We start from the raw sequence: 44,542 nt of genomic DNA, 5'->3' as shown, positions 1-44,542 counted from the left end.
CCGGAACAAATCGAGGCGAACATCGCGCTGTGTAGTTGGGAAAACGGCGTCAACTTGCATCTATTGGTCCGGGATAGTTACTGGCGAATCATCGCCTAACCGTACACTTAGTCGAGAAAATCGCGCGCGCACTAGCATGAACTAGAATCGCTGTCGCGCCGCTATATGCTGGAGATGATTCCGTTCGTCGGACCTCACACCGACATTATGGCACCCGATATGGGGACGAACGAGCGGGTGACATTTGTCAGTTCGAGTGGGGACGAGAGTAGTCGAATCCCTGAACCATGGAGAATCAACGATTGCCTCAATGAAGCAACGCAAGGGGGCGGCCGGTTCAATGTTCAAGAGTCGTGGCAGAATGCTCACCGCTCGAGGTATAGGCCAGATATCATCAGGATTAGACTTATTCCCTGCTGATATAGCGCACGCCACAATATTAATCGGCGATTTATTAATCCAAATCAATCCCGTGCAAATTTCGAAAAGCTAAAGAGGACGCTGATGTCGAAAAGAGACCTAGGGTAGAACACTCCATCCCTAGGCCCGAGGGGAGATGTGATGTTTAAGGTATTGGGTTACGCTTCATTGGTAGGCTTGTTTATGACCGCTGCTCTTCCGGCTTCCGCATCGATGACCGGCGTTGAATGGCTTACGCGCATGGAGCAGATGCAAGCAACGAAGGGACTTCCACCGTCGCGCCACGTTCGATCGCAGGGAACGGTGGAGGCGCTTGATGCAGGGCCGGGTACGGTCAACATCTTTCATCTCGAGCTGCGAAGTCCCGATGGCAGCATATGGATGCCAGCCATGAATATGGTCTTCCATGTGACCTCCCGCAAAATGCTCAACGGATTAAAACCTGGCGATCATATTCATTTCATCGTGGGTCGACACCGTGGTGCTGTCATGATCACCCACATCGACAAAATCCCCTGACGGATGTGTTCCAGGGACCCGATCCAGCTTCTGTCTCAACGACGGCTAAGCGATTCAACTGGCGGCTTCAAACTGCTTCATTATAGGCGAGACGGACCCAGCCGTGAGGTCCAGATAATCCCCGACGTCTTGGCGCAACGTCGAGAGGAAATTCACGGCGCTTGGCGTGGCCTGCGAGCAAGCGTACCTGCGATTCACTGACTTCTATATCCACGAATGTCGTCTAGTGTTCGTCTACTCTATGTTGCCAGGATCGTTTGCTTAAATTCTGGGCACGAATTTGGGCGCTTACGTTCGACCAAACATTAACTTTAATCAATACATCGCTCGAGATTTTCGGCTTTCATATCGACGTTCGATGCACGCACGGAGAAGTTCGATGATCACGCGGAAGATGGTTGCTATCGCAGTTGCAGTTCAGTTCATGGCGGTTCCCGCCATGGCGCAGAGCGCATCTGACAAAGGTAATGCGCATCATTATCAAGGAGGGGTGAAAACGGGAGTGCCTCATTCAACGACGCATCCAAAGTCCCCGTCTAAAAGAACCGGTGCGAATACTGGGACTGGGGGTCATCACTATGAAGGCGGCCCCAAAACGGAGGTGCCTCACCACATGGGTGACAAAAAATAACGAGGCGCGGCGCTGGGAAGACGAGAATGAGGGCGGGTTTCGCCTGAGCTTCTTCTACGGAAACCGCAGGGCGCGGCTAAGCGTCGATGTTTCGGGCCGTATCCTGCGGCGTTCCACCGTCGACTTTGGCCTACGGCCAATTCGAGCACCGATGCGCAAGCCCGGAGGCTAGGCGACCGGATACGCTTGCGGTTATTGACGCTTCGGCCAGGCGGTGGGCGGGATCGGAGCATCGCTCTCTTCGAACAGAACCCGCTCCGCGGCACCGTCAAGGTCATCGTACTGACCGCTTTTCAACGACCACATGAAGGCGGCGAGCGCGGTCAAACCAATGCCGATGGCGATCGGGATCAGGTAGAAATAATCCATCATTCCGCGGCCTCCAGCACAGTGGGACCTGCAACGCCGGTGGCGGAAACCTCGGCCGCCTGAGTGCGAGGCGCGGTCCGCTCTCCCTTCAGCCGCAGCGCGTTCGCCACGACCACGATGGACGATCCCGACATCGCCACCGCGGCAGCCAGCGGCGTCACATTGCCAAGGACAGCAATGGGCACCGCCACCAGATTGTAAACAACCGCCAGTGCCAGATTTTGCCGCACCAGACGGCCAGCCGCACGGGCCAGCGCAATCGCCTGCGGCACCGCCGAGAGACTCTCATGCAGGAATACAAGGTCCGCGACGTTGCGGCCAATGTCGGCCGCCGAGGCCGGGGCCATCGATGCATACGCGGCTGCCAGCGCCGGGGTATCGTTCAGCCCGTCCCCCACCATCAGAACCTTCCGGCCCGCAGTCGCAAGCGACGCCACGTGTTCGGCCTTGCCGCCCGGCAGGACGCGCGCGGTATATGGAACGCCCAGATCCGCAGCGAGCACGCGGACCGGTTCCTCCCTGTCACCGGACACCACCTCCATCGCAAATCCGTCGCTCGTCAGTCGGGTGATCGCCTCGCCGACATCGGCGCGCAGGCGATCGTTGAAATGAAACTCGGCCAGCTGACGGCCATCCTTTGCAAGGACGACGGACGCCTCGTCGGATGGCGGAGGCAGCTCGCTGGCGCATGACAGCGCCCACGCGGCGCGGCCCAGACGATAGACCGATGCACCGGACCGCGCTTCCAGTCCCGACCCCGGATGCTCGGAGATGTCCTCGAACGACATCGGCGGATTTAGCGTTTGGGCGGCGGCGAGCGCGCGCGAATAGGGATGGCGGGAATGCGACGCGATGGCCGCTGCGATCGCCAGGGTTTGCGGGGTGACGGCGCCGGTATCGATCAATCGCGGGTTGCCGAGGGTCAGAGTGCCGGTCTTGTCGAACACCACCGTGTCGATCTCGGCGAGGCGCTCCAGCGCGCCGCCGTCCCTCAGCATGATGCCGTTCTCGAATAGCCGCCTTGCGGCAACGACCTGCACCATCGGTACCGCAAGATCGAGCGCGCAGGGACAAGTAATGATGAGAACAGCGATTGCGCATGTGACCGCGCGGTGAATGTCACCCGTCACGACCAGCCACCCGATCAGGGTGACAAACGCCGTCAGATGAACCACCGGGGCATACAGTCCCGCTGCCCGGTCGGCGATACGCCGATAGGTCGAACGGCCCTGCTCGTCCGCCTCCATCATCCGCACCATTTCCGCCAGGAATGAATCCCCAGCTGCGGCGGTGGCCACAATGGTGAGCGGCCCGGTCAGATTCAGCGTGCCGGCACGCAACACTGAGCCGGGTGAAGCCAGTTGCGGCACGCTCTCGCCGGAGACAAGCGACACATCGAGATCGGAAATTCCCTTCGTGACCCGCGCATCCACCGGAACACGCTCGCCCGCGGCGAGCATGATCGTCATACCAGGTTGAATCTCGCTGACAGAAAGATAGGTCTGGGTGCCGCCGGGCTGCACAACAAGTGCACCACGCGCCGCCAGACGCGCCAACCCCTTGACGGCGGGCCGGGCGCGGTCGCGCATCATGTGATCGAGAGTCCGCCCGATCAGCAGAAAGAATAGCAACGAGATCGAAGCGTCGAAATAGGCATGCGAACCGCGTTGCACCGTTTCATAGAGACTCATGCCGAACGCCAGCAAAACACCCAGCGAAATCGGCACATCCATGGCGGTGCGGCCATGCTTGAGCGCGCGCCACGCGGAACGAAAGAACACTCGACCGGAATAGGCGAGCGCCGGGAATGCGATCAATGCGGAAATCCAGTGAAACAGGTCCCGCGTCTCGGGTTCCGCCCCCGACCAGATCGACACCGACAACAGCATGATGTTGCTGGCGGCAAAGCCGGACACCGCCAGCGCGCGCACCAACTCGGACAGCGTGCTGTCTTTTTCGTCCGCGTCGATGTCGAAGAGATGAGCTTCATAGCCCGCTCCCCTCAGCGCTTCGATGAAGGGCGGCGGCACACCGTCCGCGCGCCATCGAATCGTGACCCGCCGTGTCGAGAGGTTGACGCGCGCCTGCTCGACGCCATCAAGCTCGCCGAGCACCTTTTCGATCGTCCGAATACAGCCGCCGCAATGAACCGACGGGACCGAAAGGTCGGTCTGGCGAACGTCGTCGGCCACCACACGGCTCGCAAGCCGCACTTCCTCACCGGCCGCCAGTGGGTCCGGCGCGATCTGCTGGTATCCTGCACCGGATCCGCAACAGCTCATCGAATACTCCTGACGCTACGCGCCCTCGCGCTTCACGGTCGCATGGTCCGATAGGCGTGCCAGCTTCCATGACCGAGCACCGGAAACACGACGATCATACCCAGCTCAAAGCACAGGTATCACAGAAGGATCTGCAGATTACTGCGATGAATCGAACGATCGAGGAACTAAAGCGCAAGGCTGATCAGGGGTCCCAGCAAATACAGGGCGAAGCGCTCGAGCTGGAACTCGAGGCGTTGTTGAAAGGCAAGTTTCCGCTCGACCTGATTGAGCCGGTCGGCAAGGGTGAATCTGGTGGTGACATCGTTCAACGCGTCAACGGCTCGCTCGGCCAGGCGGCCGGTTTGATCCTTTGGGAATTTAAACGGACTAAAAACTGGAGCGATGGCTGGCTTGCTAAACTCAGAGAAGACCAGCGAAACGCAAAGGCCGATGTGGCCCTAATCATCTCTCAAACATTGCCGAAGGACGTTGAGACATTTGCTTTAATTGACGGAGTCTGGGTGGCCCATCCTCGCTGCGCGGTTCCCGTCGCCGTTGCTCTGCGCCAATCTCTTATAGAGTTGGCTAGAGTACGTGGTGCTCAGCAAGGTCAGCAGACCAAGATGGAATTAGTCTATCAGTATCTGACAGGCCCCCGCTTTCGCCTGCGCCTTGAGGGCATCGTGGAGAAGTTCGACGAACTGAAAGAGGATCTCGACAAGGAACGCAAGTTCATGAACCGGATCTGGTCCAAGCGCGAGGGTCAGATTCAGAGCGTCATCAAGAACACGGTTGGTATGTACGGTGACCTACAGGGCATTGCTGGGAAGGCGTTGCCAGAAATCCCGAGTCTGGACATGCCGTTGTTGACGTATCCGGGCCCCGATTGACCAAGAACAACTGCGTGGAAACATACGAAACGTATCGGCGATTGGGAGACCTCAAGGAAGAGGAACATCTATTTCCGGAAAGACTTCCTCAATTGATCCACCTTACGTTTTACGCCGACCTTCTCATCAAGTGATAGTGCTCGCTCGTAGGCCGTGAGCGCTTTCGAGATGTTGCCCATGGCCTCCAAACAAGTGCCGCTCAATCGATGGGCGCGCGCTTGCGATTTTGCGTCGGCATTCTGCTTTGCAGCGAGTGCCAGATTGATAGCAGGCAGAAGGAGGTCGGTTAACTCTCGCGAAGGCAGGTTCTTCGTCTCGCAGAGAAGCTCTTCGATTATAGCTAGATCGCCTCTTTGCAATCCCGCAGCCAGCCACTTTGTTCGATCCAGAAACGTGCCGTCGATGCCGTATGCGAATGAACCCCGATCGCGATATTCAAGAAAAATTATTTGTCCATCAGCTGAAAAGACGTACTGATCCGCCCAACCCGACGCGGCCTGCCAGGAGCTTATCTGAATGCCCGCGGCAAGATCGAACACGAACAGCCGCCCGCCGTCCTCGCTTGGCGCATTGGCCGTTTGGCAAATGGCCCAGCGGCCATCGGCCGAAAGGCCATTATTGAAAAGATTGGCTTTCAGTTTCCGCGCAATGATGGGCTTTCCATCGGGACGAAAGGCCGCGAGTGTTCCGCTCAACGCCTCGACGGCGCCCCAATCGTTGAGAATAAATACACCGTTATCCGCCACCTTCCCGTCATTCGGGCGAGGCATGCTCCCTTCAAAAACGACTTTACCCCTATCGAGAAAGATATACCGGCCGCGGCGAGATTGGTTCGGCCCACCGTCCGTCCACGCAATCGTGAATCTTCCATTGGGAGACCGGCTAGATTCTCCAAAAAAGTCGCGAGACGGAATCTGAATGAACTCGTCACCGAAACCGATATCGTTGTCCGCAATGTCGGACGCGACAGAAGTTTGCTTGTGCTTCCCGAATAATCGACCCCAGAGCCCCATCGAACCGTCCTAGCAGCCCTAGACGAACTGGGCGCGGGATATCAATTGAGTCCACTCAGTTTCGAATTGGCGGACGCTAATCCCACGGCAGGCGTCAAAATAGAACGGTTTTGCAACTCATCCTTCTTCACTTGCCTTGAGTAGTCAGGAGTCTTTGTTATTTGCGCGCTTCTCGAGGTTGGCACATCGCTCCATCAGTGCGTCGAAAGTTTCCGGCGTGTCCATCAGAAGGCCATCCCTGACCATTTGAAGATAGTCTTCCTCAAGCGCCGCGCGGGCGGCACCTTCCGGCACGAGTTTCAAATTGCCGTTTACCGCGTTGTGGTAGTCGACGACTTGGCCATCTGCACCCTTTTCCGCGAAGAACCAGCTTTTGTGTTCGGCCACAGCTTCAGCAAGGTTTCGATCTGCGAATGCGGTATCCGCTATTCCCGCATCGTCCAGCCTGACAAGATCGTACCAGTGACGTGCAAAGCGCTCGCCTCGCAGTCTCCCTTGGACGCAGAAGACGTGAATCGCGGTAGCTTTTTCCCAAAAGGTGCGCTCCGCTTTCATCGTCCGCGGTCGAGCGGTCGGAAATTCGAGACTTTCTAGGTATTCGGCCGCATCACAGATTACATCGTGGACTTCGCTTGGCTCGCCGGTTGATCTCGCGCCGAATTCAAGCATGACGGAGGAGCTGACGTAGCCATTGCCAGTTTCCAAGGCGTCGTAGGTCACGTAAAGTTTCTCGCCGTCCACGGTTACTTTGGCGCTCAGGTTGTCCGCCGCGAGACGCGCTTCAATCGTTGGAAGAGCCTTGTCCTTTACCCATGCCGGAAGCCGCGCGCGTACTTGCTCGCTCCACCGCTTCCCTTGGCTGCGGCTTTCGGGGACCGGATTATTGTCCGATGATTTTACGAGGTCGGGAGCGATTGCTCGGATATCGTAAGTAAGGTCGACATCTTCGGAGAAACGACGGATTGCGCCGTATACCTTTGACAACGACGTTCCGCCTTTGAAAACGAGATGCTCTCCTAATGGAGAGCTAAATAAGGCATCTAGGCACCAAACGACCCAGATGTCCTTTTCGAGGAGATGCGCCGGGCGCCCCGATTCAGAAGCGGCGACGGCGAGCGCCTCTCGGCGCTCAGCGTCTGGGAGGTTCAAAAACTTGTCAGACATGAACCGATAGTCCACTTACCGACTTGGCAAGCCAAGTCGGTAGTGAAGATGCCGCTGTCTTAAGTTCGCTAACCTCAGTGGAAGTCAGCTTATGCTTCAGAGTGAGCAAAGCACCTTCCGCTGCTCTCGGTCCGAACCAAGCAAGTGCACGAACTATCTCGCCTGTCCGACGACCGGCTAATGCGAGCTGCCATCGCGGCACATGCTTAAACTCGACGACCTGCTTTCCGAGATGGAGTTCGCGCGACGGACCAGAGGTCAGATAAATCTGACGGACAGGCACCTGCGTGGTCAACCCGAGATGGTTGGCAGCCGCAGCACCGCTCGACACGATTGTCTCGCTGCTCTGAGCTCTCGCTGCCTCAACAACCTTTTCGACCGTCGGCGCTCTGACGCCGAAACGACTTTCGATCGGACGCAGATACACCCCCCGTCTGGCGCGCAGGAGTTTTCCTCGCGCGACAAGGCGCGACAAAGCCTGATCGACGGCCGCGCGTTTTCCAAGATGCAGAAGTGCCTTGGCGGCAATCGGCGCACCTTCAGGAAAACCTTTGGTCTCTTCCAAGATCTGCGTGCTGAGATGGGTCATGGTCTTTCTCCTGTCAGAAACATAGGAGAACTTCTGACACCATGCAAGAGGTGGATTGATTAAAAATAGTTAAATTTCTACAATGACTTATGGAAAATGGGCCGCTTCGGCCATTTCTTTGGAGCGCATCTCGCGCGCTCCAACCGCGCCATCAAGCATGCAGAAGGATTACATGGAACTCGGTCGAGGCTCGTCCTTACGCATGATGTAACACACGCTTCCAAGGTCAGTCGGGCGGCGCTCGACCCATTTATAGACCTGCCGAAGTCACGGCGCTGGCCACCACTGCCAAGTAGTCTCGGCAATCTTAGGATAGTCGTCGGGATCCCAGAGTGCCTCCCACTCTCCGTCTTCCGCTTTCGTCTTTTGTATCGACAGCACCGCCCCCCAAAGCATCAGGAAGCGGAACGTTTTTTTGAGGTATGGAACGAGCAATTTGAGGGACACTGTTGCGCGGTCATACGTCTTTGGCCTGCCGTAGGCTCCCGCTATGGAATGAGCGAAGCGGAGTAGATCGCCGGTCGGATCGACGGCATGAAAATTTGTTGTCATCCGATTTCGCGCTACGGTCCTCGAACCTATGATCCTGTCTTCCTCTTCCCGGGTGCGACAGCGGCTCTCGGCATCGTCGCCTGCGGAGCCGGCAACATCGGGCTTGCCCGATCGATACCGAGCTGGAACGCTTGCGCGGCGTCGACGAGTTCGAGCGCTCCGGACCGACCGAATGAAATCTCCAACCGCTTCCGACGCAGATCGAACGTGAAGCTCACGCCGTCGCGGGCATAGGTCACTCGCCGCGCGCGATCGTCGTCACGGACCGAGCCGCCCTGCTCCTGCTCGATGTCCTCGAGCTTGTCCACCAACTCGTCAAAGGTTGCGTCGAGGCTTTCGAACTCGACAACCAAGAGCTCGAATTCACTGCCAAACATCTCGTCGATCGCGGCCCTGTGCGTTGGCCATCCCTGCTGCAGTTCGAGCCGGCGGCGAAGGATGTATTCGGCCGGGTCATCTGGATTCTGTCCCGTCTCGATCGAATACCGAAAAGCCGGCGTGTCAAGATTCCCGCTGCCGGAGTCGTCTTCCTTGCGCACGTCCCGTCTTCGAAGCTGCAGCGCCGCGCGTGCACGTTCATAGTAGTCCTGCAATTCCTCCGCGACCTGATCGGTCAGCAACCGATGGCACCAGCTCTCGGCCGACTCGTTGATATCCTTCGGAACTGTGTGGAGACCCTTCCGAAAGCCATTGAGCCGACTAATCGCGCCGGTTTCCACGCCCTCGAGAAACTCGCTATTGTTCTTCATCCTAATACCGATCAATGCCGCATCGGCGGGCACCGAAGGTGGCCTCGGCACGTGCCGGATCCTGAACGAGTTCGACGCGCTCAGGATGGCTTGCGGCGTCTGGCGCCCGCGTAGGCTGGTTTCGCGAGTGATGTAGCGCCGCACCTCCTGCTTCAGGTAGTCGCGCAAACCGGTGTCAGTAAGCCAGCGGTCGTCCGTCAGCGCCTCCTCCGCGCGACCCGACAATGCCTCGAGCAGGAAATGCGTCCAAATTCCGTGCCGCAAGGCGGCCGACGGATACGACTTCTCGCGTGGAGAGCATGACAAAAACACGCCGCAGTACCAGCCGCTTTCGAGAAACCGCTCCACCTCCTCCGCGTCGAGGTTCGATATGACATCCCTCGACGGCACGACGTCCTGAAATTGCTCGGCGCAAGCATCGATAAATAGGAGCGAACGCCGGCATTCGCTCTGCGACAGCGGTTCAAGCAAAACTTCCCTCAAGTTGAGCGAGGTGTCGGCGACGTTCGTGCGGCTGGTGTCGTAGGCGCTGAGACGGTTGCCGCCCGCTCCGTGAAAGCCGTGCCCCGCGTAGTAGAAGACGAAGAGATCGTCTTCGGCGAGGCCGCTCAGCCTGTAGCCCAGCTCGTTCTTGAGCCCCGTCAGGCTTGCGTCGGAATCTTTGAACACATTGATCTCGACGTCGTCAGCCGGGAGATCGGCGAACATCGACCGCAGCACCGCGGCGAAGGCATCGGCATCCGCGTGGGCGAATTCAACCTCAGGCAGGTCGCCGCCGCGATAGTGCTCCAACGCCACCACCACCGCCACGATCCGGCGGATCGGTTTGACGGCCGGTGAGTCTTCACTGGCTTCCTTCCGAAGTGGCGGCTTCTTGATCTTAAGGGCCAACGAGGTTCTCCGAGTTGCTCAGCGCGGGCTCTTTGATGTAGGGCGTCTCGGAGGCCGGACAATCGGTGAATGCCAGGAATCCGGGCAGATACCGATGTACAATCTCGATTTCTGATGATCCAGGTCCCGCTCTAGAATTCGAGGCCGAGCAGGAGCGCTAACTTCGATCGATGTGGTAAGCGGCCGGCCCTGCCCACCTAATCAACCCATTATAACCTTCGCCACCGAATCTCCGTCGCTGCCAGCACCGACATCGAAAGATTTGTATGGGCGTTGTACGGAACCTTGAGGAGAGCGATAAAAACTACCACCCGGAAGTGTCAATACGCTCTATATTACAGGCATAGATTCAGCTGGAGCGGGCGAAGGGAATCGAACCCTCGTATGCAGCTTGGGAAGCTGCCGTTCTACCATTGAACTACGCCCGCGCGGTTCCGACCTTAGCCACACCCTGCGCCGGGCCGCAAGATGGCTGTCATCGCAGGATTCGGGTGGCGAACGAGACGAAAGAGCGCAAGATTCTCCAAGTCGCGTGAATCGCGGTCATGACAGGCTGGAACGCAGAATGACGATGGGTTTTGCATTGTTCGACACGGCGATCGGACGCTGCGGCGTCGCCTGGGGCGAGCGCGGCCTTCTGGGCGTCCAACTGCCGGAAGCCGACGACGCGAGAACCCGTTCACGTCTCCTCCAGAAGGCCCCCGGCGCCCGCGAGATGACACCCCCGGCGGAGGTGCAGAAAGCCTGTGACGCCATGGCGGAACTGCTGGACGGCGAAGCACGCGACCTGTCGTTCATCGCGCTCGATACGGAACGGCTGCCTGCCTTCAACCGCAGCGTCTATGACATCGCCCGGACCATCGCCCCCGGGGAAACCCTGACCTATGGCGACATCGCCACCCGCCTCGGCGACAAGCTGCTGTCGCGCGCTGTCGGCAAAGCGCTGGGAGAAAACCCTCTCCCCATCGTCATCCCCTGTCACCGGGTGCTGGCGGCCAACGGCAAGACCGGCGGCTTTTCCGCCAATGGCGGCGTGACGACCAAGTTCCGCATGCTTGCCATCGAGCGCGCGCGGCTCGCTGGCGAGGCTTCCGCCGATCAGCCGATGCTGTTCGACCCTGGTCTGTCGATTGCCCCGCGACGGCGGCGGGGATAAAATCCCGACATGAAGACCGCCCTGTTTGAGACTGCGGCGCTGTCCGTGTTCGACTACCGGTGCACCATGGGACCGGGCGATACGCCATTCATCGAACAGCACACACGTCACTCGCTTTCCTATGTCCGCAGCGGCAGCTTCGGCTACAACACCCGCGGCCGCAGCCACGAACTGGTGGCCGGATCGGTGATGGTGGGCCATGCCGGCGACGAGTATTCGTGCTCGCACGATCATCATGTCTGCGGTGATGAATGCCTTTCATTTCAGCTCTCGCCTTCGCTCACGGACGACATGGGCCTTCGCAAGGACGCCTTGCTTATCGCTTGCGTGCCGCCGACGCCCGAACTCATGGTCTATGGCGAACTGGCGCAAGCAGCTGGGCGCGGCGACAGCGACATCGGGATCGACGAGGCCGCGATGCTGTTCGTGAACCGGTTCATCGAAGCAACATCGGGAAAAGCACAAAAGGCAACGCCCACGACGGCGCGCGATCGCCGCCGCGCCGTCGAAAGCGCATTATGGATCGACGCCCATGCCGACCGGTCTGTCGATCTGCAATCGACCGCCAAAGCGGCCGGCGTCAGCCCGTTCCATTTCCTGCGGCTGTTCTCGAACGTGCTTGGGGTGACGCCGCACCAGTATCTGGTCCGCGCGCGGCTGCGTCATGCCGCGAGGTTTCTCGCCGACGACGCACGGTCGATTACGTCGATCGCATTCGACGTGGGGTTCGGCGACCTGTCGAACTTCGTGCGAACCTTCCATCGGGCCGCCGGCGTCTCACCCAGGCGGTTCCGCGATGCAGCGCGTGGCGACCGCAAGATTTTCCAAGATCGGCTCAAGACCGTCGCCGTAGGGTGATCTCCATCGCAAGGGAGATCATCATGTACGACCATATCGGACTGAAAGTCAGAAACCTCGACGCCAGCGTCAAATTCTATACAGCGGCACTCGCACCGCTCGGTCATGTGCTCTGTTCGCGCGACAACAGCGGCGCGGGATTTGGGCCGAAGAATGCACCCGCGCTGTGGCTACATTTGTCGAAGGAGTCTGAGGGACCAGGGGCGCATGTCGCTTTCCGCGCCGCTAACCACGACGCCATCAAGGCCTTTCACACCGCAGGGCTCAAGGCCGGCGGACGCGACAACGGCGGCGCAGGTCCGCGTGCGGATTACAGCCCGACATATTATGCGGCTTTCCTGATCGATCCGGACGGCAACAATGTCGAAGCCGTGTGCACGTAAGATCAAAGGAACCTCATTATGGCATCAATCCATAAGGAAGCTCTGCTCGATGCACAGCCGGATAGCGTATGGGACGCCGTTCGCGATTTCGGAGCGGTTCATACGCGTCTCGCGCGCGGTTTCGTGACCAATTGCACGATAGATGACGACGCACGGATCGTGACGTTTGCAAACGGCACGACCGCGCGGGAATTGCTTGTCGATTGTGACGATGCAAGACGCCGCCTCGTCTATGCCATCGTCGGCGAACGCATCAAACAGCACAGTGCATCCTTCCAGATCATCGATGAAGGCGCGGGACGCAGCCGATTCATATGGACTGTCGATGTGCTGCCGAACGAAATCGCGCCTTATATCAGCGCTCAGATGGACATCGGCATGCTCGCGATGAAGGCAACCCTCGAACACTGACCGTCTTCGTCACGCGGGCGGCAATCAAACCCTGTTGCAAACAAAACACCGGAAAATACCGCGCAAATTTGAATCACTCTCTTCCCTTTAACCTTACCCAAAACCTCAAGGGGATGATTCAATAATTCCACATTTGTGACCGCTCCGTAACGCTATCACTTCCGCGTCTGGGGACAGCGGAGGTGATTCTTATGAGGGTTTTCAAGCCTGCAGAAATAGAGGCCGTTGCGACGTTCGGGCAACGCAAGATGGCACCTCGCGTGTGCATCATCGACCCAAAACGGCACATCCGCACGTTTCTGGCAGAAGCCCTCGACGAACTCGGATTCATCGCCAGTGAATGCGCCGCAGCCAGCGAACTTCCGGCATTGCTGGAGCGGCAATTGCCCGATCTTATCGTTCTCGGCATGCCGAACGATGGCGTCGAGGCGGGAAACATCCTGAAAATTCTCGTTACGAAAATGTTCGACGGCCAGGTGTTGCTGATCGGCCCGCGAGATTCCATCATTGTAAATGCGCTTCGCCAGCTCGGAGAAGAAACGGGCATCGCCATGCTGCCTCCGCTCACCACGCCGTTCAGCGCGGATGGCCTGCGGGCAAGCGTCGCCACTCTGCTTCCGCAGAAAGCGCCTCCAAGCCCGCCTGTCGATGTCGCAGAGGCGCTCAAGGCCGGCTGGCTGGAACTGTGGTATCAGCAGAAAATCGACGTCCACACGCTAGCGCCACGCGGCGCCGAGGCCCTGATCCGGATGCGCCATCCGGCGTGGGGTGTCGTGCCTCCTGCGTCCTTTGTTCCCGACTCGAAGGATCCGCAGTTCAAGAGGCTTTCGGACTTCGTCGTGAGCCGCGCACTCGAGGACTGGCATTACTTTGTCGGCCAGCACGGTCCGGTCGACATTTCGATCAATCTGCCGATCGGCTTTCTCGAGGATCCCGCATCGGTCAGCCGGCTATGCCGCCAGATTCCCGATCATCCGGCATTCGGCGGATTGATCGTCGAAATCAAGGGCGCCGAGATCATCCGGAATCTCGATCTCGCGATTGATGCAGCCAAGCGCATGCGATTTCACAACATCGCCATCTCGATCGATGATCTCGGTGTCGACTGGCCATCTCTCTCGGAGTTGAAGAGTTTCCCGTTCGTCGAGATCAAGGTCGATCGGGAGTATGTTACCGACTGTGCCGACAATCGCCTGAAGCAGACCGTGTGCCGCAGCATCCTCGAACTAGCGGACAAGGTCGGTGCACGCACCGTCGCCAAGGGCGTTGAAACCAGATCCGATCTGGTCGCCGCCCATGAGATGGGATTCGATCAGGCGCAGGGCTATCTGTTCGGAAAACCCGCGAATGCCAAGAAGTTCGCGCGCTCCGCATTGTCGCGCCCGGTCACCGTTCTCGAATGAGGATGTTCATTCGGCGTCAGCGACGCCGCGCGGCCCCCAGTTGGTCAACCTTACGGCGGCAGCGGCAAGAACACCGAGCAGAATCATGGACACCGCCGCCAGCCAGAAGAACTGCGTGCTGGTCGCGCCCTGCGACATCAACCACCAGCCGCCGGCCATGACGAAGGCCAGCCGCGCCGTTTGCGCCAGCACCGGCCCAAGGACGCGCGCCGCGCCCTGTGACGAGAAATAAAGCGCGATCGCCAGGCCGACGAACGAGAGGAACGGCGCGACGATCGAAAGATACTGTCGGCTTGCGGCGCGCACGGCGGCATTATCCGTGAAGATATTCACCCACACGTCAGGAAAAACAGCGAAGAAGCCGCCGACGAAACCGACAGCCGCGAACGACACGGCGCCTGCGGTCCATGCGATCCGCCGGGCCCGCGCGATGCGGCCCGCCCCGATCGCCATGCCAACCATCGGCACCGACGCGATGCCCACAGCAAACGCCAGCGACGTCAGCATGAATTCCAGACGCGCGCCGATGCCGTAACCTGCCAGCACCTCGGTGCCGAAATTCGCCAGCAGATGTGTGAAGATCGTCACCGTCAGCACAATCTGCAGCGGCGAGAAACAGGCGATCGCGCCTACCTGCAGGATATCGTAGAACATGGCACGCTGAAAACGAAAGCCCTTGAAGGACAGCTTCACGCGGCTACGCCCCGACAGCAGATACCATGCCATGATGGCTGCGCCGATCGAGAACGCCACCAGCGTGCCGGCCGCAACACCGCGCATCCCGAATTGCGGCACTGGCCCGAGACCAAGACCCAGCACACCGCCGAACAGAATCTGAAAGAATGCTGAGTTGAGAATGATCGCCGAGGGCAGCTTCATGTTGCCCGTCCCGCGCAGCAGCGCCGCCAGCGTGTTCATGATCCACGGCAGCACTGCGCCGCCAAAGAAGATCTGCGAGTAGCCGATGGCCTCGCTCAGAACACGTCCGCTGCCGCCGAGCGCAGCAAACAGATACGGCCCGAAGATCAGCATGCCGATCATGAAGGTCAGGCCGAAACAGACGCCGATCATCAGCGCATGCACCGCAAGCGCCGATGCGCGCTCGGCATCGTCGGCGCCCAGCGCACGGGCGATCGCGGACGCGACGCCACCGCCCATTGCGCCGCCGGACATGGTCATCATCAGAATGACGAACGGAAACACCAGCGCCATCGCCGCCAGCGGTTCGACACCGAGACGGCCGATATACGATGTCTCCGCGATGGCCACGCACGTACCCGCCGTGAGGGCGACGACATTGGGAGCCGCCAGCTTCAATAACGTCGGCAGGATCGGGCCGTCGAGCAGCGGATTCTTTCGCGGACCTCGGACAGGCGGCAGCGGCGGCTTCTCTCCCGCCTGCACCACAGGAATTTCGGCGGCTCCAAGTTCGGACATGCACTCCCCGGTGCGACGGTCCTTTAAAATCTCAGCAGCCGTCTTGCCGCTCACAAAATCAAAATTGCATACCACAGCTTGCGGGCGCAGCGATTATGCTCTCAACAGAGGGGCGGCATCAGCCATCGCCAGCGGCCGGTCACCAAGCAGCCGGTCGGCGACCACGCCATCACCTCCGCCCGGAAGGACCGTGAACGGGTCCTGCGCGCTCAGCCGGTGATCGACGACAAGCTTCGAGAGCAGCAGCCGGCGCGCATCACCGCGCATCGCGTGAATCCGGCTACCTTCCCAGGCAAACGTCACCGCGCTGGCGACGTGATAGAGCGTGCTGGTGGCGCGTCGCGCTTCGGCCTCGTTCTCCGATCGGCCGGCCACATCGCGCGCAAAGCCAATGGCCCTGTCCGTCAGGTTGCGGAGACGGTCACGCCAGCCCTGCGGAATGCTCGCGGCATCGTCGATCCGCGCGTGCAGATCGGCTCCGAGCGCGGCCTCAGCGCCATGGCGGCCGACAGCCCGCTTGAGCGTATCGAGGGCCACGATATTGCCGGTGCCCTCCCAGATCGAACCAAGATGCGCATCGCGCAGCAACCGCGGCGTCGCGAACTCTTCGATGTAACCGATGCCGCCGCGCATCTCGAGCGCTTCACCGCACACCTTGCGGGCATCGCGCGTCGCGCGATACTTCAACGTCGGCGTCAACACGCGCAGCAATGCCGCGGCATCCTGGCTACCCGCTTCGGCCCGGTCCAGCGCATCTGCGGTGACGAAACTCATCGACACGGCCTGCTCGGTCGCGAGCATGATTTTCATCAACTGCCGCCGCGCCAGCGGCATATCGACAATGCGCCGGCCGAACACCACGCGGTTGTTCGCGACGGTGTTCGCGTCGTGGTGCGCCCGGCGCATCAGCGCCGCAGACTTCACGCCGTTGGACAGCCGCGACCAATTGACCATCTCGGCCATTTGCACGAAGCCGCGATCGAGCCGCCCGACCGCATAGGCGATTGCGCCCTCAAGCTTGATCTCGCCCGACGCCATCGAGCGGGTGCCGAGTTTGTCCTTGAGGCGCACGATGCGGTAGTGGTTCGGCGATCCGTCGTCGAGCCGCCGCGGCATCAGAAAAAGCCCAACGCCCTGCGTGCCGCCAACCGCGCCTTCCGGCCGCGCCAGCAGCATCACCACTTCGGCGTCGGCGTTCGAACAGAACCATTTCTCGCCATGCAATCGCCAGTGATCGCCTTCCTGTACCGCTCTGGTGGCCAGCTTGCCGACATCGGAGCCGCCTTCCTTTTCCGTCATGAACTGACCGCCCTGCGTCAGCTTCGCCATGTCGGTCTGGGTGAGGCCGTCGAGATATTTTGCCTTGAGTGCATCGTCGCCAAACCGCGACAGCAGACGCGCCGCGCCGTCGGTGACGTTGATCGGGCAGCCGAGCCCGAACTCGGCCTGATTGAACAGGAACGTGAAGGCATGCTTGGCCACGGCAGGATAAGTGTCGGACCAGCCGAGAATGCCTTTGCGATGCGACATCGCGTGGATGCCGAATTCGCCATAGGCCGCGCGTTCAAGCTCGCGATAGGCCGGATGATATTCAATCCATTGCCGGTCATTGCCGAAACGATCACGCTGATGCAGCACCGGTCCATGCTTGTCGGCGAGACGCGCGCACTCGTCGAGATGGCCGCCCGCAAGTGCGCCAAGGCGATCGAGGTGCGGTTCGATATGCTGAAACAGCGCCGCAGGAAGATGGATACGCAACAAATCCGCGAGGATCGGATCGGCGCGATAAAAATTCATGCCTGTTGTGTCAGGCGCGATCAAACCGACTGTAGGTTTCGATCCGGCCGTCGAAACCGCCGTCTCTACAGGCGGCGTTTTTATAGTGGCAACCATGGCGTCTCATCCCTGCCGGGATCACTCCCGTTGTTTCAGGAATGATCCGGTATTTGGATGCTAACGGCAAGCAGGCCCGAGAGCCGCTGACGACATGGGAGAAATGTGCGGCGAGAGGACTGAATTCGCAGAGCGGAACTTACGTCCGGAAATGCTTCGAGAGCTTCAGTCCCTGCCCCTGATAGTTGGACGCGATGCGCTGGCCATAGAGCGCGTCGGGACGCGACAGCATCTTCTCATAAACCAGCCGTCCGACGATCTGGCCGTGCTCGAGAATGAACGGCACTTCGCGCGAACGCACTTCCAGCACCGCGCGAGAGCCCTGCCCGCCCGCCCCGGCATAGCCGAAGCCGGGATCGAAGAAGCCGGCATAATGCACGCGGAATTCACCGACCAATGGATCGAACGGCACCATCTCCGCTGCGAAATCCGGCGGCACTTGCACCGCTTCCTTCGAGGCCAGAATATAGAACTCGCCGGGATCGAGGATCAGGCTGCGATCCGGCCGCGCGCGGATCGGCTCCCAGAATTCACCAACCGTGTATCCGGCGCGCCGATCGACGTCGACAACACCCGTGTGGCGCTTCGCGCGATAACCCACAAAGCCATCGGAGCCTTCGCCGGAGAGATCAACGCTCAGCGCCACGCCGCCAGCAAGATCTGCCTCGTCGCTGTCGACCAGCCGCTCGGCTGCATGCAGCGCGTGCAACTCATCGGCATCGAGCAGCGGATGACCGGTGCGGAAACGGATCTGCGACAGCCGTGATCCTTCACGCAGCAAGACCGGAAATGTCTTGGGGCTGATCTCCGCATAGAGCGGTCCGTGATAGCCCGGCGCGATCATGTCGAAGCGGCGGGTGCCGTCGGCGATCACGCGGGTGAAAACGTCGAGCCGGCCAGTGGAGCTTTTCGGATTCGCAGCGGCTTGAATGGTCGGCGGCAACGCGAGGCTTTCCAGCAGCGGCACAATATAGACGCAGTTGGTTTCGAGCACCGCTCCATCCGACAGATCGATCTCATGCAGTTTGAGTTCATCGATGCGCTGCGCCACAGTCATGTCCGGCCCCGGCAGGAAGCTGGCGCGGACGCGATAGGCAATCGAACCGAGGCGCAGATCGAGACTGGCCGGTTGGATCTGGCTTTCAACGAAGGGATATTCGGGCAGGATCAGGCCGGCATCGGCCATCGCTGCAATCATGCGGTCGGGCAGAATTCCTGTTGCGTCGGGGGCAAGTGTGAAGGCCACGGGCTAGTCCTCGGCTGCCGGGTGATCCAGCAAAATAAGCATTTTATCGGTTATCCGATGGGGTGCTTGACGGAAAGACCATGCGGGATTAAGCCTAGGACTTATCCCGTGGTCATTTGAGCCGGCCGGCTTGCAGCCACGTTAAATAACTCGCTAAACAGGCCGGGGACAGTGTGATCCCGGCTTGTGGAAAGATTTTCCAGGCCGGTTTTTTTGTGCCCATCGCGAGATGGTCACGATGGAGTGCACATGTCCGAGACCAAAACACCCGCGGCCAAGCCGCAATCCTCGACCCGCAACTATCGTCCCGAAACCCGCCTCGTGCATTCCGGCACGCTGCGCTCGCAGTATGGCGAAACCTCCGAAGCGTTGTTCCTGACGCAGGGCTTTGTCTACGATACCGCAGAGCAGTGCGAAGCGCGGTTCACCGGCGCAGATCCCGGTTTCCTGTATTCGCGGTTCTCGAATCCGACGGTGTCGATGTTTGAGCAGCGCATGGTCGAACTCGAAGGCGCCGAAGCCGCGCGCGCCACTGCGACCGGCATGGCTGCGGTCACCACCGCGATCCTCGCCCCACTGAAATCCGGCGATCACGTTGTCGCAGCGAAGGCACTGTTCGGCTCGTGCCGCTACGTCGTGGAAGACCTGCTGCCGCGCTACGGTATCGAATCTACGCTGGTGGATGGACACGATCTTGACCAGTGGCACAAGGCGATGCGGCCAAACACAAAATCGTGCTTTCTGGAAAGCCCGACCAACCCCACCCTAGATGTCGTCGACATCGGCGCTGTCGCGGAGATCGCGCATCGCGGCGGCGCGCGGCTGATCGTGGACAACGTGTTCGCGACACCGATCTGGCAGAGCCCGCTCGCACTCGGCGCCGATGTCGTGGTATATTCGGCGACCAAGCACATCGACGGTCAGGGCCGCTGCCTCGGCGGAGTCATCCTGTCTTCGGACGCTTTCATTCAGGAGCACATCCATACGTTCCTGCGCCAGACGGGACCCGCGATGTCACCGTTCAACGCGTGGGTGCTGCTGAAGGGTCTCGAGACACTGAGCATTCGCGTCAAGGCACAGACCGAGACGGCAGGCGCGATCGCCGATGCGCTGGCAAAACATCCCAAGGTTTCGCGCCTGATCTATCCGGGCCGCGCCGATCATCCGCAGGCAGCCGTCGTCAAGAAGCAGATGCGCGCGGGCTCGACGCTGATCGGTTTCGAGGTCACGGGCGGCAAGGCGGCAGCGTTCCGCACGCTGAACGCACTGAAGCTGGCGCGGATTTCCAACAATCTCGGCGACTCGAAAAGCATCGTGACCCATCCGGCGACCACGACGCACCAGCGTTTGACACCGGAAGCACGCGCCGAACTCGGCATCAGCGAAGGCTTCATCCGCTTCTCGGCGGGGCTGGAGCATCAGGACGACCTGATCGAGGATCTGACGGCCGCGCTGGAGAAAGCGTGACACGCGCTTCATCTCATGCGTGGATATAAGTCCACGCATGAGAGCCAGTTGAACGTCTACATCGGCCGGTACGTCATGACATTGCCTGGAATGTTGACACCGGCCTTTACCTGCCCGACCGACTTGATGATGGTGTCGCCGAGCAATTGGGCGAAGCAGGCGTAACCCCAATCGTTCATGTGCAGACCGTCGCCAATCACGAACTTGTCGAACGGCATTTTCTCGTCCTCGTGCCACTGCCGCATGACTTCGAAACGCGGAAACACGGATACGTTCTTGAGCCTCGCGACGTCGCCGATCAACTTCACCATCCGGCCGGCGTTCTCGGTTCTTGCGGCAACCGCCGGCACGTATTGCGGATCGATCAGCACGACATCGATGCCGCGCGCCTGAAGACGGGCGATGCCGTCTTCCACCAGCGCTGCGGTGGCGGCAATGTCGCTGGCGCTGCCCTTGACGACGGTGTTGGTGCCGAATTGCCAGATCACGAGATCGGGGTCCGTGTCGAGAACGGCAGCATCGAACCGCTTCATCATTTCGGGCGCATCCTGTCCGCCCATACCGCGATTAATAATCGTGATGTCGGACGTCGGAAACTTCCGGCGTAACTGATCGGCAAGCCGGTTCGGGTATGTGTAAGCCGGCGATGACGTGCCAAACCCAACGGTGGTCGAGGAACCGAACGCGACGATGGTGACCGGCTCGTCCGCAGCGATCCGCCGGGCGACGCGGGGCAGAGACCCCGGAATTTCCTTCAATCCCTTGGCAGGCAGGCACGGCACACGGGTGAGAATATCTCCTGCAGCACTGGCCGCGCTCTTTGCCGCTTCGATGGCCTTGGTGGCAAGACCCTTCTTCTGCGCGGGCGCATCCGGCGGCCTAGTCTGCGCCAAAGCGGGGTATGCTGCAAGCGAGCCAAACAGCATTGCCGCCACGCCCGCAGAACGCATACTAAAATGCATCAACGTTGAATCCTGAGCTCCGCCGGATTGATGCGCGACGCTTCCACGACCATTGCCGACAACGCACGGCCAATACAATCGTGTACACGTTTCGCCATTCCGTATCCGTGAACCGAACCGAACAAGTCGAAATCACCGGCATCACTCCAGTGCCGCATAATCGAAAACCGGTCGAACATCGGCACTTCGTGCTGCTGCGCGACGACCCGTATCGTATCGTTATACGGCCCAACCGAGAGCATCGTTTCCATACGTGGGTTATATTGGAGATTGATCAAGAGGACTTCGGAGCCGGCTTTCTGCAATGCCTCAACCCCCGTGTCGAGCGCGGCGCGGAAGTCGTCGGGATCAACCGAGCGTATGGCATCGACGGTGCCGGTCTGCCAGATCACCAGATCCGGCTTCTGATCCGGCGGCAGCTTATCCATCATCTGGCCGAAACCCTCCGCAGCTTCCGCAGCGGTCTTCTTGGGCCGCAACTCGGTCCTGACATTGACAGTCACGCCCGCAAGAGCCTCGCGCAGCGCCGCCTCCAGACGGGAGGGATACGACATGCTCGCGCCGTCAGACCCAGGCAATGCCGAGGAGCCGCTGCCGGCGACAAGGATGTCCAACCGCTTCCTTGTCTTGATCGCGTCGGCGACTTTCGGAAGCGTGCTCTCGGTTGCCAGAAGATAGGCGGGCACCGCGCAGCCGTGGGCATCCTCGGCACGCGACGGAGCCGCCACCAGGAGAACCGCAAACAGACCTGCAATCCGTAGCACTTTCATGACCCGCCTCCGGCAAGGTCGGCATCGCTTTCCGCGGCTTTCGCACGCTTGTCGTTTTTGCTCGTCTCGCTCTTGTACCACGAAAACAACGATGCCGCGGCAGACATGATCACAATCCCTGCGACACTGACAAGGAAATGCATCCATGCTCCGCCGGAGACTTCGGCGAGAACAAAATGTCCCGCAAATGCGAGAAAGACGCCGAGGCAGAATATTTCCAGTGAATGCTGGCCACACCGGATCACCGGCCGGAGCCATAGCGAATTGAGGCCCGGCCAGTTCGCGGGAATGAAACGGACAGTAATCGCCGCCAATGCCAGAAAATGGACGAAGCGCAGCACGTCGAGGTCGGTCTTGTTGATCGGATACATCCAGCTTTCCAGCCAGCGCGGCATGAAGATGTTCAACCGCGGCACATGCCAGGTCAACGTCACACAGAATGCGAACACGAGATAGGCGATGCAGAGCCAAAGCGTGATGTCAGAGGACAGGATGCGGTCCATCCGCTTTGCACCGCCGAGCGCACACCACGCGCCGAACACAAACAGCAACTGCCAGGCGAACGGATTGAAGAACCATGTCCCGTTCGGATAGGCCGGAAGCGCAAGATCGAATTCCCATGTGATTGCGTAAAGCAATACCGACAGCGCCAGCGCCAGATCAGCCTTTCGCTGCATCAGCCAGATGATCAGCGGTAGGAATATCATGAGCACGATGTAGAGCGGCAGCACGTCCATGTTGACGGGCCGGAATTTCAACAGCAGCGCCTGAACGATCGTCACATCGGGCTGCTTGAGAAAATCCAGAATTCCCATTTCCTCCGCATAGAGGGGGTTATCGAATTTTGTCGCGATATATGAAATTTCGGCAAGATAGATGGTGAAGAGAAAAACGTGCGCCACATAGATCTGCCACACGCGCTTGAAAATGCGCGCGCTCGCGACCACAAAACCGCGATCGAGCATTGCCCGGCTGTATACGAATGCCGCTGTGTAGCCCGAGATGAAAATGAAAATCTCGGTGGCATCACTGAAGCCGTAGTTGCGGATCGTGAACCAGGTCAGGATATTCGGCGGAAGATGATCGATAAAGATCAGCCACAGCGCCATGCCGCGAAACAAATCGAGACGCAATTCGCGTTCACCCGCTGCAACCGGAAGCGCTGCGGCCTTTGTGGCCGGTGCTGTCACGACAGCCTGATCGGTCGTCACGAATGTCATTCCAGTACAGTCCGTTCAGTCGGGTTCCGTCGCGTAGCAGACGCGCGTCACAATCCTATGGAAGATCGAGGCGGCCCGCAAATTGCTGAGATTCCATTGGACAGTGCGCTCCGGGAATGCTGGATGACAACGATGTTGAAACAATGATCGGGCCCGCTTCGTATCCTCTGGTGAGGCTGCCGCAGAATGCGATGATCGGTCCCTACGCAAGGATCGCGAGGTCTGTTATCGTATGCCCCGAACAGGGACGGATCCCATGTACCGTGCCGTGACTCGCCAGATTGAAGTCATCGTCGAACCGAACTTCCTCCCCGAGCGCTCGTCAGCGGAGGATAGCCGGTTCTTTTGGGCCTACACGATTGCCATCGTCAATTCCGGGACCGAAACCGTCCAGCTCAAGACGCGGCACTGGATCATCACCGATGGCGCTGGCCGCAGTCAGGAAGTTCGCGGCGAGGGCGTGGTCGGGGAGCAGCCGGTACTCGAACCAGGTGAGCGGTTCGAATACACCAGTGGGGTGCCGCTTCAGACGCCGTCCGGCTTCATGACCGGCAGCTATCAGATGGTGACGGAAGACGGCGAGCCGTTCGAAATCGACATCCCCGCGTTCTCGCTCGACAGTCCCAACGCCAAGCGGACGCTGAACTAAGATTCCGCGGGGTCAGTCTTCAGCTTTCAGCCGCCCGTTGTTCAGTCACCGGAACGACCCCCGCCTCGTCCGGCGTGAACTCGTAAACCGAACTGCAGAACTCACAGGTCACAACCACCTTGCCGTTCTCGACCATGTCGGCGCGGTCCTGCGGCGTGAAGCTGCCCAGCATTCCGGCCACCGCCTCACGCGAGCAGGAACACTGCGCGTGGATCGCCTGTACCGGAAACACCCGCACCCCGCGCTCGTGAAACAGCCGGAACAACAGCCGCTCTCCCGACAGGTCGGGATCGATCAGTTCGACGTCCTCAATGGTGCCGAACAGCGCGCGGCTTTCGGCCCAGGCGTCATCCTCCGGCACAGCATGAGTGACCGCGCCTTCCGGAGCGTCGCCGGGATGCAGATCTGCTTGCCGCGCACGTTCGGGCGCCTTCGGTAAAAACTGCATCAGCATGCCGCCGCCGCGCCAGCGATGTTTCGGCCCATCGCCGCCACGAAACTCCTCGCCGACCGCCAGCCGCACCCGTGTCGGGATCTGCTCCGAGCGCAGGAAATATTCATGCGCGGCGTCTTCCAGATTGCCGCCCTCCAGCGCCACGAGACCCTGATAGCGGCTCATGTCAGCACCCTGATCAATGGTCATCGCAAGGTGGCCGTGGCCGAGCAGCGCCGCGGAGTCCTGACCCGCCTCGAGTCTGCTGGCATCGAACCGCGCATAGGCACGCAGGCGGTCAGGCGCCTGAAAATCGACAACGATCAGCGACACCGGACCGTCGGTCTGGGTTTGCAAGATAAAGCGCCCCTCGAACTTGAGCGTCGAGCCGAGAAGTGTCGTCAGCACGATGGCTTCGCCGAGCAGCTTGCCAACGGGCGCGGGATAATCGTGTTTGGTGAGAATGTCGTCGAGCGCCGGTCCCATCTTCGTAAGCCGGCCGCGCACATCAAGTGCACTCACATCGAAGGGCAGCACCGCATCGTCCACCGGCGTTGCGGAGGGGGCACGAATTTGGCTTTCGAGAGTCATGTCATGCGCATTCTGGTCAGGAGGAAACGAATTGCCGCTGTGGAACGCTCAAACCATGTCCGGTCTGATTTTCGGCTCCAGGGCAATGGTGGGTCAAGCAGGGTGCCCGCACAATATAGGACGCCTCGATCCGCAAAAAAGGGAGCGGATCGGGAACAAAGGCCATCCGAAAATGCGCGAGCCGGGATGTGATCAGCTCACGGGCTCCGGAAACACCTAGCCAATCGCGTGCAGGCACCAGGCCAGAATGCCCTTTTGCGCGTGCAGGCGATTTTCCGCCTCGTCGAACACCACCGACTGCGGACCGTCGATCACCTCGTCGGTGACTTCGTCACCACGATGCGCCGGCAGACAGTGCATGAAGATAGCGCCGGGATTGGCCAGCGACATCAGCTTGGCGTTGACCTGATAGGGCTTCAGCAGATTGTGCCGATGTTCGCCGTCCTTGTCGCCCATCGATACCCAGGTGTCGGTGACAATGCAGTCGGCGCCGCGCACCATTTCTTCGGCCTTGGTGCCGAGCACGATCGGCGCGCCCGTGGTCTTGATCCAGTCTTTCAGCAGCTTGTTCGGCGCCAGTTCCGGCGGCGTCGCAACGCGCAGATTGAAGCCGAACCGCTCCGCGGCATGCGCCCACGACGCCAACACGTTGTTGTCGTCCCCGGTCCACGCCACGGTGCGACCCTTGATCGGGCCGAGATGTTCTTCGAACGTCATGACGTCCGCCATCACCTGGCAGGGGTGCGAGCGGCGGGTCAGTCCGTTGATCACAGGCACGGTCGCATGAGCCGCAAGCTCGGTCAGCGCCTCGTGGTTGAGAATCCGGATCATGATGGCATCGACGAAACGCGATAGCACCCGGGCAGTATCGGCGATGGTCTCGCCGCGCCCGAGTTGCATTTCAGCACCGGTCAGCATGATGGCTTCGCCTCCGAGCTGGCGCATGCCAACGTCGAACGAGACGCGGGTTCGCGTCGACGGCTTGTCGAAGATCATGGCCAGCGTCTTGCCATCGAGCGGCTTGCTGGATGTATCACCGGCCTTACGCTTGTTCTTCATCGCCACGCTGGCGTCGAGGATCGCACGCAACTCCCTGGTGGGCACGTCAAACAGATCGAGGAAATGTCGCGGAGACTTACTCATTATACCGCCTCACGCCGCGCCGACGTCCGCGTGAACTTCGCGCAGACGCGCTCGATACGCGACACCGCGTCGTCGATTTCCGTTTCAGTGACGATCAGCGGCGGCAGTAGCCGCACCACGTTTTCACCGGCGCCAACAGTGAGCAGCTTCTCATCGCGCAACGCGCCGACGAGATCGCCCGCCGGGGTCACAGCCTTGAGGCCGATCAGCAGGCCATCGCCACGGACTTCATCGATCACATCGGGATAGCGATCGACGATCGACGCCAGCTTCTGTTTCAGCACCAGAGACGAGCGCTGAACGCTCTCAAAGAATTTCGGCGCCAGCATCACATCGAGCACGGCGTTACCTGCTGCTACAGCAAGCAGATTGCCGCCGAAGGTCGAGCCATGCGTACCCGGCGTCATGCCGGCTGCTGCAGCGGCCGTGGCAAGGCACGCGCCCATCGGAAACCCGCCGCCGAGCGCCTTCGCCAGCGCCATGATGTCCGGCTCGACGCCGGTCTTCTCATAGGCGAACAGTGTCCCGGTACGGCCCATGCCGGTCTGCACTTCGTCAAACACCAGAACAAGCTTGTTATCGTCGCAGAGCTGCCGCAACGCGCGGAAGAACGCAGGATCAGCCGCGCGCACACCGCCTTCGCCCTGCCAAGGCTCGATCAGGATGCCGGCGGTGTGCGGACCGATCGCCTTCTTGGTCGCTTCAAGATCGCCGAGCGGAACCTGATCAAAACCCTCGACCCGTGGCCCGAAGCCTTCGAGATACTTCTGCTGGCCGCCGGCGGCGAGCGTGGCGAGCGTGCGCCCGTGGAATGCACCCTCAAACGTAATGAGCCGGTAGCGTTCCGGCCTGCCGTTCACCGCCTGAAACTTGCGCGCCATCTTGATGCACGCCTCCATCGCTTCCGCGCCGGAGTTGCAGAAGAAAGCCACGTCCGCGAAGCTTGCATCACACAGCCGTGTCGCCAGCCGCTCACCTTCCGGAATCGTGAACAGGTTCGAAACATGCCACAGCTTCGCGGCCTGTTCCTGTACGGCAGCGACCAGATGCGGATGGGCATGGCCAAGCGCATTCACCGCCACGCCGCTGGTGAAATCGAGATAGCGGTCACCATTGGTCGCGATCAGCCACGGACCCTCGCCGCGCTCGAAAGCGACATCGGCGCGGGCAAAAACCGGCAACATGTGAGAGTCGAGATGCGGTTTGGCAGTGTGGCTCATGGTGACCTGATCGATGGTATGGGACAACAGCATTGCGGCCGCATCAGCGTTTGTCGCTCGCTTGCCTGCCCCGGAAACGAAACGTGCCGCCCGAAAGGCGGCACGTAGCCGTTATTCTATTGGTGGACGATGTGGTGTCAATCCACGCGCGCCCTCCCGGGATCCATCGAGGACCCGCATGCCGCTGCCACAAGCATACAATTTGGCAGTTTCAGGCCCGTTCCAGCACCTCGGCACCCGCCCTGAACCGGGAAATCACGGTTTGTGGACGTCGCACCAAGATCGAATTTATTTGCTTTTTAGCCGGAACATGTGGACGCGCAACGCCCGACTCTTGCGCGTGAGTCACGGCATATTGTAGCATTCCTGATGTTGGGTACGACATCTCGTGCGGCAGTTCTGATCCTCGCTTGTCTTCGGTAAGGCGTAAACGCCCGGTCGCTCTTCATGCAACCGGCGAGGGCTAAGGGATTCTGCCGACAGGGATTTTGGACGATTTGCAATCGCGACGCCGCGTCAAAAATGGCCGGCGCGATACCAAAAGGAAGTGTGCGATGACGGTAATGAGCTGGACCGACGATCGCGTTGAGCAGTTGAAGAAGCTTTGGGAAGCCGGACTTTCGGCAAGCCAGATCGCCGCTGAACTCGGAAACATCACCCGCAACGCCGTGATCGGCAAGGTGCATCGGCTGGGCCTGTCAGGCCGCGCCAAGAGCCCCTCCTCGGCGGCGCCGCGACAGCGCAAGGCGGCACGGCCCGCGCAGCACATGATGCGGATCAGTCGCCCGGTGTCGCGCGGCAACACTGCGCTCGCCCATGCCTTTGAAGTCGAGGCCGAGCCCGATCCGATCGCCTACGACAACGTGGTGCCAATGAGCCAGCGGTTGAGCCTGCTGGAACTGAATGAAAGCACCTGCCACTGGCCGGTCGGCGATCCGGGCAGCGCGGATTTCTTTTTCTGCGGCGGCAAGGCGCTCAACAGCCTGCCTTACTGCGCGCATCACTCGCGCGTGGCCTATCAGCCGGCGAGCGACCGGCGCCGCACCTCGCGGCCGACCAAGTAGGCGAAAGCTCAACGCTTCGAACGACATAAGACGCGAAAAGGCCTCATCGAACCGATGAGGCTTTTTTGTTGCGAAGTGGCGGCGAACTTCGATGCAAATGGCGGCTTTATGATTGCGCGGCGAAACTGCGGCCGCGGCCTTGTTCGTCCTATTCCTTCGCCGCAGCCTTGTCGGTGACCGCGGTCTTGGTCGCCGGGAAGCATGCGGTGAAGGTCGCGCCGTGTCCGAACACGCTCTCGATCAGCAGCCGTCCGCGATGGCGAATGAGGATGTGCCTGACCAGCGACAGACCGAGGCCCGTACCGCCTTGCGCGCGGCTGTCACCGGCATCGACGCGATAGAACCGCTCGGTCAGCCGGGGCAGATGCTCGGGTGGAATGCCGGGACCGAAATCGCGCACCGCGAGACGAACCTCACCGGCCGCATCATCCGGCGCAGGCTCGCTCAGCGACACCACCACGCGCCGGCCGGACGCACCGTATTTGAGGCCGTTCTCGATCAGGTTCTCGAACACCCGCAGCAATTCTTCGGTATCGCCCGCGATCAGCACAGGCGCCTCCGGCAGATCGATCTCGATCGCAACCTGCCGTTCGCTCGCCAGCGGCTCGAGGCCATCGACCACCTGACGCACCAGCGGCACGACGTCGACCAGCTTCTCGGGACGCACATGCGCGCTCAGTTCGACCCGCGACAGCGACAACAGATCGTCGATCAGCCGCGCCATGCGCGTTGCCTGCGCATGCATGATGCCGAGAAAGCGCTCGCGCGCTTTCGGGTCCTCGCGCGCCGGACCTTGCAGGGTGTCGATGAAACCCGACAGCGCCGCCAGCGGGGTGCGCAATTCATGACTCGCATTGGCGACGAAGTCCGCGCGCATTTCCTCGACCCGGCGCAGCGGGGTCTGGTCGTGGAACGTCATCAGGATGCAATATTCGCTGCCGCCGAACGCGGTCGGCAGCGACACCGGCGTCACGATCAACTCCATCCAGCGATCGATGGGAACGTGATCGACATAGCTGGCGCGTTGCTGCTGGCGGGTGGCGATGGCTTCGCGAAGCGCTGCGATGATCTCGGGTGAGCGCAGCGCGAACAGCGCGAGTTCGTTCTTGCGCAAGGCCGGAGCCAGCTGACCCGCCGCGGTATTGAAATGCAGCACGCGTCCGGCGCGATCCAGCAGCACCGCCGCGTCCGGCATTCCGCCGACCAGTGCCTGCACAACCGGTGTTTCAGCGGGCCGCGCGCCGATCATGTCCTCGCTGGTGGGAACGGATTGATGCAGATGCCACGGCACCAGCGCCGCGCCAGCGATCACCAGAAAGATCAATCCGGCTTGCGGCAGAGTCAGGCCGCCGAACACCACCGCAGCAGTGAGGCCAAGTGCGGTCGCGATCAGGATGATCGCCGCCCGCCGCAACCGATCCGGCCACGGCGCGAAACCTGAATTGGGGGATGTCACCGTCATGCGCCGTACCTGTTTCGCGAGCGCGTGTTACGAGACCGGAGATCCCGATCCGCGGGGCGGCGAGGGTTTCGCGGCTTCATCAAGCCTGTGCAAGGCCGCCGCAACCCGCTTCGCCCGGAGGCCCACAATAACCTCTCGAAGCGAGAGCAAGATGACAGAAAGCATGAACGGGATCAGATAATAGAGCACCCGGAACAGCAGCATGCCGGCCAGCAGTTCTTCCCGGTCGAACTGAAACAGCCCCACCAGCATCGCCGCATCGAACACCCCGAGACCGCCCGGGGAATGGCTGGCGAAGCCGAGCAGCGTCGCCGACACGAAGATCACCGCGACGACGACGAAGCCGACATGGGGCTCGTCGGGAACGAGGATGTACATCGCCAGCGCGCAGAAGCCGAGATCGACGATGCCGATCACGATCTGCAGCAGCGTCAGCGGACCGCCGGGAAGAGTGACGGTCCAGTTGCCGCGGCCGACTTCGCGCGGCTTCGTCCAGACCCACACAACATAGGCTGTCAGGCCGATCAGAATGGCGATCGCCGCGGTGCGATTGAGCCAGACCGGCAGCTTGTCGATGGAAGCCGCCGCCTCCGGATGATAGGCGACGCCGAGACCCAGCACCGCAGCGTTGCCGAGCCAGAAGGTCAATCCGGCAAGGAAACAGACCTTGGCGACATCCACCGCCGAAAGTCCCCAGGCGGAGTAGACGCGATAGCGCACCACGCCGCCGGTGAAAACACTGGCGCCGACATTGTGACCGATCGAATAACTGGTGAAGCCGGCAAATGCGGCCACGCGATAGGGGACGTCGTTGCGGCCGATCGCGCGCAGCGCAAACAGGTCATAGAACGTCAGCGTGAAGTAGCCGGCAGCGACGCAAAGCCCGGCCAGCACGATGGTTCGGATCTCGGTCCCGCGCAATGCTTCATAAAGGTCATCGACGTCGAGCCCCTGAAGCATGTGATAGAGTATGTAGCAAGCGGTCGCGATGATCGCGATGCTGATCGCGACACCAAGCTTGTGCAGGATTTGCTTCTCGCGCATGTACGCGATGGCCCCGCGCAGTGTCTCCAGCATCCAGACCTCAAAATTCAAACAACCACTTCCCGGCTGATGATGTCCTAGCAGACCGGCCACGCGACCGCGAGGCCGACTTGTCGATTTGAGCCCATTTGCCAGCCGGAAGTCACGTTAAGAATACCGCAAAGCTACCGCCACCCGTTGCACCGCAACGGTGTCACCAGCGTGTCATGGCGATGACGCCGGTTTGGCCTGCTCGCGCTGAAAAAACAGCAGGTCCAGTTCGATGGACGGCTGCCCGAGCCCTGTCAAAAGCGCATGAGTCTGACCGCGATGATGGGTCTGGTGATTGAACCAATGCGCCAGGGCGGGAGCAAGTTGCTGCACGAACGGCTCGGGGCCGGAGAGGCGCCGGTAGGAAATCGTTCCCGCAATCCGCGTTTCGTTGAGTCCGTCGGCGTAGGCTGCGATCCGGGCATCCTCTGCTACGCGGGCGGCGCGGAGCGCATCGAATGTCTCGAACAGGATCGCATCGAGCCGGCCCGGCGCGTCGCCTTCGCCGGTAAATCGCTTCATCCATATGCGATCGGTGACCAGCAGATGGTTCAGCGTGCCGTGGACGGACTTGAAGAAAGCGCCGCGGTCGGCCTTGTACTGCGTTTCATCGAGACGGGCCGCGGCGTCGTAGAGCCGGACATTCGCCCACGCATGTAGTGACCGAGCATCCGGAAATACGACGTCAGATCATTCACGCCTCAATTCCCGGCGCATGTCGCGAGACCACGAGGTTGCGCAACCACGAGCCAACGGCGCAACCTGCGACGTAGGCAGCCAGCATGACCAGACCGAGATCCAGCCAGTAGCCGAAGCGGCCGGGGGCCAGGTGAAATACCGAAGCCAGCACCAGTCCCGCAATCAGCACCGCGACCTTGCGCAGCGTGACGACCGCCCAGCCCCGTCCGCGATGCACGACCGCGATCCATCCCATCGCGAGACCGAGCAGGCCTGACGCCAGCAACCAGCCCCAGTTGAATGTCGCAAGATAGGTCATGCTCACTTCACCACAAAATCGATGCGCCGGTTCTTGGCCTTGCCTTCGTCGGTATCGTTGGCCGCGACAGGCTGCGAACTGCCGTAGCCCACGGCTTTCAACCTGTCCGGCGGCAGACCGGCCTTGATCAGATAGTCAGCGACCGCCTGCGCGCGCTTCTCGGACAGCGCTATATTGATGTTGTTGTCGCCGTCGGTGTCGGTGTGGCCGGCGACTTCGATGTTTGCGTTGGGACAACGCAGCGCCGTCTCGATGAGCTTGTCGAGAAGCCCCATGGAATCCTTGTCGATGGTCGCGCGCCCCGAGTCGAACCTGATTTTCGCCTTGGCCAGCAGTTCGAAGAACAACTGCTGGCAAACCGTGGGATCGACCGCGCTGGCCACCGGCTTGACGGACACTTCCGCTTTCGCGGTCCAGCCCTGCGGCAACTCGCCGCCGATGCCGCCGCGGATCTGGTCCGCCGCCACCGCGTAAAGCGCATCACCCGACAGTTTCGCTTCGCGATCCGAGATCACCAGCGACCCGGTCGAGACCCGCGACAGCGCGCCGAGCGCGGCCACTACCGCGTTCTGGAATCCCTGCGGCGCGCCGACGCTCGCCTTGAGATTGTCCACCAGCTTCTCGGAGAAGAACTTGCGGCCGACCGCCGCAACGATGGCCGCGTGCACATTGTTGTCCGGCACGTAACCGGCAAGCGTAACCGTGTTCGCCACCGGGTCCTTGGTGGCCTGGAAGACATACGGCGGCGCCTTGATGGCATTTTCTTTCACCGAAAAACCCTCGGGCAGGTTTTTCAATGCGGCCTGAATCGCCTCGCGATTGCCGATCTCCCGCGCCATTCCGGTCAAAGTGACGTTGTTGTCGCTGAGCGTGATCTTGCCGTCCTTGAGCTTGCCGACCTGATCGATCAGCAGCAGCGCGGCATTATCGAATTTTGACGACGCGCCCCGCGCCAATGTCATCCTGTCGGAGATTTCCGTGCCCTTGAGCGCGGCGCGCGCGGCCTCCGCCAGCCTGGCCTTGATCGCCGGCAGCGGTGCATTGCCGCTAAGCGTGACGCGCACCACGTCGCGCTCAATGGACCATACAAAGGGTTTGGCTTCCGGGATCAGGCTGGTGTTGTCATTGACCAGCCGTACGCCATTGACGGCCTCGACCTGGGATGTCGCGCTGCGCCGGCCCTCCTCCGAGAACGCATCCGCCGACAGTTTGACATCACGGCCAGAGACGGCGATCAGGGTCTTGTCCAGCACCGTGTCCTTCAGCGCGCTGGTTGCGCGGGCGGCAAGGTCTGTCTCAAGGGGAGCGGTACCGGTCCAGATCGCGCCGATCCAGAGGAACGCCAGGGGAATCAACCCCGGCCACCATTTACGTGCCCAACTCGCGAAGCGGTTCATCCCGGACCTTTACCTGACAGAGTGCAGACAAAACAAACCCTTGCCGAGGTGTCAAACTGGAAATGCACGCAGCTGCCGTGGCCCGGACAAGGGCCCGGAATCCGGCCAATGACAGCCGTTTCAGCCATCCGGATAACCGTTTGTTCAACCGTTTCTGTCACATCTCGGAGCTGGATCCTTCAGGATCGCTCCGGGCCATCGCCATGAAGCAGCTTCGCAATAACGTCATTCGCGCCGGCCTCGACGCGCTGTACTTCAGCGGCGCCCATCATTTGCTGCGGCCGATCCTGGCGGGCGTCGGCGCCATCTTCATGCTGCATCACGTCCGCCCGGCCCGCGACGATATGTTCCAGCCCAACCAGCATCTCGAAATCACGCCGGACTTCCTGCGCGAGGTGCTGGCGCATGTGCGCGCGCTCGGCGTCGATATCGTTTCCATGGACGAAGCGCACCGCCGGATGCGGGAGCGCGACTTCGCCCGCCGCTTCGCCTGTTTTACGTTCGACGACGGCTATCGCGACAACCGCGACCATGCGCTGCCGGTGATGCGCGATCACAACGCGCCGTTCACGGTCTACGTCGCCAGCGATTTCGCCGAAGGCAGCGGACGGCTGTGGTGGGTGGCGCTGGAGCGCGTCATCGCGCGGGCCTCGGCCATCGACATCGTGCGCGACGGCGCGACGCTGTCGCTCGATGCACATGACGACGACGCCAAGCAGGCCGCGTTCCAGCAGGCGCACGACTGGCTGCAAACCCTCGCCAGCGACGCCGAGGTGCAGCGCGAGGTCAGCAAACTGTGCGCGCGCCACGGCGTCGACGATGCCGCCATCCCGCGCGAACTGTGCATGTCATGGCCCGAACTGCGGTCCTTCGCCGCCGATCCACTGGTGACCATCGGCGCGCACACCATCAGCCACTGCAATCTGGCGCGGGAGAGCGAGGCCGAGGCGGTGCGGCAGATGCGCGGCAGCCGCGAGCGGATCGAAGCCGAACTGCAAAGACCCGCGCTGCATTTCGCGTATCCTTACGGCTACCGGACAGCAGCCGCAGCGCGCGAATTCGCGATGGCGCGCGAGCTTGGATTCGCGACCGCGGTGACGACGCGCCCCGGCATGATCTTCCCCGAAAACGCCGAACATCTGACCGCGCTGCCACGCGTTTCGCTGAACGGCAACTACCAGACCACGCGCTTTCTGTCGGTGCTGACGTCCGGCGCGGCCACCGCGATGTGGAACGGTTTCCGCCGGGTGAACGCCGCCTGAAGCGCGTTTCAAACAGATTTCATCATCCGGCCATTCCTTGACACCGCTCTTGCTGCTGGCGCTATATCGCCGCCAAAGCAACGGGAGGCATCATGTTCAAGAATCTGTTTTCACTCAAAGGCCGCATCGCAGTCGTCACCGGCGGTTCGCGCGGCATCGGCAAGATGATCGCCTCGGGCTTTCTCGCGCAGGGCGCGGCGAAGGTCTACATCACCGCGCGCAAGGCCGGTCCCTGCGAGGAAACCGCCAAGGAACTGACCGCCGCCTATGACGGCGAGTGCATCGCGCTGCCGATCGATATGTCCACCGTCGCGGGCTGCGAGAAGCTGGCCGAAGAACTGATCAAGCGCGAGCCGAAGATCGACATTCTGGTCAACAACGCGGGCGCAGCCTGGGGCGCGGCCTTCGACGAATTCCCGGAAGCCGGCTGGGACAAGGTGATGAACCTCAACGTGAAGTCGCTGTTCTTCCTGACCAAGGCGCTGGCCAAGCCGCTGCGCGCCGCGGCAACCAGGGACAAGCCCGGCAAGGTCATCAACATCGCGTCGATCGACGGCCTGTCCGTCAATCCGCTCGAGACCTATTCCTATCAGGCGAGCAAGGCGGCCGTGATCCACCTGACACGCCGCATGGCGGCGAAGCTGATCAAGGACAATATCAACGTCACCGCGATCTGCCCCGGTGCGTTCGAGTCCGACATGAACACCGCGGCGCGCGACCATGGCGACAGCGTTGCAAAAGCTATTCCGTCGAAGCGCATCGGCACGCCGGAGGACATGGCGGGCATCGCGATCTACCTCGCATCGCGCGCGGGCGACTATGTCGTCGGCAACTCCATCGCGGTCGACGGCGGCATCGTCTACGCCAATCTCAGCCTGCCGGTGGCGGGGGAGTAATAGAAGCCCCGACTGGTCAATATTGAGTGTCATGGCCGGGCATAGCCGTTTGAAGAACGGCGTCGCTTCCGCTTGCCTATGACCCGGCCATCCGTTTTTTAAAGGCTATTTGCGAAGCGAGATGGATTGCCGGGTCAGGCCCGGCAATGACAAATTGAGTGCGCTGGAGATCCGGCGCACTTCATAAGGCTAATACGTCTCGACGTGGTAGCGGCCGCTCTCGCGCATCTTCGGCTTCAGCGCCGACCAGTCGATCGAGGCGGAGCGGCAAGCATCGGCGAACGCTTCATCGACGCCGCTCTCCATACCCTTCAGCCCGCAGATATAGACATGGGTCTTGTCGTCGCGCAGCAGCGCGGCGATCTGCGCCATTTCGCTGCGGATGCGATCCTGCACATAGACGCGCGGCTGGTCCGGCACGCGTGAGTAGCAGAAGTACTTGCCGAGCAGTTTTTCCGGCACCTTCTGCAGCGGCCCGAAATAGGGCAGTTCCTCCGGACGCCGCGCGCCGAAGAACAGCAGCAGCCGCCCCGCCGCATCGGGCATCGCGCGGCGGCGGCGTTCGGTGAAGCCGCGAAACGGCGCCGAGCCCGTGCCGGTGCAGATCATGATGATGTTTGCGGCGGGATCATCCGGCATTAGGAAGGTCGCGCCGAACGGACCGGTGATTTCAAGCTTCGCACCGCGCGGCAGATCGCAGAGATAATTGGAGCAGACGCCCTTGTCTTCGCGCTTTACGGTCAGCGCAAGATTGTTGGTGTTGGGCTTCTCGCCGCCGCGCGGCGATGCCACTGAATAGAGCCGCGCGACATGCGGCTTGCCGCTGGCGTCGGCGCCGGGCGTAACGATGCCGATGCTCTGGCCTTCCAGCACGGGAAACGGCTGATCGCCGAAGTCCAGAATAATATGACGCACGTCGGTGTCGGACGCGGCATCGGTCAGGCGGAAATTTCCGGTGACGGTCGCGGTCGCAGGCTTCGAACGATTGTAGAGATTGACCGTCGGCTTGCTGGCGGAATGCGGCGCGACCGGCTTGCCGCCGAGCCCCTTGCGGGCCTCTTCGAGCAGCTTCGAGACTTCATCCTCCAGCGCCTCGACCGCGGCGCCCTCGCCTGCCGCCGCCGTCGCGACCTCTTCCTGCTTCGGCAGTTCGTCCCACGAATACTGCTCTTCAAGCGAATAGGCTTTCGTCACCACGCGCCAGTTATCGATCGAACCCGTGGGACATGGCGAAATGCAGTCCATGCAGTGATTGCAGATGCTCGCATCGACGACGTAGTTGTTGCCGTCATGCGTCACCGCATCGACCGGACATGTCTCTTCGCAGGTGTTACAGCGAATGCATATTTCCGGGTCGATAAGATGCTGCTTGAGGAGTTCGATTGTCGGTGCGTTCATCGTCCTTGTCCTCCCTCCCTCTCCCCGCCTGCGGGAAGAGGGTCAGGGTGTGGGGCAGCAATCCGATGAAGGATGCGTACGCCCCTCACCCGGCGCAAGTGCGCCGACCTCTCCCCTAAACGGGGAGAGGTGAAGAAAAATCACGCCGCGATCTTCACGTATTCGAAGTCGCCGGGCTTGTTGTCGATGCCCACCTTGGGCGGCGCGATCCAGTTCGCGAATTTGCCGGGCTCGGAGACCGGCTCCATCAACGATGAGATGAAATCGCCGTCCGCCGTCGAGGGCAGGTAATCGTTGCGAATTTTGGCCCATTCCGCGTCGCTGACAATGACGCCCTTCGGCGTGGCGTTGACGTCCCTGAACTCGCCGATCTGGCGATGGAACGCGGTGTGCGGCAGTTCGAGCCGGAAGTTGACGCCGGTCTTCTCGATCACCTTGTTCCAGCGCTCGACGCCCTTCTCGCAATCCAGCGTGTAGTCGTCACGCAGCCGCATGTTGAGCGCGGTGAGCGCGGGTTCATCCACCAGCGTGATCTTGCCGTCCACCAGCTTGAGCACCTTGTAGATGTCGTTGGTCAGGCGGTGATCGTCGTCGATCTTGGTTTCCTGGAAGCGGCCCTTGAGGCCTGAATTGTAGAAATTCGCGGCGTTGGTCGAGACTTCCGATCCAAAAAGATCGAGAGACAGTGAGTAGTGCAGGTTCATCTTCTTCTGCATGGTCGGCAGATCGATCACGCCGAGCGCGCGGACCTTCTCGATCTCGTTGGGATCTTCGATGCCGGCGGCCTTCATCGCGTCACAGGTGCGCTGAAGCACGCGGCTGACGCCGGTTTCGCCGACGAACATGTGATGGGCTTCTTCCGTCAGCATGAAGCGGCAGGTGCGCGACAGCGGATCGAAGCCAGACTGCGCGAGGCTCTCAAGCTGCATCTTGCCGTCACGATCGGTGAAGAACGTGAACATGAAGAACGACAGCCAGTCGGGGGTGGCTTCATTGAAGGCGCCGAGCATGCGCGGCGCATCCTCGTCACCGGAGCGGCGGCGAAGCAAATCGTCGGCTTCCTCGCGGCCGTCGCGGCCGAAATATTTCTGCAAGAGATAGACCATCGCCCAGAGATGACGGCCTTCCTCAACGTTGACCTGAAACAGGTTGCGCATGTCATAGAGCGACGGCGCAGTCTTGCCGAGATGGCGCTGCTGTTCGACCGAAGCCGGCTCGGTGTCGCCCTGAATGACGACCAGACGGCGCAGCATCGCGCGATACTCGCCCGGCACCTCCTGCCACGCCTTCTCGCCCTTGTGCTGGCCGAAATTCACCTGCCGCTGCTCGTCCTGCGGCGCGAGCAACACACCCCAGCGATACTCCGGCATGCGGACGTAATCGAACTTGGCCCAGCCCTTCGGGTCGACGCTGATCGCGGTGCGCAGGTAGACCAGCGATTCCTGAAAGCCTTCCGGCCCCATGTCGTTCCACCAGTCGAGGTAGCCAGGATGCCAGCCTTCCAGCGCCTTCAAAACCTGACGGTCTTCCGCAAGGTTGACGTTGTTCGGGATCTTGGTGGTGTAGTCGACGTTCATGATGTTCATGGTCAGTCTCCGTCAGATTGGCTCGTCATTGCGAGGAGCGAAGCGACGAAACAATCCAGTTTCTTTTATCGCTCTGGATTGCTTCGCTTCGCTCGCAATGACGTCGATTCACGTTCTTCAAACCCGCGTCATGTCGTACTGCGCGCGCTCGCCGGTGCCGTAACGCTGCAGCGCGCCGTTCTCGCCCACCGCATTCGGGCGCTGGAAAATCCAGTTCTGCCATGCGGTGAGGCGCGAAAAGATTTTCGATTCCATGGTCTCCGGGCCGACGAAGCGGAGATTCGCTTCCATGCCGGTGAGGCTGTCGGGCGAGAAGCTGGTCCGCTCCTCGAAAAACACGCGCACCTCGTCGTCCCAGTCGATGTCGTCGAGCGCAAAGGTGACGAGGCCCAGTTCCTCGGCGGCCTCGGCGTCGAGCGCCTCGCCAATTTTTGCCTTCGCCGTCTCGACGTCGGACGGATCGGCCTGGAAACGCGATTCCAGCCGGGTCAGGCCGTGGCTCATCGGATACGGGCCGAAGTTTGCTGCGCTGAGGACGATTTCGGCGGGCGCGCGGTTGTCGCCCTGCTTCTCGCCGATCAGCATGTAGGAGCGGTCAGCCGCGAACACGAGTTCCGCCAGCGTGCCGACGAAGCAGGAGCCGGGCTCGACCAGTGTCACCAGCGTGCGCGAGGTCACATCGATACGCTTGAGCACGCGCTTCCAGTAATGACGGATTTCGTTGACCAGCCAGTTCGTCTTGTTGGCTTCCAGAAACGCGTCATAAGCCAGCACCCGCGCGCGTTCGCCGTGGGACTTGAACACCAGCATGGCGATTTCGAGCTCGTTGATGCGCAGATGCAAAATGGCATCGTCCAGTTCGCGCGCCACCTGAAGCGGCCAGAAATCCGCGCCCTGCGCGGTCATACCTGCGACATCGGCCGGGGGATCGTTCTCCGGCGCCTTGATCGAAATGGTGGCGATGCGCCCGGCGCGATTGAGATCAACGCTGACAAAACCATAGCGGATGCCGTCCTCGGTGAAGCTGCGCTTCAGCGGCTTGAGCACAACGCCCTGCCCTTCGCCTGCGCGCTTCGACTGCCCGGCAAACTCTTTCGCGCGGTCCGCGACCTTGGCTTCAAGCTTCGAGTTGGACACGATCTCGTCCACCAGCCGCCACTGCACGGCGCGCTTGCCCTTGATGCCTTCCTCGATGGTGCAGAAGAAATCCGCATGGTCGCGGCGCACCTTGCGCTTGTCGACCACGCGCGTGAGCCCACCGGTGCCCGGCAGCACCGCCAGCAGCGGCACTTCGGGAAGCGCGACGGCTGCAGCACCGTCGTCCGCCATGATGATGTGATCGGCAGCGAGCGCGAGTTCATAGCCGCCGCCGGCGGCGGTGCCGTTGACGACGCAGATGAAGCGTTGGCCGGAATTCTCCGACGAATCCTCAAGGCCGTTGCGGGTCTCGTTGGTGAACTTGCAGAAGTTCACTTTATGCGCATGGGTCGAGCCGGCGAGCATGCGGATGTTGGCGCCGGCGCAGAACACGCGGTTCTTGCCCGAGCGCAGCAGGACCACCTTCACTTCCGGATGCTCGAAGCGCAGCCGCTGCACAGCGTCCGCCAGTTCGATGTCGACGCCGAGGTCGTAGGAATTCAGCTTAAGCAGATAGCCCTCGAACAGGCCGCCGTTCTCATCGACGTCCATGGTCAGGGTGGCGACATCGCCCGCCACATCGAGCTTCCAGTGCCGGTACTTCGACGGCTCGGTCTGGAAGTCGATAAAGGTCGCGCTATTGGCGAGTTTTCTGTCCGCTTGTGCCATTGGCCACCCTCGATTTGGCTGAAATCTGAATTATAATGCACAATAATGCAGCTTTTTGAGCTTGTCCAGCTCTATAATGCAGTCATCCTGCATTTTTGTGCATGTCAGGCAGCCCGCTCCAGGGCACCCTCACCATGCAGGGACAACAGCCGATTGGCGAAATCTGCCACCGCCTTCAGCGCGGCTTCAGGTGCCTCGCGGTGCGGAGAATGGCCCGCGCCGGGAATGATCGTCGTGTCCACCGGGCAGTAGCATTCGGCCTGCGCGATCTCGACCTGCCGCAGCGTGCCGTACTGGTCGTCTGCACCCTGAATGATCTCGACCGGTACGCGGACGTAGGCGAGCGATTCAGAAATATCCCAGTCGCGAAACTGCGGATCGAGCCAGGCGTCGTTCCAGCCGAGGAAGGCGTTGTCGACATCCTTGTGCCAGCGCGCCAGCCTGGTCTTCAGATCCGTGGTCGCATAGGTGTCCTTGATCTTCGCGATCGACTGAATCGAAATGTCCTCGACCACAAAGTGCGGCGCGATCAGCATCAAACCGCGCACACGATGATCCTGAATCCCTCCGGCATAGATCGTCGCGATCGACGCGCCGTCGGAGTGGCCGAGCAGCAGCCCGCGCCGGAAGCCGATGGCACCGAGCAACTTCGGCAGAACATCAAGCGCCTCGACATGCATGTAATCGGGACGGCGCGGCAGTTGCGCCGGCGACGAGTTGCCATAGCCCGCGCGCGAATAGACGAACACGCCCGCACCGGTCGCGGCCTGCAGCTTGTCCGGAAAATCGCCCCACAGCCCGACCGAGCCGAGACCTTCGTGCAACATCACGATGGTCGGCGCCTTGTCGGGCGTCGGCCCGATCATGCGGTATTCGAGCTGCGCATCGCCGATCGCGAGTGTGCCGGAGGGTTGCAGGGTCATTGTCGATTCCTCATCATTCGCTTTCCGTTCCATTCGTCATTGCGAGGAGCGCTTGCGACGAAGCAATCCAGTCTTGCTTGTTGCTTCTGGATTGCTTCGCTTCGCTCGCAATGACGGCCTTGTCACTTCGCGCTGTCGCGCAGCTTGAAGCGCTGGATCTTTCCGGTTGCGGTTTTCGGTAAACTTTCCACGACCTCGATCCAGCGCGGATATTTCCACGGGCCGATCTTCTGCTTGACGTGTTCCTTCAGCGCGCCGTTGAGATCGTTCACCGGCGCGCCCTGCTTCAGCACGACGAATGCCTTCGGTTTCAGCAACCCTTCGGCATCTTCGGCAGGCACCACGGCCGCTTCCGCCACCGACGGATGCGTGATCAGCGCGCTCTCGACTTCAAAGGGCGAGACCCAGATGCCAGACACCTTGAACATGTCGTCGGAACGGCCGCAGTAGGTGTAACGGCCCTCGGCATCGCGGGTGTATTTGTCACCGGTGCGGGTCCAGCCGCCCTCAAACGTTTGCCGGCTTTTGCTGCGCTGATTCCAGTAGCCTTCGCCGGCCGATGGCGCATTGACCAGCAACTCGCCGACATCGCCGTCCGCCACGTCCGCGCCTGCATCATTCACAAGGCGCACCGCATAGCCAGGCACCGGTTTGCCCGAGGTGCCGTACTTGATGTCGCCCGGCGCATTGGACAGGAAGATGTGCAGCAGTTCGGTCGAGCCGACGCCGTCGAGAATGTCGACGCCGAAACGCTGCCGCCAGCTTTGGCCGACGAGTTCCGGCAGCGCTTCGCCCGCCGAGGTGCAGACCCTCAAACGCTTCGTACGCGGCTCGCTCTTGAAAGCTTCGTCGTTCAGCATCGATGCAAACAGCGTCGGCACGCCGAAGAAGATGCTGGGATCGTGCTTGCGGATCAGTTCGAAGATCACCTGCGGCGTTGGACGCTCGGGATTGAGGATCGTCGTCGCGCCGACCGACATCGGGAACGTCAGTGCGTTGCCGAGACCATAGGCAAAGAACAGCTTCGCTGCCGACAGACCAACATCATCCTCGCGAATGCCGAGAACCTTCTTGGCATAGGTCTCCGCCGTGGCTTCGAGATTGGAATGCGGATGACGGACGCCCTTCGGCATGCCGGTCGAGCCCGAGGAGTACAGCCAGAACGCGGGTTCGTCCGGATGGGTCGCGGCGGTCTCGAACTGGTCACTCTCTTTGGCGAGCTCGTCCTTGAGCGACAGGTGCCCGTTTGCATTGGCCCCGGACACCACGACGTGCTGCAGGTCCGGCATGCGGCCGAGCACATCCTTCACCACCGGCAGCAACGCTTCCGAAATGAACAGAACCCGCGCGCGGCAATCCGCCAGCACATAGGCATACTGTTCAGACGTCAGCAGCGTGTTGAGCGGCACCGGCACGATGCCGGCGCGGATCGCGCCCAGAAACACAATCGGAAAATCGATGGTGTCGAGCATCATCATCGCGACGCGCTCTTCCCGCCGCACGCCGATACGCCGCAGCAGGTTGGCGAGCCGGCGCGTCTGCGCTTGCAAGCCGCCGTAGGTGATCTCGGCAACCGGATCCCTGAACACCACCTTCGCGCCGCGCCCCGCCGCCACATTGCGGTCGAGCAGATAGGTCACGGCATTGTATCCGCCGGATAAATCGCTCATGACTTCGATTCTGGGCCGGCGCCCAGTCCATCCTCTACCCGCACGACACTCTCCCGGTGATCCGCTTCTTAGAATTATAATTCATATAAAGTCACCCCCTGAGCTTGCTGTCAACCTTTTCCGGCACTATGTTTCAGGTGGCTTCACGAGTCGAAACGGCATGACCCCGCAGGCAGAACCGGAAACCCAATTCCTTGAGCAGCTTGGGCAGCGCGTCCGCACCATGCGGGCGCTGCGCGGCATGTCACGGAAAGTGCTGGCCAAGGTGTCGGGGATTTCCGAGCGCTACATCGCGCAGCTCGAAAGCGGCAAGGGCAACGTCTCCATCGTGCTACTGCGGCGGGTGTCGGCAGCGATGGGCGCCCATGTCGAGGACCTGATCCCGACCACGGACACGTCGCCGGACTGGCTGGTGATCCGCGACCTGATGCGCAACGCGACGCCGCCGCAAATCGCGCAAGCCAAGGACATTCTTTCCGGCAACGGCGCATCGCGCCACAGCAACACCTTCGCGGGCATCGCGCTGATCGGATTGCGCGGCGCTGGCAAATCGACGCTCGGCAAAATGCTGGCGAAAAAGATCGGCTGGACTTTTGTCGAGCTGAACAAGGAGGTCGAACAACAGAACGGCCTGTCGGTCGCCGAGATCATCGCGCTCTACGGCCAGGAAGGGTTCCGCCGCATGGAGCAGGCGGCGCTGGCGCAATTGCTCGCGCGCAAGGAACCGATCGTGCTGGCGACCGGCGGCGGCATCGTGTCCGAGCCGGTGACGTTCGATCTGGTGCTGTCGTCGTTCTACACGATCTGGCTGAGGGCCACGCCCGAAGAGCACATGGGGCGTGTGCGCAGACAGGGCGACCTGCGGCCGATGGCCGACGACCGCTCGGCCATGCAGGAACTGCGCACCATTCTGCTTAGCCGCGAGCCGCTCTACGCGCGCGCAGCCGCGCAAGTCGACACCGCGGGACTCGATATCGATGAAGCCGCGCGGCGGCTGGCCGATACCGTCGCCCCGGTGCTGGCGAAGCAGTCGCTGACATTCGCGCCCCGCGCCGTCGCCGCGCAATGAGCGCGGCTCTCGATACCATCGTTGCACCATCGAAGACTGCGGCTGGACCTGAGCGCACACTTGCGGATCTGCTCGCGGCGCGCGGCCTTGAGGCGGCCAACATCGTTGCCATCCGCAACACGCTGCACGCCGACGATATCTCAAACGACTTCCGCACCCTCGCCGATGTTATCGACGCCAACGCGCTACCCATGCTCGACCGCATGCAGGACGGGCCGCGCATCGCACACGAGGCGCTGGTGCTGTCGTTCGCCGCGCTTGACGACGGACACGCGCGGTTGACGGGCTTCCGCCGCTTCCTGATGCGGCGTGAAGGCATCGTGCCGACCGACATTGTTTATGATTATGATGCCGCGCATCTGTTGCACGCTTTCATCGCCCGCGCCCATGCGCCGGTGTTCTACGATGCCTTCGATGAAGACGGTCTTTCCGATCTGATCGGGCAGCTTGTGGTGCAGTGGCCGCAGCCGGTGGAGCAGAACATTATCGCGGCGGATGATCCGGGGCTGCTGATTGTGGGCTAACCCCCACCCCGGCGCTACGCGCCGACCCTCCCCGCAAGGAGGAGGGAGAAGAAGGCGACAGCGTTCGCCGTTGGCACCCGTCCCTCCCCTCGATGGGGAGGGTGGCGGACCGCAGGTCCGC

At 61.2% G+C, this 44,542-nt stretch carries 39 protein-coding genes, 1 tRNA gene, 3 pseudogenes and 1 riboswitch; of the genes and pseudogenes, 16 read left to right on the top strand and 27 right to left on the bottom strand.

The window, feature by feature from the left end; translation table 11 throughout:
- Positions 1–138: 138 nt before the first annotated feature.
- From BN32_RS28240 to BN32_RS27830, 3 genes and pseudogenes are all read left to right on the top strand, one after another.
- Positions 139–240 (top strand): annotated as a pseudogene (locus BN32_RS28240) (Glu/Leu/Phe/Val dehydrogenase dimerization domain-containing protein); the annotation flags it as partial.
- Positions 241–561: 321 nt separating this feature from the next.
- The gene (locus BN32_RS18515) at positions 562–939 is read left to right on the top strand and encodes a copper-binding protein (RefSeq protein WP_244438196.1); all 378 of its coding nucleotides are present in this window, start codon (positions 562–564) and stop codon (positions 937–939) included.
- Positions 940–1,517: 578 nt separating this feature from the next.
- Positions 1,518–1,742: a DUF6522 family protein gene (locus tag BN32_RS27830; RefSeq protein WP_244438195.1), complete on the top strand. Its 225-nt coding sequence runs from the start codon at positions 1,518–1,520 to the stop codon at positions 1,740–1,742.
- 20 nt (positions 1,743–1,762) lie between these two features.
- On the opposite strand, the gene ccoS is transcribed toward BN32_RS27830, so the two are convergent.
- Together ccoS and BN32_RS18505 are read right to left on the bottom strand one after the other, a co-directional pair.
- On the bottom strand, positions 1,763–1,942 hold the full coding sequence (gene ccoS / locus BN32_RS18510) for a cbb3-type cytochrome oxidase assembly protein CcoS (RefSeq protein ID WP_040426672.1): 180 nt from the start codon (positions 1,940–1,942) through the stop codon (positions 1,763–1,765).
- Positions 1,939–4,221, bottom strand: coding sequence for a heavy metal translocating P-type ATPase (locus BN32_RS18505; protein ID WP_019198841.1), 2,283 nt, complete (start codon positions 4,219–4,221; stop codon positions 1,939–1,941). The genes ccoS and BN32_RS18505 overlap by 4 nt, the downstream gene beginning before the upstream one ends.
- 116 nt (positions 4,222–4,337) lie before the next feature.
- Here BN32_RS18505 and BN32_RS18500 point away from each other — a divergent pair.
- Positions 4,338–5,093, top strand: a pseudogene (locus BN32_RS18500) (DUF2130 domain-containing protein); the annotation flags it as partial.
- A gap of 68 nt (positions 5,094–5,161) precedes the next feature.
- Here the strand turns inward: BN32_RS18500 and BN32_RS18495 are convergent.
- From BN32_RS18495 to BN32_RS18470, 6 genes are all read right to left on the bottom strand, one after another.
- Positions 5,162–6,106 carry a tetratricopeptide repeat protein gene (locus BN32_RS18495; protein WP_019198843.1) on the bottom strand — a complete coding sequence of 315 codons (945 nt, stop codon included), beginning with the start codon at positions 6,104–6,106 and terminating at the stop codon, positions 5,162–5,164.
- Positions 6,107–6,250: 144 nt separating this feature from the next.
- A complete protein-coding gene (locus BN32_RS18490) occupies positions 6,251–7,270 on the bottom strand; it encodes a nucleotidyl transferase AbiEii/AbiGii toxin family protein (RefSeq protein WP_040426671.1) in 1,020 nt (339 codons plus the stop codon).
- The gene (locus tag BN32_RS18485) at positions 7,263–7,859 is read right to left on the bottom strand and encodes a DUF6088 family protein (protein WP_040426670.1); all 597 of its coding nucleotides are present in this window, start codon (positions 7,857–7,859) and stop codon (positions 7,263–7,265) included. The genes BN32_RS18490 and BN32_RS18485 overlap by 8 nt, the downstream gene beginning before the upstream one ends.
- 267 nt (positions 7,860–8,126) lie before the next feature.
- Complete coding sequence (locus tag BN32_RS18480) at positions 8,127–8,411, bottom strand: hypothetical protein (protein ID WP_019198845.1); 285 nt, start codon at positions 8,409–8,411, stop codon at positions 8,127–8,129.
- A gap of 26 nt (positions 8,412–8,437) precedes the next feature.
- Positions 8,438–10,051, bottom strand: a complete 1,614-nt coding sequence (locus BN32_RS18475; RefSeq protein ID WP_019198846.1) for a caspase family protein — start codon at positions 10,049–10,051, stop codon at positions 8,438–8,440.
- Positions 10,052–10,405: 354 nt separating this feature from the next.
- Positions 10,406–10,479, bottom strand: a tRNA-Gly gene (locus BN32_RS18470).
- A 137-nt stretch (positions 10,480–10,616) separates the two neighbouring features.
- On the opposite strand from BN32_RS18470, the gene BN32_RS18465 reads away from it, so the two are divergent.
- From BN32_RS18465 to BN32_RS18445, 5 genes are all read left to right on the top strand, one after another.
- A complete protein-coding gene (locus BN32_RS18465) occupies positions 10,617–11,207 on the top strand; it encodes a methylated-DNA--[protein]-cysteine S-methyltransferase (RefSeq protein WP_040426958.1) in 591 nt (196 codons plus the stop codon).
- Positions 11,208–11,216: 9 nt separating this feature from the next.
- Positions 11,217–12,065 (top strand): helix-turn-helix transcriptional regulator, encoded by an 849-nt coding sequence (locus BN32_RS18460; RefSeq protein ID WP_019198848.1) that lies wholly within the window; start codon positions 11,217–11,219, stop codon positions 12,063–12,065.
- A 23-nt stretch (positions 12,066–12,088) separates the two neighbouring features.
- A complete protein-coding gene (locus BN32_RS18455; RefSeq protein WP_040426956.1) occupies positions 12,089–12,448 on the top strand; it encodes a VOC family protein in 360 nt (119 codons plus the stop codon).
- An 18-nt stretch (positions 12,449–12,466) separates the two neighbouring features.
- Positions 12,467–12,859 (top strand): SRPBCC family protein, encoded by a 393-nt coding sequence (locus BN32_RS18450; protein ID WP_019198850.1) that lies wholly within the window; start codon positions 12,467–12,469, stop codon positions 12,857–12,859.
- Positions 12,860–13,050: 191 nt separating this feature from the next.
- A complete protein-coding gene (locus tag BN32_RS18445) occupies positions 13,051–14,262 on the top strand; it encodes an EAL domain-containing response regulator (protein WP_019198851.1) in 1,212 nt (403 codons plus the stop codon).
- Between the two features lie 6 nt (positions 14,263–14,268).
- Here the strand turns inward: BN32_RS18445 and BN32_RS18440 are convergent, their stop codons facing one another.
- From BN32_RS18440 to BN32_RS18430, 3 genes are all read right to left on the bottom strand, one after another.
- Positions 14,269–15,699, bottom strand: a complete 1,431-nt coding sequence (locus BN32_RS18440) for an MATE family efflux transporter (RefSeq protein ID WP_019198852.1) — start codon at positions 15,697–15,699, stop codon at positions 14,269–14,271.
- A 93-nt stretch (positions 15,700–15,792) separates the two neighbouring features.
- Positions 15,793–17,496 carry an acyl-CoA dehydrogenase family protein gene (locus BN32_RS18435; protein ID WP_244438194.1) on the bottom strand — a complete coding sequence of 568 codons (1,704 nt, stop codon included), beginning with the start codon at positions 17,494–17,496 and terminating at the stop codon, positions 15,793–15,795.
- Between the two features lie 235 nt (positions 17,497–17,731).
- Complete coding sequence (locus BN32_RS18430) at positions 17,732–18,838, bottom strand: 2'-deoxycytidine 5'-triphosphate deaminase (protein WP_040426669.1); 1,107 nt, start codon at positions 18,836–18,838, stop codon at positions 17,732–17,734.
- A 98-nt stretch (positions 18,839–18,936) separates the two neighbouring features.
- A riboswitch (SAM riboswitch) is annotated at positions 18,937–19,016 on the top strand.
- 71 nt (positions 19,017–19,087) lie between these two features.
- On the opposite strand from BN32_RS18430, the gene BN32_RS18425 reads away from it, so the two are divergent.
- On the top strand, positions 19,088–20,305 hold the full coding sequence (locus BN32_RS18425) for an O-succinylhomoserine sulfhydrylase (RefSeq protein ID WP_019198855.1): 1,218 nt from the start codon (positions 19,088–19,090) through the stop codon (positions 20,303–20,305).
- 56 nt (positions 20,306–20,361) lie between these two features.
- On the opposite strand, the gene BN32_RS18420 is transcribed toward BN32_RS18425, so the two are convergent.
- From BN32_RS18420 to BN32_RS18410, 3 genes are read right to left on the bottom strand one after another with little or no spacing between them, the layout of a single operon-like run.
- Positions 20,362–21,267 (bottom strand): SGNH/GDSL hydrolase family protein, encoded by a 906-nt coding sequence (locus BN32_RS18420; RefSeq protein ID WP_040426667.1) that lies wholly within the window; start codon positions 21,265–21,267, stop codon positions 20,362–20,364.
- Positions 21,267–22,037, bottom strand: a complete 771-nt coding sequence (locus tag BN32_RS18415) for an SGNH/GDSL hydrolase family protein (RefSeq protein ID WP_019198857.1) — start codon at positions 22,035–22,037, stop codon at positions 21,267–21,269. The genes BN32_RS18420 and BN32_RS18415 overlap by 1 nt, the downstream gene beginning before the upstream one ends.
- Positions 22,034–23,257 carry an OpgC domain-containing protein gene (locus tag BN32_RS18410; RefSeq protein WP_019198858.1) on the bottom strand — a complete coding sequence of 408 codons (1,224 nt, stop codon included), beginning with the start codon at positions 23,255–23,257 and terminating at the stop codon, positions 22,034–22,036. The genes BN32_RS18415 and BN32_RS18410 overlap by 4 nt, the downstream gene beginning before the upstream one ends.
- 256 nt (positions 23,258–23,513) lie before the next feature.
- Between BN32_RS18410 and apaG the strand changes: the two genes are divergently transcribed.
- Complete coding sequence (apaG, locus tag BN32_RS18405; RefSeq protein WP_019198859.1) at positions 23,514–23,906, top strand: Co2+/Mg2+ efflux protein ApaG; 393 nt, start codon at positions 23,514–23,516, stop codon at positions 23,904–23,906.
- A gap of 19 nt (positions 23,907–23,925) precedes the next feature.
- Here the strand turns inward: apaG and BN32_RS18400 are convergent, their stop codons facing one another.
- From BN32_RS18400 to BN32_RS18390, 3 genes are all read right to left on the bottom strand, one after another.
- The gene (locus BN32_RS18400; RefSeq protein WP_019198860.1) at positions 23,926–24,930 is read right to left on the bottom strand and encodes an Hsp33 family molecular chaperone; all 1,005 of its coding nucleotides are present in this window, start codon (positions 24,928–24,930) and stop codon (positions 23,926–23,928) included.
- 216 nt (positions 24,931–25,146) lie between these two features.
- The gene (gene argF / locus BN32_RS18395; protein ID WP_019198861.1) at positions 25,147–26,073 is read right to left on the bottom strand and encodes an ornithine carbamoyltransferase; all 927 of its coding nucleotides are present in this window, start codon (positions 26,071–26,073) and stop codon (positions 25,147–25,149) included.
- Complete coding sequence (locus BN32_RS18390) at positions 26,073–27,293, bottom strand: aspartate aminotransferase family protein (RefSeq protein ID WP_040426951.1); 1,221 nt, start codon at positions 27,291–27,293, stop codon at positions 26,073–26,075. Before BN32_RS18390 ends, argF begins: the two co-directional genes overlap by 1 nt.
- Before the next feature lie 554 nt (positions 27,294–27,847).
- Between BN32_RS18390 and BN32_RS18385 the strand changes: the two genes are divergently transcribed.
- Positions 27,848–28,357, top strand: a complete 510-nt coding sequence (locus BN32_RS18385) for a GcrA family cell cycle regulator (RefSeq protein WP_040426949.1) — start codon at positions 27,848–27,850, stop codon at positions 28,355–28,357.
- Between the two features lie 148 nt (positions 28,358–28,505).
- Here the strand turns inward: BN32_RS18385 and BN32_RS18380 are convergent, their stop codons facing one another.
- The 5 genes and pseudogenes from BN32_RS18380 to BN32_RS18360 form a co-directional block, all read right to left on the bottom strand.
- The gene (locus tag BN32_RS18380; RefSeq protein WP_019198864.1) at positions 28,506–29,819 is read right to left on the bottom strand and encodes an ATP-binding protein; all 1,314 of its coding nucleotides are present in this window, start codon (positions 29,817–29,819) and stop codon (positions 28,506–28,508) included.
- Between the two features lie 27 nt (positions 29,820–29,846).
- Positions 29,847–30,896, bottom strand: a complete 1,050-nt coding sequence (locus BN32_RS18375) for a lysylphosphatidylglycerol synthase domain-containing protein (protein WP_040426947.1) — start codon at positions 30,894–30,896, stop codon at positions 29,847–29,849.
- A 171-nt stretch (positions 30,897–31,067) separates the two neighbouring features.
- Positions 31,068–31,564 (bottom strand): annotated as a pseudogene (locus tag BN32_RS18370) (DinB family protein).
- A gap of 23 nt (positions 31,565–31,587) precedes the next feature.
- Entirely contained in the window at positions 31,588–31,890 is a 303-nt protein-coding gene (locus BN32_RS18365) for a hypothetical protein (RefSeq protein ID WP_019198868.1), read from the bottom strand.
- Positions 31,891–31,892: 2 nt separating this feature from the next.
- A complete protein-coding gene (locus tag BN32_RS18360) occupies positions 31,893–33,287 on the bottom strand; it encodes an OmpA family protein (protein WP_019198869.1) in 1,395 nt (464 codons plus the stop codon).
- Positions 33,288–33,490: 203 nt separating this feature from the next.
- On the opposite strand from BN32_RS18360, the gene BN32_RS18355 reads away from it, so the two are divergent.
- Complete coding sequence (locus BN32_RS18355) at positions 33,491–34,549, top strand: polysaccharide deacetylase family protein (protein WP_040426945.1); 1,059 nt, start codon at positions 33,491–33,493, stop codon at positions 34,547–34,549.
- A gap of 92 nt (positions 34,550–34,641) precedes the next feature.
- Positions 34,642–35,445, top strand: coding sequence for an SDR family oxidoreductase (locus BN32_RS18350; RefSeq protein WP_019198871.1), 804 nt, complete (start codon positions 34,642–34,644; stop codon positions 35,443–35,445).
- A 189-nt stretch (positions 35,446–35,634) separates the two neighbouring features.
- Here BN32_RS18350 and boxA read toward each other — a convergent pair whose 3' ends face one another.
- The 5 genes from boxA to BN32_RS18325 all read right to left on the bottom strand — a co-directional run bounded on the left by boxA (position 35,635) and on the right by BN32_RS18325 (position 42,828).
- The gene (gene boxA, locus BN32_RS18345) at positions 35,635–36,843 is read right to left on the bottom strand and encodes a benzoyl-CoA 2,3-epoxidase subunit BoxA (protein WP_019198872.1); all 1,209 of its coding nucleotides are present in this window, start codon (positions 36,841–36,843) and stop codon (positions 35,635–35,637) included.
- Between the two features lie 140 nt (positions 36,844–36,983).
- Positions 36,984–38,429, bottom strand: a complete 1,446-nt coding sequence (boxB, locus tag BN32_RS18340; RefSeq protein ID WP_019198873.1) for a benzoyl-CoA 2,3-epoxidase subunit BoxB — start codon at positions 38,427–38,429, stop codon at positions 36,984–36,986.
- 117 nt (positions 38,430–38,546) lie between these two features.
- The gene (boxC, locus tag BN32_RS18335; protein ID WP_019198874.1) at positions 38,547–40,235 is read right to left on the bottom strand and encodes a 2,3-epoxybenzoyl-CoA dihydrolase; all 1,689 of its coding nucleotides are present in this window, start codon (positions 40,233–40,235) and stop codon (positions 38,547–38,549) included.
- A gap of 104 nt (positions 40,236–40,339) precedes the next feature.
- On the bottom strand, positions 40,340–41,158 hold the full coding sequence (locus tag BN32_RS18330) for an alpha/beta fold hydrolase (RefSeq protein ID WP_040426944.1): 819 nt from the start codon (positions 41,156–41,158) through the stop codon (positions 40,340–40,342).
- A 122-nt stretch (positions 41,159–41,280) separates the two neighbouring features.
- Positions 41,281–42,828, bottom strand: coding sequence for a benzoate-CoA ligase family protein (locus BN32_RS18325; RefSeq protein ID WP_019198876.1), 1,548 nt, complete (start codon positions 42,826–42,828; stop codon positions 41,281–41,283).
- Between the two features lie 160 nt (positions 42,829–42,988).
- On the opposite strand from BN32_RS18325, the gene BN32_RS18320 reads away from it, so the two are divergent.
- Positions 42,989–43,897, top strand: a complete 909-nt coding sequence (locus BN32_RS18320) for a helix-turn-helix transcriptional regulator (RefSeq protein ID WP_019198877.1) — start codon at positions 42,989–42,991, stop codon at positions 43,895–43,897.
- The gene (locus tag BN32_RS18315) at positions 43,894–44,421 is read left to right on the top strand and encodes a hypothetical protein (RefSeq protein ID WP_019198878.1); all 528 of its coding nucleotides are present in this window, start codon (positions 43,894–43,896) and stop codon (positions 44,419–44,421) included. Before BN32_RS18320 ends, BN32_RS18315 begins: the two co-directional genes overlap by 4 nt.
- The last annotated feature ends 121 nt before the right edge of the window (positions 44,422–44,542 follow it).

This window comes from Afipia birgiae 34632, from assembly GCF_000308295.2.
Classification (GTDB): Bacteria; Pseudomonadota; Alphaproteobacteria; order Rhizobiales; family Xanthobacteraceae; genus Afipia; species Afipia birgiae.
Note: the sequence above shows the minus strand (reverse complement) of the source record. Positions and strands in the feature narration are given on the sequence as shown.

Coding starts and splice junctions, on each gene's coding strand:
- BN32_RS18380 (WP_019198864.1), bottom strand. CDS start 29,819: ATGACGGTGACATCCCCCAATTCAGGTTTCGCGCCGTGGCCGGATCGG.
- BN32_RS27830 (WP_244438195.1), top strand. CDS start 1,518: ATGAAGGCGGCCCCAAAACGGAGGTGCCTCACCACATGGGTGACAAAA.
- BN32_RS18365 (WP_019198868.1), bottom strand. CDS start 31,890: ATGACCTATCTTGCGACATTCAACTGGGGCTGGTTGCTGGCGTCAGGC.
- BN32_RS18330 (WP_040426944.1), bottom strand. CDS start 41,158: ATGACCCTGCAACCCTCCGGCACACTCGCGATCGGCGATGCGCAGCTC.
- BN32_RS18435 (WP_244438194.1), bottom strand. CDS start 17,496: ATGAATTTTTATCGCGCCGATCCGATCCTCGCGGATTTGTTGCGTATC.
- BN32_RS18375 (WP_040426947.1), bottom strand. CDS start 30,896: ATGCTGGAGACACTGCGCGGGGCCATCGCGTACATGCGCGAGAAGCAA.
- BN32_RS18390 (WP_040426951.1), bottom strand. CDS start 27,293: ATGAGCCACACTGCCAAACCGCATCTCGACTCTCACATGTTGCCGGTT.
- BN32_RS18325 (WP_019198876.1), bottom strand. CDS start 42,828: ATGAGCGATTTATCCGGCGGATACAATGCCGTGACCTATCTGCTCGAC.
- BN32_RS18440 (WP_019198852.1), bottom strand. CDS start 15,699: ATGTCCGAACTTGGAGCCGCCGAAATTCCTGTGGTGCAGGCGGGAGAG.
- ccoS (WP_040426672.1), bottom strand. CDS start 1,942: ATGATGGATTATTTCTACCTGATCCCGATCGCCATCGGCATTGGTTTG.
- BN32_RS18455 (WP_040426956.1), top strand. CDS start 12,089: ATGTACGACCATATCGGACTGAAAGTCAGAAACCTCGACGCCAGCGTC.
- BN32_RS18465 (WP_040426958.1), top strand. CDS start 10,617: ATGACGATGGGTTTTGCATTGTTCGACACGGCGATCGGACGCTGCGGC.
- BN32_RS18480 (WP_019198845.1), bottom strand. CDS start 8,411: ATGACAACAAATTTTCATGCCGTCGATCCGACCGGCGATCTACTCCGC.
- BN32_RS18355 (WP_040426945.1), top strand. CDS start 33,491: ATGAAGCAGCTTCGCAATAACGTCATTCGCGCCGGCCTCGACGCGCTG.
- argF (WP_019198861.1), bottom strand. CDS start 26,073: ATGAGTAAGTCTCCGCGACATTTCCTCGATCTGTTTGACGTGCCCACC.
- BN32_RS18450 (WP_019198850.1), top strand. CDS start 12,467: ATGGCATCAATCCATAAGGAAGCTCTGCTCGATGCACAGCCGGATAGC.
- BN32_RS18425 (WP_019198855.1), top strand. CDS start 19,088: ATGTCCGAGACCAAAACACCCGCGGCCAAGCCGCAATCCTCGACCCGC.
- BN32_RS18515 (WP_244438196.1), top strand. CDS start 562: ATGTTTAAGGTATTGGGTTACGCTTCATTGGTAGGCTTGTTTATGACC.
- BN32_RS18350 (WP_019198871.1), top strand. CDS start 34,642: ATGTTCAAGAATCTGTTTTCACTCAAAGGCCGCATCGCAGTCGTCACC.
- BN32_RS18460 (WP_019198848.1), top strand. CDS start 11,217: ATGAAGACCGCCCTGTTTGAGACTGCGGCGCTGTCCGTGTTCGACTAC.
- BN32_RS18400 (WP_019198860.1), bottom strand. CDS start 24,930: ATGACTCTCGAAAGCCAAATTCGTGCCCCCTCCGCAACGCCGGTGGAC.
- BN32_RS18360 (WP_019198869.1), bottom strand. CDS start 33,287: ATGAACCGCTTCGCGAGTTGGGCACGTAAATGGTGGCCGGGGTTGATT.
- boxA (WP_019198872.1), bottom strand. CDS start 36,843: ATGAACGCACCGACAATCGAACTCCTCAAGCAGCATCTTATCGACCCG.
- BN32_RS18485 (WP_040426670.1), bottom strand. CDS start 7,859: ATGACCCATCTCAGCACGCAGATCTTGGAAGAGACCAAAGGTTTTCCT.
- apaG (WP_019198859.1), top strand. CDS start 23,514: ATGTACCGTGCCGTGACTCGCCAGATTGAAGTCATCGTCGAACCGAAC.
- BN32_RS18385 (WP_040426949.1), top strand. CDS start 27,848: ATGACGGTAATGAGCTGGACCGACGATCGCGTTGAGCAGTTGAAGAAG.
- BN32_RS18320 (WP_019198877.1), top strand. CDS start 42,989: ATGACCCCGCAGGCAGAACCGGAAACCCAATTCCTTGAGCAGCTTGGG.
- BN32_RS18415 (WP_019198857.1), bottom strand. CDS start 22,037: ATGAAAGTGCTACGGATTGCAGGTCTGTTTGCGGTTCTCCTGGTGGCG.
- BN32_RS18445 (WP_019198851.1), top strand. CDS start 13,051: ATGAGGGTTTTCAAGCCTGCAGAAATAGAGGCCGTTGCGACGTTCGGG.
- BN32_RS18315 (WP_019198878.1), top strand. CDS start 43,894: ATGAGCGCGGCTCTCGATACCATCGTTGCACCATCGAAGACTGCGGCT.
- BN32_RS18420 (WP_040426667.1), bottom strand. CDS start 21,267: ATGCATTTTAGTATGCGTTCTGCGGGCGTGGCGGCAATGCTGTTTGGC.
- BN32_RS18410 (WP_019198858.1), bottom strand. CDS start 23,257: ATGACATTCGTGACGACCGATCAGGCTGTCGTGACAGCACCGGCCACA.
- BN32_RS18505 (WP_019198841.1), bottom strand. CDS start 4,221: ATGAGCTGTTGCGGATCCGGTGCAGGATACCAGCAGATCGCGCCGGAC.
- boxC (WP_019198874.1), bottom strand. CDS start 40,235: ATGGCACAAGCGGACAGAAAACTCGCCAATAGCGCGACCTTTATCGAC.
- BN32_RS18490 (WP_040426671.1), bottom strand. CDS start 7,270: ATGTCTGACAAGTTTTTGAACCTCCCAGACGCTGAGCGCCGAGAGGCG.
- boxB (WP_019198873.1), bottom strand. CDS start 38,429: ATGAACATCATGAACGTCGACTACACCACCAAGATCCCGAACAACGTC.
- BN32_RS18495 (WP_019198843.1), bottom strand. CDS start 6,106: ATGGGGCTCTGGGGTCGATTATTCGGGAAGCACAAGCAAACTTCTGTC.